The organism is Colwellia demingiae (genome assembly GCF_007954275.1).
Taxonomy (GTDB): domain Bacteria; phylum Pseudomonadota; class Gammaproteobacteria; order Enterobacterales; family Alteromonadaceae; genus Colwellia; species Colwellia demingiae.
Map to the genome: position 1 here is coordinate 1 of NZ_VOLT01000014.1, position 57,671 is coordinate 57,671.

Consider the following 57,671-nt stretch of genomic DNA (forward strand, 5'->3'; position numbering starts at 1 on the left):
GCCAACAAGGTGAAAGGTTGATTTCCCAATATCAATTCCAAGAATGTTAATAGTAGACATGATGATTCTCCTCATTTAATAATCTCCCTAAGTGTAGCTTAGGGGAGGCGGACCATCTTATTAGCGCCATACAGTATATATGCTAATGTCCTCTGCCCTTGAATTAAGAGTGAGGGTGCTCTCGCGACAAAAAGTTAGCAATTGAAATTCACGCATCAACGTCTTCTTTTATCAAGAAGAAGACGTTGATGCTAATGACCGCTTTTCAGCTTGAGTTCAAATGGTGAATGCAACGCTATCCTTAATACAAAGGAGCGTAGCTATGAAAAGAAGACCTCGTATTATTTATCAATATCGACATATGCCAGCAAAACATGTTGAGTAACTACACGATTTAAACGAGTAATTACACAACATCAGTTACAGACTTGTTTGATAAAAATAGCTGCTTATTCATTGATAAGTAGCTAAATTTTGAAGAATTCATTTTGAAAGATCAATACGAAAATCTGATCACATTACACACATTCCTCCTGCTCCTCTCTACGATCAGAATCGAGGCTTATAGACTTTACATTGTTGTTTTCTTCCGTGAAAATAACAAAATTCAATGGTTCAGTCATTGCGCCGTTTGAAATTGCTAATTCAATATGCTTATTCATGATTATACCTTATTGTTAATTTTCTTTACGTGAATGATTATTTACTAAGTAAGACTATATGCTTAGTTTTTTAGGTGCTTCAGCTTTAGTATCTACGCTAAAACAAGAGTCACTTATCACAAAAGTCTGTGATAAGTGAGCCATTTTATCGGGGGAAATTCAGATCGCTGTACCGCCTACAGTTGTGTTGCTAATTCCAATCCTTGTTTAATAGCACGCTTCGCATCAAGCTCTGCCGCTACATCTGCCCCACCAATTAAATGATACGGCTTATTCAAGCCTTCCACTAATTCTCTGGCAGGATCTTGACCAGCACAAATAATGATATTATCAACATCGAGAATCTGTCTTTCTCCAGCAATGCTTAAATGCAAACCTGCGTCATCAATTTTGTGGTACTGACAAGACGGAATCATTTTCACTTGCTTGTTTTTAAGACCGGTACGATGGATCCAACCAGTCGTTTTACCTAAGCCTGCGCCCACTTTAGTATCTTTACGTTGGAGTAAAAATACTTCACGCGCTGGTGCTGATACTTGTGCTTTAACACCTTCAATACCAGCACGTGCTTCAAGTGTCATATCAATGCCCCACTCTTTCATATAAGCTTCAATATTCTGACTGGTTCCTTCACCTGAATGAACTAGGTATTCAGAAACATCAAAACCGATACCACCAGCACCAATAACTGCTACTTTTTTTCCTACGTGTTTTTTATGTCTTAACACATCGATATAGTTTAGAACTTTTGCGTGCTCAATACCTTCAATCGGTGGTGTACGTGGTTTAATCCCTGTCGCGATAACTACTTCATCAAAATCACACTCGTTTAGCTCAGCTGCCGTTACTTTGGTGTTTAACTTCACTGTTACGCCTGTTAACTCAAGCTTGCGAGTAAAATAACGAATAGTTTCAGAAAACTCTTCTTTACCCGGTACTTGTTTGGCGATATTAAATTGACCTCCTACTTCACTTGCGCCATCAAAAAGTGTTACCTCATGCCCTGCATCAGCAAGTGCTGTAGAGGCAGACAAGCCTGCTGGCCCTGCGCCGATTACCGCAATTTTTTTAACGGATTTTGTCGGAATAATATTAATTTCTGTTTCAAAACAAGCACGAGGATTGACTAAACAACTAGACATTTCTCCAGAAAACACATGATCTAGACAGGCTTGATTACAACCAATACAGGTATTGATTTCATCACTTCGACCTTGTGCTGCTTTATTAACAAAATCAGCATCCGCTAAGAAAGGACGTGCCATTGAAATCATATCAGCATCACCATTTTGCAATACGGCTTCTGCAACTTCAGGGGTATTAATTCGATTTGACGTGATTACTGGAATGTTAAAGTGTTCTCTATATTTAGCTGTCACCCAAGTAAAGGCTGCACGTGGCACCTTAGTTTGAATAGTAGGTATACGCGCTTCATGCCAACCAATACCGGTATTAATAATTGTTGCGCCAGCTTTTTCAATCGCTTGCCCAAACTGTACTGCCTCTTCAAAAGTACTACCACCTTCAACGAGATCCATCATAGATAAACGGAATATAATAATAAATTTTTCGCCAACCGCTTCACGGATACGACGTACCACATCAACACCAAACTTAATGCGGTTTTCAAATGCACCACCCCACTCATCATCACGTTGATTGGTTCTTAGGGCGGTAAATTGATTAATGAAATAACCTTCTGAGCCCATTACTTCAACACCATCGTAATTAGCTTCTTGCGCTTTTACAGCCAGATCAATAAAGCCTATCAGCTCTTCTTCTATCATTTCAGCGGTAGCAGCTTCAGGCTTAAATGGATTAATTGGGGCTTGAATAGCCGATGGTGCAATAGGCTTTTTATTAAAAGCATAACGACCGGTATGTAATATTTGCATACATATCTTACTGTCATACTTATGTACTTCATCTGTTATAACTCTATGTTTAGCAATGTCTTCTGCTGTTTCAATCATCTTGGTGTCGTGGTGAGTAGCACCGCGCTTAGTTGGACCATAACCACCCGTTACAATAAGACCACAACCACCTTTAGCGCGTTCACCATAGAAGGCAACCATACGTTTAGTACCTTCTGGGTGCTCTTCTAAACCCGTGTGCATGGATCCCATTAACACGCGATTTTTTAGGGTAGTAAAACCAAGATCAAGGGGTTCAAATAATTTTGAAAATTTTTGCTCAGACATTGCTTACTCTCTCTATATAGCTAGTGTGAAATTTCAGGACTTTCACTGATGATGTTAAACAAATTAGGCCAGTAAACTTACACTTCTCAAAGCAAAGTTGACACTGTCAAGTTAACGTACATAAAAGATACACCTTAAATATGACAGTGTCAAGATTGCTTGTTTGAACGATCATTGCTAAATTAGCCCCATGAAAGATATTAATGAAAAATCAACGTATCACCACGGTGATCTTCGCGAAACTTTGCTGGTTGTTGCGACTAAAATGTTGCAAGAAAGTGGTATTAAAGAAGTTTCTTTACGTAAACTTGCATCGCGTGTTGGGGTTTCTAGAACAGCACCCTATCATCACTTTAAAGATAAGAATGCTCTGCTTTGTGGCATGGCAGAAAAGGGGTTTGAACAATTACATCAAATCAATAAAAATGGCTATGAAGATGAAGAATTATCAATAAGAGAACATTTTTATCGTTTTATTCATGATTACATTCAGTTTGCTCACAACAACCCTGATCTTTATGAATTAATGTTTGGCCGTACTATATGGAAAGACAAGAGCAGCACCCAAGAACTTCGAGATTCAGCCTACCCTTGCTTTCAATTTCAAGTGGCAATGACGCAAGAATGGCAAAAAAAAGGGCTATTTAATGTCGATGATAATGCCTTGCGGGCATCGCAAGTATTGTGGGGCACGGTACATGGTATAGCGAAATTATTTATTGATGGTATCTATACGGATAACAGTAAAATTGATGAAATTTGTGACTATGCGGTCAGTATGTTTTTATCAAACTCAAAACAGTAAGAACTCGATATCAGTGATAAATAATACGAATAAAGCTGAGTTCCTCTCAATAATATCCTCAGATATTGCTTTCAAGTAACAACTTAAAGGCAATCGCCAATGTCATCAGTACAATGAAAGGTTTAATCAAAGCCGCGCCGCGGTGAATGACTAAATTCGATCCCAGTCGCGCGCCCACAACTTGTGAAGCAGCCATCGTAATAGCTAAAGCCCAAACAATATGTCCACCCCATAAAAATATAACCATGGAAGTGGTATTAACTATCAACACCATAGGCTTGGTAAAGGCCGTCGCTTTTCGCATGTTAAAACCGCGTAATGAGGCAAATGCAACGGCGAAAAATGAGCCCATTCCTGGGCCAAAAAAGCCACCATACAGCCCGATACCACCACCGATAAGAGGGGCAAATGTTTTCTCTGATATTCTCGGAGGTAAATCTTCATCAGTAATCGTCGGGGAAAACATCATATAAAGCGCTATTACAATGAGTAGATACGGCATCATTATTGATAAATAGTCAGTAGATATCTGCTGTACTAAGTAAGTACCTATCATAGAGCCAACAAAGGCATAACACAGAGCTGGCCTTAGAGCGTGCAAATCAATATAGCCCTTGCGAAAAAAATTAATCGTTGAAGATAGTGTGCCAAAGACACTTTGAAATTTATTTGTCGCTAACGCGTTAAGTGGAGGCAAACCAGCCCACAGCAATACGAGTAAAACAATGGCACCACCTGCCCCAGCAATCGAGCTGATAAAACCTGCAACAAAAGCCACAACGGTCAAGCCAATAAAAAGTGTCAGTGATAATTCGATTTTTAGCTCCCGTCTTATGAAAGACACCTTAACCGCTAACGAAATAAGTTTTTACCCTTACATTGGATCAGGACATCATACTAAGATTCAAATAAAGTACGTAACGATAACAAGCTTAGTATGCTGTATTTATTAGATGATTTATAATGTAAATTTATAATAGTGAATATTGTTCACTCATATAATATGAGCCAAAGTGCATTCATGAGAAAACTACCTTCTTCTGTTACACAGTTAACTTAATTGATCTTAATACACTGAAAAGGTTAATATCTTTCCAGCGTTATTTGGGGACACTCTATGCTTATCTTAGGTATACCCTCATTTCAAAAAAATGGATTTACGAAATGTTGAGAAGAAAATTAATTGTATCTTTGACCTCTATTATTTGCTTTGTAATTATTTATCTAAATTCAGATAGCTACTTATCTGAGAATAAGCCCTTTATTACAAAAGAAACAACAAAACCTACAGAAGAAAGCAATAAGTCATTACCTAAAACAACGATATCAACAATGGATAAAGTCGATAGTTCTGTCGCTATGAATAATGCCGACACAGATGCTTTTGAGTGCTTTCCTGACTTTACTTTCAATAAAAAAACATGGATGGATGATGCTAAGCAATACTTCCAATCTCTTGATGCTGACTTTACCTTTGATGAAGAAGCTCACATGCTTGAGGGCGAACAATATCTACAATCTCTTGATGACCATTTTTCTAAGGCAGACCCTTTAAATTATGCGTTGTTTGCAACACCACCAAAGGGAATAAGTAGATTAGACTTGTTACTTAACTATCATAACCAATTTCAAAGTAACCCTCTCGTTTCTCTGAATTTAATAAATTTATGTAAGCACGCTTCGGATAAAAAATGCACTGTTGATATCGTTAATAATTTAGTATCTTCCGATAGTAATAATGGGGCTATTTGGCTAAATGTTGCATCCTTCTACGCTGCTAGAAATGATGATAAGGGAGTCATGAGTGCTATTAATTCGTTGGAGAAAACAACATTATTTAACGAAAGGTACGCAGAAAATATATTGTTATATGCGCAAGCATTGGAAAACTCAACCTCTAATGATTTTACTGCTAATGTAATAGTTGGAATTGGCAATGCTGCGGCTAATTCTCCTGCATACGGATCTGTAATTCAATGGTGTAAACAGGGAATAGAAGCACCAGGTAAAGCAAATGCCTGCTTAACTCTTGGTCAACAACTGGAAACAAGAAGTACAACATTATTGAGTAATTCAATTGGTCTTGCGCTACAGAACATAGTATTTGAATCACAGAGCAACACCGAAGCAATGCAGTTAGTCGAAAAGAAAAAGAAAAGCTTATATTCTAATATCGATAATGAGCTATTTCAACGAGCCTCAATTATGATGATGCTCGACCAACGGTTACTTCGGAGTTGGTTGAACAATCTAGATTCTCAGGGTGAATTTGAATCACAACGGCTATTAGTCGAAGAAGCTGAAGTCCTATACGAAGAGAATAAAAATCAATTATGCACCGCAATATACAAAATGCTTGACGCCTTCTAATGAAATTAACTTAATTTCACTACACATTTAACAAACAATTTTAGCCCCTTATTGGGGGATAGCTTAATAATCATGGAAGAGTATGCGTTTATCTAAGGTTTTATTAATTTCTTCTTTATCTCTATTTCTTTGCTCATGTGCGGTTATGCCAGAGTTTACTGAGAAGTTTGATAAAAAATGCCAAGCAGTACAAAAAAAGGTAGAACTTACCATTGAAGATGCTGGAATGTTTGGTGAATTAGAATGCCCTAGTAAAGATGACTGTAAAGCTCAATTCTTGGGACAAATGCTAGGATCAGTGATTGTTTTTCCTGTCAGTGCAATAATTTCAGGTTCAATTTCTGTTATTGGAAATTCTATCTATTGGATAAATGAACAAGGGCAATGTGGCGGATAAATTAGGCTAACAAGAAAAAATCAACTTTAAACCTCTCATCGAGGTGTTAACTGCACAGGAGGCTTTGTGAAATACTTTGCATACGGTTCAAACATGTCATTTCTAAGGCTTAAAGAGCGAGTACCAAGTGCCAAAAAACTTGAAATAGTGACGCTTAAACAGCACCAATTACGTTTTAATATGAGTGGTGATGATGATTCTGGAAAGTGTGATTCTTTTCAAACAAATAACAGTGAAGACATAGTCATTAGAGCTCTCTTTGAGATAGACGAAAGTGAAAAAAGCGCTTTAGACCGAGCTGAAAGCTTAGGAGATGGATACGATGAAAAATTAGTCTTTGTTCAAAATAACTCAGGTGAAGTATTTGAAGCATTAACCTACTATGCAATCAAAATAGACGCTTCGTTACAACCTTATTCTTGGTATCTAAATCACGTTATTATTGGCGCAAAAGAAACAAAAGTGCCTACTGATTATCTTGCCGTCATTGAATCTGTTGAATGCATTGAAGACCCAGATAAAAACAGAGACGAAAAACAGCGTGCAATGTACGCTTAAGCAAATCCTCAATGACACCCCACCTTAAGATGACAAGCGCTTTTAAGATTAGATATTCCATGCAATAGATTTTACCAATCATTATCATCAATTTAATCAACTTCAGCGATTACTATTTTTGGTCTAAGATTAAGTTTCTAAACACGTGATATTAGGAAGATATGATGAAAAAGAAACTTACCACTAATGCTGGCTGCCCTGTGGCTAACAACCAAAATATAATGACAGCAGGTCCACGCGGCCCTCAATTACTACAAGACGTTTGGTTTTTGGAAAAACTGGCTCATTTTGATCGTGAAGTCATACCCGAAAGACGTATGCATGCTAAAGGCTCCGGTGCATACGGAACTTTTACCGTTACTCATGATATTACACAATACACAAGAGCAAAAATTTTCTCTGAAGTAGGGAAAAAAACCGAAATGTTTGCTCGATTTACCACTGTTGCGGGTGAACGAGGCGCTGCCGATGCTGAGCGTGATATCAGAGGATTTGCGTTAAAATTTTATACTGAAGAAGGTAACTGGGATTTAGTGGGTAATAACACTCCTGTTTTCTTTTTACGTGATCCGCTAAAATTTCCTGATTTGAACCACGCAGTTAAACGTGATCCTCGTACTAACATGCGTAGTGCTCAAAACAATTGGGATTTCTGGACATCACTGCCAGAAGCCCTACACCAGATAACTATCGTGATGAGTGATAGAGGTCTGCCTGCTACCTACCGTCATATGCATGGCTTTGGTAGTCATACTTTTAGCATGATCAGCGCAGACAATGAGCGCGTATGGGTTAAATTTCATTTTGAATCGAATCAGGGAATAAAGAACTTAACAGATCAAGAAGCCGAAGTTGTTATTGGTCAAAACCGAGAAAGCCATCATGCTGATTTGTATGACGCGCTTGAATCAGGAGACTTTCCATCATGGACCTTAAAAATTCAAGTCATGACTGAAGAGCAAGCAGAAAAGTCACCTTACAATCCTTTTGATTTAACTAAAGTATGGCCACATAAAGATTATCCTTTGATTGAAGTGGGCGTAATGGAGCTAAATAGAAATCCAGAAAACTTTTTTGCTGAAGTAGAGCAATCGGCGTTTAATCCAGCGAGTATAGTGCCAGGGATAAGTTTCTCTCCTGATAAAATGTTACAGGGCCGCCTATTCTCTTATGGTGACGCTCAGCGCTATCGTTTAGGTGTTAATCATCAACAAATACCGGTTAATGCGCCACGTTGTCCTGTACACAGCTACCACCGAGACGGAGCAATGCGAGTTGATGGTAATCATGGCAGTACTATAGGTTATGAGCCAAATACCCAAGGTGAATGGCAAGAGCAGCCAGATTTTTCTGAGCCACCAATGGAATTATCTGGCGCTGCTGCCCACTGGAATCATCGAGAAGATGAAGATTACTTTTCTCAACCGGGTGACTTATTCAGATTAATGGATCACAACCAACAGCAGGCTTTATTTGATAATACAGCTAGATCCGTTGGTGGTGCGAGTATTGATATCCAAAAAAGACATATTTCGCACTGTTTAAAAGCGGATAAAGCCTACGGTGCAGGTGTTGCTAAAGCACTTGGAGTTTCACTAGATAGTATCTAATACCAAATCCATTAAGTTATTTCCCACTCAGCGAGAATTAAAAGGCTTAGAGACAAGGCATTGATTGAAGAGAATGGTTACTCAGGAGAATATGCTCCTGCATTCTCTAATAAGCTGCATCCATGCAGCGTCCTTGTCAAAATCAATAACGCTGTATGTAAGCCTTTTAAACTCGCCCTTAGGAGCTTGTCAGAAAAGCAATAACTGCACAAATTTGTTAGATATAGAATGACTATATCAGCATAAATTTTATTTGTTATAACTTCTCTGACATAGCTCTGAGGTGGAAATAAATTTAATGGAATTGGTATGAATAAATTAACGGTGATTCAGTGATAAGTCTTTATCCCAATCATTAACTGAGTCATCGTTAACTGTATTTAAAACCTATTTAGCCCTTTTTATCATTGACACCAGCCTCTTCCTCCCCCATTGTTCACGATTTACCAGACCTTCGTAAATTTTAGTGAGAATAAATGCCTACTACCTCTGCCAATAAGCAAGAATTACAAGGTTACTTCCTGATGTTAGGTTCGATCCTAATTTTCTCATTGTTGCCCTACTACATACAATTTTTGGCGCCTGTTGATGGTAATACCCTCTTTGCTTTTCGCGTACTGTCTCAGTTAGGATTTGGCTTGTTATTTTTAGCTTTAACGCGGAAATTACTCGCACTTAAGGCTATATTTTCCCAGCCCAAAGAGTTAATGATATTATGCTTAACTTCCCCTTTAATCGCATTACAGTGGTGGATATTTTTTTGGGGACCGGTAAATGGTGAAACGATCAATATCGCTATGGGTTACTTTTTATTACCTATTACCATTAGTTTAACTGGCCGATTTTATTTTAAAGAAAGCTTGAGTCCTTTATTGTGGCTCGCTGTAAGCGCGGCATTAATTGGAGTGAGCGTTGAGCTATATAGAAGCCATTCATTTTCTTGGGTTACGCTGCTTATTTGTTTGGCTTATCCACCCTATTTTATCTTGCGCCGCAAAAGCAAAATACCGACCACAAGTAATTTTGTTGCAGAGAACATTTTTGTCACTCCGGTAGCTTTGTTGCTGCTGTATTTTGCGAACCAACAGCAACTACCCTTTTTACCTTCATTAGATTGGGGAATACTCTTGTTATTAGGCTCAGGTTTATTGGGCACTGTTGCCATGCTATTTTTTGTTTCCGCATCGACACGCTTAAAATTTACAATATTTGGTATGTTAAATTATGGCGAGCCCATATTGATGATGCTGGTCGCGATATTTTTACTTAACGAAACCATTAGCCCAGAACAACTATGGAGCTATGGTTTCTTTGGTATAGCAGTGCTGTTAGTCATTGGCGATAGTTTACTGCGTATACTAATCAGTAGAAGAAGAACATTTGACTAATTATCATTATTATTAAAAAGCAAAAAACCGCTACTTTTGCAGTTAACGGTTTTTTATTAAGGTTATCGAAAAGGTCTATTTAAAGACAAACTGCCTTAATACGGATTTTATCTGTCCAACTAAGAAAACCATGATTTGTTAAATATTCAACGTTAACCATTGAAGTACCGTTCGGGCATTCTAGTAAAAGGTTTTTGTAAGCTTGGTCAACATAGTTAGTGTCGTAAACAAAACCTAGTATATTCTTTTGAGATTTTTCAATCTCAATAATCTTGCCAATCTCAAGTTCATTAGCACTATTACTTCCAACATCTACTTGTGACATATGAACACTACTAGTGCACGCACTAAGCATCGCCACCGTAAATAGCAAAAATAGCTTTTTCATTGCTACACCTCATTACAGTATGCGGATACAATAACTTCTCTTTTGTACATAAGCACATAGCCTGTAGTTTGGTGCTTAGTAAAGACCCCTTCTATTTTACCTGTTGAACATTGCCCTTTAAGCTTATCAATTGCTTCATCAACAAACGCATTGCTAAAGTTTATTCCGATGAAATTCCAACTAGATGAAGTAGTCGTTATAACGTTATTTCTTTGTGCTGGAACTTGTGTCATAGACACGGTATTTAAACCAACGCAACCCGTCAGTGACAGTGCAAGTATTGAAAATAATATGGTGTTCTTTAACATGATGTTTCTTCCTAAGTTTAGTGAGTCTGAGTCGTATTAATACAGTAACCGTTGATGCGTACAACTTCGCCACTTACAGGGCCAACATTGGTTGCTTCGCGAACAGATGTTAATCCGGTTAACTTTTTACTTGGACATGCTTTAATGACCTCAGAGAGGACTTCATCGGCATAAGCGTCGTTATATACAGGGTTACCTGTTTTAGGACCAAAATTACTGATGGCCAAAATAAAAGCGACTAATTCTAAGTCTTCACTGGTTGAGCTTGACTTTGCGACCTCTGACCCTATTTGTGCAGCTTGAGCTGCGTCAAAACCAAATTCATTTACCTTGATTGTAAATGGCGTTAACGTACCTTGAGACTGGTCTATATCACCAATATGAACATGGTGAAGTTGACTACACCCTCCAACAAGTAAAAAGCTGAGTCCAAGAATACTTTTCAATTTTATCGGCATATGTGCCTACCTATTTATTACGTGGATTGATAAAGCGTGACGCTATTATACTTTCAAATGAAATGAGTAGATCTGCTTTATTGTTTAGTAAGTGTCGGAGAAACGTAAGAAACTGTAAGCTTTAAAATAATGATTTGTGGATAGGATTTTCTAAAGTGAAGATGAAGGTGATTTAGCGGATATAAAATGATTATGGTACAGTGTTATCCAAAATATAACTTAAATATCATGAGCATAATAAAATGGAATTATATCACTGCCGCGACTCTCGCTCGGTAAGACCGTTATGGGCACTCGAAGAATTACAGCTTGATTATGAGCTGATTAATATGGAGTTTCCGCCAAGATATAACCATCCAGGTTATTTAGACATTAATCCCTTAGGCACAGTGCCGACTTTTATTGATGGGAAGTTGATCATGACAGAGTCTGCTGCTATCTGTCAGTATTTAGTCGATAAGTATGGCGCGAGTGAAATCGGCTTAACCGTTGAACATCCAGAGTACGGTGAATACCTTAATTGGATACATCGTAGTGATACCACATTCACTTTTCCGCAAGCTTTAATTTTAAGATACGATCGTTATGAAAAACCTGAACGATTACAGCCACAAGTCGTTGAAGATTATAAAAAATGGTTGTCATCACGGTTGAGTAGCGTTGAAGTTGCGCTTCAAAGCAGTGATTACCTTTGTGCTGGTAAATTTACGATAGCTGATATTTGCGTTGGTTATGCGCTTTTTCTCGCTCACAAAACAGATAACGATAAAAATTTCGGGCCACATACTCGCGACTATTTAAAAAGACTAATGGCTCGTGATGGGTTTAAAGTAGCAATGAATCAACAAGAAGGTCTTGCGCCAATTTTCTAATGATTACAGCAGCACTGTTTATTGTGACGTTCGGTGTGCTTTTCATTTAGAACATAATCAGCGCAAATTGCTTTATCAGTAATTTGCGCTATTTTTGGGCCAATTGATTTAGTTGGTTTAGTTAATAACCTAATGAGTTATTTTGCTGCTTCTGTAGCTGCAGCGCTGGCAGCAGTAGCTTTTCTCATTGCTGCTTTAATTTCTTTAATATCACAACCATCAAGCAGTAATAATACATCTGCTATAGAGCTACGCAGTTCAGTACTTTCTTTAAGTGCTTTTTTATTTTGTATATGCGATATCGATTCTCGATTCATCACAGTATCCAGTAATTTCTTCAATCCGTCTTCGTCATCAATATCTAATGGCGGTAGCGGATTAGTTGCGACTTCATTATATGCATTATAAATAAGAGTGAGTGCTTCTTGAGATTCTTTTAATCTTTGCATTTTTTATTCTTATTAAATTGAATAGTCATTTTAGATTACATCAATAAAACACTTTGTCTATAAGATATTGAACAATATTGAAATAACCTTCTTTCAATAGAATTAGGCAATTAGATTTAACTAAATAGGATAACCATACGTTTTAAAATAAAAAAGCCTCTACATTGCTGTAGAAGCTTTCTTTTTCGTCTGTGAGATGGTCGTTTAAATCAACTCAAATCCATTGGCTTTATTAGGGTAAGACAGTATCCCTAACACAGCTGAAATAGCGTTCATTTTCATTAACTGATACTTCCCCCTCAAGCCCCTTCCGTAGATCAAAAACTTTAAAACTCCCTTCTACATCACTAGATTCAGATGTCCAAAAATACTCACCAACTGACCATTTCTGTTCAGTATATAATTGGTAATCCTCATCATCACTATTATCATATCTTGTCCATAAAGACATCAACTCACTAGAGGTGGGTAATCTATAATCATCATGCCTATTGTAAACTAAGTTAGCACATTCTGTTGTTGCACTTATCTGAGTTAATATAATAAAATCAACACCCTCTGGCCCGCTTACACCATCCTCAGGAAGTCGTTGATAAGTGCTAGAAGACATACCTAAGAGGGCTGCATCCGTCACAGAAAATGGACTAACAAAACTTAAACCTCCAGCACTTAGCACTTTAACCGCAGCTACGTTAGTGTATGTTATATCGCTGTTATAAAAACCATCAACAAGAACATTAACCTCAAGCTGTTTAGTAATCGCTCTAGTATTTTCAAAGTCGTTTTTAATAATTCCTGAATTTCCTATAGAAACGCCATCATCATAATTAGAATTATCGTCATCACTTAAACTCCAGCTGATACCCTTTTTACCATTTAAAATATGCATTTCACCATCAGTATATAAACCAGTGGCAATAAAGAGGCGCGACTCACCGGGCGCAAGAAGCAAATCTTTTGGTGTTATAACAATAGTTGCAGTTAGTTCAGCCTCTGTAATTACAAAAAATTCAGTATCAAAGATACTGTCATCTTCCGTAGTCACCCGAATCTCTGCAGTACCATTATCTACAGGCGTTAATAAGCCATTATTATCTATTTTAGCAACGTCTTCATTTAAGCTTTCCCAGTTTACACTTTCTTCTTTCGCAATATCTCTCTCAGTACCATCTGAGAATAAACCTGTTGCAATTAAATTTTTATTTAAACCCATAGGATATGTGACTTCTTGTGGTTTGATAACTACCGACACAAGAAGTGCATCTGTAACAGTTACTGCAATGGCATTACTTGTTTTTAAGTCTAAAGTCGCTGTTACATCTTCTATGCTAGGTTCAATCCCCTCAAATGTCCCGTTAGGAACACTCGGATTCAATTTGACAGAATTAGTTGAATGCCAAGTGACATCATTGGTGACAATCACCTTCGAGTCATCTGTATAGGTTGCTTCAGCAGTAAAGGAAAGTTTATAACCATCCACAACACTTGTCTGACCTTCGACTGGCGAAATAGCTATACTCACTAAACTCTCATCAGTAACAGTTAATTCTGTAGAGCTTGATAAGCCTTGAAAAGTTACCGATATAGTAGTTTCACCTTTCTTTTGTGTATCTGCTAGACCAGTTATGCTATCAATTTCAGCAATATCAGTAAATTCACTGTCCCAATGCATTTCGCTGTTATTTGCTAAGTTATCTTCAGTTCCATTACTATAAATACCAACAGCTGTGTACTGCACATTCAAACCATTAGGTACAGTATTGTCGACTGAATATATCTTAATTCCAACTAGCGAAGCTTCTGTAATGGTAATTGAAATAGATCCTGTCACAGGTTGATCATCAGAACCATTACTCCCCGAATAACTTGCATAAATTATTGTAGTACCTGGTGATACGCCAGTAACCAGGCCTGTATAATCAACGGTCGCAATCTTATCATCCTGGCTTGTCCATATAGAGTTACCACTCGATGCGGTGAGCTCTTCACCGGTAGAATATATTGCTATTCCCTCTACGAGTTGGCTTTCACCATCGGCAAAAGTAGTTTGAGTTGCAGTAAGCTGAACCTCGGTAACATAATAGGGATCACTATCACTTCCACAGGCGGTGATGACAGATAAAAGAGTAATTAAGAGCAGGCACCTTAATTGATTAATAAAGTTAAACATAAAAAATTGCTTCCTTGTAAGTTGTGTTATTAGATAACGAATAGACGAGATTGAAGTTTTATCTCGTAGAAAAGCTGAAATATAGTTCGATTATTTTAGCAACAATAAATTGACTAGAATATGCACTTTCCGAAAATCTGGTATGCTTTTAAAAAAATTTTAGATGAATTTGTAAATTGATTTTTGATGATTCGATGAAAAAAAAGTTAAGCACTTTAAATAGTAAAATCCTCCAGAACTAGTTTTCTTTATGGAGCAGGAGGAGTTAAAGGAATATGAATACTGGTGTTACTCTATACAATCACCATTAAAATTTAATGGGTTACAGCGTGTTGAAGGCTGAGTTATAAAATGTCATGCTCAGCTTCAGCCATCTATTAGTAAATTATGTTCGAACTTTATAAAATACAACTAAGTGAACTTAAATTATGATCAACCAGATAAAGCCCTATCTTATACAAGCACTGCTTAGTGAATTTATAATCGATAAAAAACGTAAATACGCTGATAAAAAACGCATTAAAAATAACTTAACTCATCAGGTCACTGTTTATCTTGCCATAGATGATCCCTACAGCTATTTATTATTACAAACACTCGCTGAATTAAAGGACAGATATTCATTAGAGTATGATTTTAGAACTGTGCTTAACAAGCCAACAGAAATGTACCCTGCTCCAGAAATGTGGACAGACAATGCATTTCAAGATGGTGTGTTTTTAGCTGAGTTATACCAACTCGCTTTTCCAGCGCAGCCTCCTAAAATTAGTCAACAACAAAAATTGATTGCAACAGCTCAGCTATTACACTATGAACTCCAACCGAGATATTTAGCCAAAGCACTCGAAATATTTTCGAGCTATTGGCAAGAAGACAATGACACATTAGCATCATTGATTGACCCCGTTATCCAGAGTCACAGTGAATGTTATCAGCAACATTTACTCAGTAACGAAGCAATGTTAAAGCAACATGGACATTATCAATCGGCCATGCTGCATTATGGCGGTGAGTGGTATTGGGGAATCGATCGATTACAATATTTAGAAAAACGTTTAAATGATTTACACCCGTCTGCTGATAAAAAAATACTTTTTAACCAAACACATAATATCCTGCAATCAGATAATACATTACCCGTTGCCAATGATGAAAAATCGCCTTTAGTTATATATTGGTCAATACGCAGTCCTTATTCATATCTTGGTTTGTTACGAGCAAAACGTTTAGCGGCTCATTTTCAAGTTCCACTTGTGATTAAGCCAATATTACCTATGGTGATGCGACGTATGTTGGTACCAAAAACCAAACGTATGTACATTTTACAAGATGTAAATCGTGAAGCAGCAGCCCTTGATATACCCTTTGGAAAAGTAGCAGATCCGTTAGGAAAAGGCGTAGAACGCTGCTATGCACTGTTTGAATACGCTAACGCTAAACAGTTAGGTGTTGAATTTTTATTAACCTACGCACAAGCCGTTTGGTCAAAAGGGATATGTTCTGAAACTGATGCAGGATTAAAGCATATTGTTGAAATGTCAGGTCTTAACTGGTTTGAAGCGAAACAATATCTCGACGACAATAGCTGGAAGACTTGGGCGCAAAACAACTTATTCGCCTTATATCAGCACAATAAATGGGGAGTCCCTAGTTTCAGTTACGAAAATACTACGGTATTTGGGCAAGACAGATTATTACAAATACAACACGCGATTGCATCTTCACATCAGAAAAGTTAACGCTAATAATAAGGCTATTAGCGTTAACAGCATCACTGCCAGCTTTTAATACTGTGATATCAGCTCATGTGCTGTTGTTGTCGCTTTAACGACTTGTTTTTAGTTATTGATTCCGTCTGCTCAACCGCATAAAGATTGAGTCCATTAAAGAGACTTTTTAATTGCGTTGCATCATAGTCTAATTCTATCTTTGCAATAACAAGCTGATGTTTTTCAGGAAATAACGCTTCTACTGATTGCGAAATTAGCTCAAATAACTTTTTCAGGCTAATTTTATGGATTTGCCCCGTTTTGTTAAAAATCCACTCGGTAATCGCCATAAAATCATCAAACGGTTTATCAGACAATATATGAGGTAAAGCGTACTTAAAACGCCCTGAATTACCTATCATGTCCCAATATCGCGCAAAGCGATTAATACGTTGCATCGTGGTAAAGCTCACCCTGTCAGTACTTAATATATTAAAAGGTGGCAATGGGTTAAAACGCAGGTCAAATGCTTCTGTATGCCTTATTATTGGACTACCTTTTAACCGTTTCAATATACCCATTTGAATTTCATGTGGGCGACAATGATAGAGTTGATTGAAGCTATCTTTAAACGTATCGAAGGTTTCGCCTGGTAAACCAAAAATGAGATCAGCATGAATATGTGCAGAAGTATTATCCCTTAACCACAGTAAATTTTCTTTTGACTTAGCGTTATTTTGCTTACGACTAATATTAGCTTGAACCTCAATATTAAAGGTTTGTATGCCTATTTCAAATTGTAAACTGCCCTCAGGAAACTGCGCTAACAATTCTTTTAATTTTCTCGGCAGGTGATCGGGTACCACTTCAAAATGCAGGTAGAGATCGTCAGTCATTCGGTCTAAGAAAAATTGCATTATTTGCATGGTGGTTTTAATGTTTAAATTAAAGGTTCTATCGATAAATTTAAAATTTCTGGCACCACGTTGATAGAGGATTTCCATTTGCTCAAGAAATGACGTTAACTCAAATGGTGTGGATGATTTGTCTAAAGACGATAAACAAAATTCACATTTAAATGGACAACCACGTGACGCTTCAACATACAGCAGGCGGTGTTTTAAATCTTCATCGGTATAATACTCATAAGGCAATGCGATGTCTTCTAACGGAACGGGCTTTGAGTTTAGAATTTTTTTGTCGGGTGGCGTTTCATTAATAATATCTTTACAGAGTTGATAAAAACTGACATCTGCCGGGCCCGTTAATACATAATCTGCACAGCCAACTATAGCTTGCTGCTCAGTTTCATAACTGACTTCAGGTCCGCCTAAAACAATTTTAATTTCTGGTGCGATCACTTTTAATAAGTTAACAACATCGGTGGTTTCAACGATGTTCCAGATATAAACACCAAAACCAATAATATCGGGTTTTGATGCTAAAATTTGTTCAACAATATCAATGGCGCGAGTTTGAATAATAAACTCTTTTATTTCACAAAATTCCTGTAACTCTTTTAAATTAGCGTAAAGATAACGTAAACCAAAACTGGTGTGAAAGTATTTTGCGTTAAGTGTGGCAAGCACAATCTTAGGCGAGACTTTATCAATTTTATGACTGCTCTGATCAGTAACAGACTCTGCTTTTACTGAATCTAGCGTATTGTCTTGCGTTAGAGGAATCTGCGTAACGGTCAGTTCGGGATAGTTTTGTTGCTCTGCCATACTGGGTTTTAAATGCCTTTATTAAATATCTTTGATGATAGTGCCGTAATTATACTGCGATTAATGACGTTATTCAGCAATATTGTTTGTGAAAGCCAAAAGAGCTGATTATATTAAATTTTCTATCTATAAGGGGCTAACAGACTGTTGGCTACATAATAAAGTGAAACGGTGGACACTCAAATTTTATGTTTAATTGTGTTGTTAATTTTAGCCATTAAATTGGTAAAATTTTAATGATAATTCTGATGCCATTTTATCTTGCCCTTTAATTCTTAAGACCTCGATTATACATTCGATGGTGCATAGACCACCTTTAGGTTGATTGGCCCTAAGTTTGTATAAAGAATCACTTTCTGTTTTCAAAGTGAATTGTGGTGCATTTTTTAAATAAGCGCTCTGATTAAAAATCTTTTTTGCTTCCTGCCACGTGCTATCAATAATAATGATATTTTCATATTCTTCAATTATTGCCGATGATTCAGCCGACGATACTTCCGATGATGATTCTCCCTGCGAATATAATAATACCGCCTCATTATTTTCTATTAATCTAGTAAGGTCTTTATCAGGATTCACTCTTTCCCAAAGTATACGTTCAACAATATCATTAGAATCTTCAACAGCAAGAGAGCCGGTATTAGTTCCTCTATGCAATTCACGTTCATGGGTAAGTAAAAATATTTTCATTTTTATGTATTGTTTCGCTTTAAATTATTGTTGTCAGGCTTGCTCGCCAAATCTGAAGATGGTTAGGGTAAGCGGCTAAGGATAAAAAGCCAACTGTATTTATACATAACAAATAATTAATCTTATTTTCAGTCTGTTGTTAGCGCGAAAGTGAGAAAAGTATTGCACTATTCACGAGTCGTACTACGACAAAGTCTAAAAGGTTATATAAATCGTATAACAGAAAAGTCAGCTGATCTTTCGCTTAGCCGCGTTTTTTAACGTAACAGAAATAATGGGACGAGTATGGGTAATGGCTTTATTCGATATAATTACCATTAACTAATTATTATAGAAACTAAAGCTAAAAGACTAACTTAGATTGAAGGTCAACAGGTTCATTTTTTCCACAAAGAATACCTTTGGCTTTGAAGCGCTAACGCCTGCTTCTCGCTAAAATATGACATTGATGCATGAGTTTTAATTACTACTTTTTTCTTGCAATAGCGACTCTCAATTTACGGCACGAAGCAGGTTAACTTACGACTACATTCATAGAGATTACTATGATATGTTTAGCTTTTACGGTTGGTCAGTAAAATACCTAAAGCAACAATGCTTGCCCCTAACAACGTAGTTTCTTCAATCGTTTCACCAAATAAAAGATAAGCACTAACTGCCGCAGAAACTGGGACTAAATAAAATACGCTTGCGACTCTGCTTACTTCTCCCTGCCGGATCATTATATAAAGTAAACTCAGCGCCCCTAGTGATACTCCAACGATCATATAAACTAGCGATATGATAAACTCACTTTCCAAGTAACCTTAAAGCTTTCAAAAAACGGTAACAGCGCTAAGCATATGAAGCCAGAAACCAGAGACTGAATCGCACCTCCATAAAATAGCTCCATTTTTGCGCAATAACGCTTCTGATAAATATTTCCAAAGGTAACACCGAGCAAGGCAAGTACGGACATACTTATAGCAACCCAACTGAAAGAAGTAGCTTCAATTAAATTACTTACCACGACGGCTACTCCTAAAAATCCAAAGAACAGCCCAAACCATTGGGCTAAGTTAAGTCGTTAATCAACGGCGGTAAAATTCGCTTTAATCCAATCTTCATTTATAAATAGATTTATTCGGTAATTCATAGCTCTTGCAGCCAAATTGAAATAGATTGACCTATTTCAACGGGCTTATCTTCTTGAATGAAATGGGTAGCCTTCCCGATATATTTAGTTTGTAGATTAGTAATATTCTTTTGATACCAAGGGATTAAATCAGCTGTTATTAGTGTACCTGGATCACAATAGAGCAATAACATGGGTAGTGTTGTGCTTTGAATAAAATGCTGAATATTGGCCATTAATTCAACATTCCTTATCGGCTCTCCTTCAATTGGCAACTCTGTTGGCCAAGTTAGTAATGCTATTCTATCTTTTTCCTTAATAAATGGTTTTCGATAATGCTCCCAAGTTTTCTCATCTAATTGTCGATTAATGAAGTGTGGTAAAGTGCTTTCAATAAAGAAATTTTGCTTAATAATCATTTCTTTTCCTTGCTCAGGGTCTTTAAAAGATCTAAACAAGTCTCCAATATCTACCCCCATACCATCAAACGTTTTTTCAGGAAATTTTGGAGGTAAAACACCTTCCATAAAGCAAATAGCCTTAATTATTTTTGTCTGCTTTCGTGCAAGTTCAAAGCCTAATGCGGCACCCCAATCGTGTAGGACGAGCGTTATATTTTCAAGTTTTAACGCACTAATGAACTTCTCTAATATCAGCATGTTTTGCTGAAAGTTAACTGGCTCACTTGGTTTGTCTGACTTGCCCATACCAATAAGATCAAATGCTATTGCTCTTTGATTATTCGAAACAAAGGGGATTATGTTTCGCCATAAATAACTAGAGGTAGGGCATCCATGAATAAATAACACAATTTCACCGTGACCTTCTTCAACGTAGTGTATTTTTCTTCCATCTATTTCAAGGTATTTTGATTCAAAGTTAAAAGTAGATGAAATTTCAGCGATATCGCTCTCTGTCTTTTTTTGTCTAGTTGTCTTTCTCATATTTTACTCATTGTTATTAATCTTTATTTTGTACGGACTGTACAATATAAAGATTACCACCTTTTGTACAAGAAGTACAAAACAGTGTTAAACTAAGATAAGAATATAACTTTACCAACATAACTGATAATTAATTTATTAAGCTTATTACTATGATTTGAAAGGTAAAATAATGACAATAATGAAAGTAGGTCGACCAAATAAGTTTGATCGTTCACAGGCAATTGAAACTGCAAAAGAGGCATTTTGGAAACAAGGCTACAATGTACTGACTGCTAGTCAACTAGCTTCTATAATGGGTATTACTCGCTCCAGTTTTGCCAATAGTTTCTCTGACAAGCAAGGTTTATTTAAGGAGGTTTTAGCATTATATAAGCAAACTGAACCTTATATTATATTAGTAAATATTGATGAGGTAGCATTAATAAAGCCAAAGCTAGCAGAGTTTTTCAAAGAAGTATGTAGAACTCGAATACATGATCAAGGTAAACAAGGCTGCCTAATTGTTAATACTATTTCAGAGGTTATTGGTAGCGATGACATGATTGCTAATGATATGGAAACCGTAATGCTCTCTTCAATTGAGTTGTTTGAAAATTTACTCAACAGAGGAATTTCAAATAATGAATTACCATCAGATTATAAGGTTAATATAACAGCAAAAGCGTTGGTTACTTTTAATATGGGATTGAGCAACTTATCTAAAGTTTTAAGGGACGAACAGCAGTTATGGGAAGTTTGTGAAGACTTTCTAATAACTCATCAGTTAACGTAACAGTGTTATCGGAAAGTTGATCTTTGACACCAACTACTCCTATTCCACCTTATATTGAATGGTTTTTTGCAACTATTAACTTACTTCTTATGAACTCAGTTCCGCTTGTTATTTCAGTTAAAAAAACATAATCAATATCAAAAAAGTTAATACCTATAATGAAAAATAGCTCTATGGTATTTTCTGTGCGTTTGTAAAGAAAAATATCGCGTTCAAACCCAAGCGACGACATGAGCAATACCCTTAACATTTAGGTTGATAAACGTAAATCCAAGCAAATCCTATATCGACAACCGGATTGCGATTCCGATTGTCGAAGGTTAAAATCCCTTTAGCCACCCTTCTTTTCTTTCTAAATCAAAAACTCTGGGTAAGTTCACTAAGTGAGTATTTGTTCTCCTAATTTATAAATACGCATAAAATCTGTTAATCCATGTGAGCCGCCATTAACGGCCTTTCTCGCTTCACGTAAATCTCCCGATGCCAAAGCACCTTTTATGCGTTCTTCTTTATTTTTAAGAAAACGAGACAGAATATCAGCTGCAACTTCAGGATTGTTGGCAAGCTCAGGATCTCGTTCCAATTGTTCCTGTAAACCTATTTGCTTGCCAATAACTCGATAATTTTCTCTGCCAGTAAGTTGAATATACCCCCTTCCTTTGTATCTAGCTCCATCTGGATTACCGGTATTGCCTAGGTTTGATCTGTCGTCATATTTATCAAAAGGGTGGCCATTGGGGCTGGTATTATATCGTGATATATATTCATCCAGAGGAGCAAAACGCCCGGTTTCAACATAGACAGTCGCGATTGCCATCAAAAACATTTCTTTATAATCTAAATTCAATTTTTTAAGAGACTTATAAACCAGCGGCCAGTGCTCTTCAATATTGCTCGAAGATGAATCATGGCAGATACGGATCACTGTCTTCACAGGGCAAAGTGGCGTTTCAGCTTCCTCTTGCTCTTGGGATAAGATTTCTTCATTTAGTACCAACACAGGACTCAAATCAAGACTGAGTTCGGCATGGGAACGTCTTCCAACCACGCCATCGGGATGTAAATCATTAGCACGTTGAAAAGCTTGAACGGCTTTGCTAGTTGCAGGACCAAAATGGCCATCTGCAACCCCAACGCTGAATCCAAGCTGATTGAGTTTTAACTGTAATCTTACAACCAACTTCCCTTTACTGCCTATACGTAATGTTGTCATGCATTTTCCCCATTGGTACTTGTTAGTGTTATATAGGCAAAAGAGTACGAGCCATAGAACCGACATACTTCCCTGTCGTCGCGCTGATTTTTTGAATTTTTTTACGTTGGGCCGAAATAACACTATTTAGCTCATTAGAGCGTTCATTTATCAAAGTAACATCCAAGTTTAAATCCGATTGTGAATCTATTGCTTGCTTCAATGCATCGGTACTTTTTGTTAGCGCTGCTAGCTTTTCTTGCATCTGATCTAAATATTGTTCGGACTGCTCGGTTATTTCAGATACTTCTTTATCAAAATTAGCGAATAGCTCATCTGTTTTCTGCTTATACTCTACTGATTTTTCTTTAAGAGACGCATCATATTGATCGATTAAGTCATCCACTACTTTTTCTGTCTTCGCCGCTACATCATCAACAATATTCTCTATATCGTCTGGTAAGTCTTCTTTAAACATTGCGAGTGTTTCTTCACTGGGTCGATATCTTGCCATGATTTCTTCTCCTTATAGTTTGTCCAACTTTTCATTTACTAATTTATTTAACTTATTAGTAATTAAACTGGTTATATTTGAACTGGCTGTGCCCGTTGTTTCACTAGCGATATCTTTCAGTGAGCTTTTGAAGCCAACCAATTCTTTACTCAACTGGCCTTGCAGATCTTTCCCGAGCGCTAGCGATTGGCTCTTTACGTCATCAATGTTTGTCGCAGAGCTTGGGTTGATAGCCCCTATAAATATATTGCCAGGAAGAGATTTGAATAGTTCCATCACACCAGAGTCTGAACCCAGAGAGTTATAATCAATATAAGTTTCCAGAGAGGAGGCAGCCCGCACATTTGCTAGCATAAAACCAACGACTTGCTTATCGACCTGTGACAAAAACTCTGCGTTGTTGGCTCTGCCTATTTCCTGCAAAGCCGCTTTGATCTGTACGTTCTTTTGGGCACTGATTTGTGCTTGCTGTCGTTCAGTCGGAAGACATTTTTCTTCGCTAGCCTGATTAAGCATAAGCAACTGGCTATCATATTCTTTAGTTAATTTAGCTAGTTGATTTTTTGTGAGTTCGTCGAACTTCGACGAAACCTCTTCTACAGCCGCGTCCCTTTGTATTGAATAAAACATGAATGTAGCTAAATAGGTGTTTTTTTCTCGTGACAGATCATCTTTAATCTCTTGAGTACCTTCACCTGACCTTATTCTATTGCGCTTATCTTTCATGCTTAGCTCAATTTCAGCCAGTTTATTTTCAAGACGCTTTAACGATTCATCAATTTCTTCAATCCCTTTTAGCTTGCCAGAAAACAAATTTTGAATTATCACGCTAACTTGCTCATTGTATGCTAATGATAAATCCACTTGATACTGACTAACAGCCTTAAAACAGTTATTACTTACTGCTACTGGCACAGAGCGTTCTTGCTCTAATAAAACTAGCACCTGCTCAATGCTCTGCTGTTTTTTAAATTCAGTTTCTTGAGCTGAATGCATGTATTGTGAAAAAATTTTTGCTGATTCTTTATTTGTCGTTTGCATCGCTTGAACTAACTGACGAGCTTCTTCTTTTCCCGCACAGCCAGAGAGCAATATCAATATAATCATTAGGTTAATAATTGATGATATATTCATGATTTTTCCTTGCCTTTAGCTTGAGGTTTTTTGCTTTCAGAATTGAGGGCGGCTTTTAATACCTTATCTTCGGCATCTGACTTAGCTGAGGTTTTAGCCACGGCTCTTAACTCCGTGGTGTCTTTGAAAGGCTTACCTTTGTCAGCTGAGTCTTTGATGGCATATCGTTTATTTCTTGGGGTTTTTACTTGTGCTTGTTGCATTTTTTCTGTTGAAAGTGAGATTGGTCTAAGAATTTTATTTGACGTATCACGAATAATTCCAGTGAGACTTTCACTATTAAAGCCAAGAAAGAAAGCCAGCATAAGAAAATAAGGGAAGTTATTTAAATTGCTTTGTTGATCAGCGTAACCAGATGATAAGAGTGCAATAACCACGATAGAAAGCGTTGGGGCCAACAACATACGAGGAAATAACAAGACAAACTCTTTAGCTTCATAATTTGAGAGCCTAATACGCTTATTTATATTGACCAAGGTACAAGAATACAGGCCAAACAACGCCCAAAATATTAACTCAGCAATCCAACCATTCCCTGAGTGATACAGCCACATAAAACTCAGCTGAGGCTGAAGATTTTTAGCACTTTGACTCAAGCGCATTTTACTACCTTCTTGTAGTGCCTGTAGAAACTCTAATTCGCTGATATTTTGCTTTAATTGGCTTACTAACACGGATTTTACTGAATCGGTTTCAGCCGCATAATTAATCTCTGTTTTTAATGTTTCTAATCGACTAATTACCTCAGGCAACAGTGTCACTTCAAAGATTTGTTTTTGAGTCTCACTTAAGTCACTACCTGATAATGGGATAAGAATAGGCACTTGATTTTTGAAGGCCTCTTTTAAACTAGCCCTGATTACACTGAACACATGGCTGCGATGATCGAGCAGCTGCTTTTTTTCTACGGCAACATCTCGTTGAAATTGCACTATAAAACTTTGGTAAATCACAGGATCATAATAGCGTTCTAACGCTGCATGGTTAATATTGTATGTGAGTAAACCAGAAGATGTAAAAGTAATAACAGGTGTATATTTTAGGCAAGGGGTTAGCTTTTCAGCTTTTGCGACTCTTGCACACCGTTGTTCAACTGTCCCTTGTTCATTATGATAGGAAAAATACCCTGCTAAGGTGAAAATAAACAAGATTATAGTGGTTAAGGTCGCTTTCCATGCTTGATCAAAAAGCGATTCTAACAAAGCTACATTGCGATGAGTTTTTGATGGTTTCATTTTTTGCATATGAGTTCCTTTTTCGCAGCTGAAATGTTCAGATAGCAAAATAAAAATCACTCATAGAAAGCAAACCACAGGAATTTCCGTTATTTTTCGTAAAACAGCTTTAGCTTATTTACAATACTACCTCACGTATTCCATAACTTCCGTGTGAGTAGAGTATATATAGAACACTTAGTTCATACTGTCCATCTATGCGCGGACAATTTTTTAGGTGTAACTGTTTGAAGCTTGAGTTTAAATTATTCATTACCAACAGATGTACACGACATTTAGCTTTCAATAATTAAATGTTCCTATTTATTTGATTATTTCCCGTCATTACCGCGTATGTGGAAGAAACAAGGAAAAGGTTATGAAGCGCTCGCATATAAATTTAATGATCCAAGAAGTTTAGAGTTTGATAACAGAGTAACTGTTACATCAGTGTTTAATCTGTGAATTTTCACCACTAAAAAATTACGTTTTAATCTAAGTTTTGATATAAATGACTTTTAAATGAACTAGTTTGATACGAAAGAAGACATTATTTTGAGTAACTAGTTATCGCTACAATATCCCTAGTTTAATCAGCAGGAGAGGATGTCATGATAATTAAAAAAATAGTGATTTTACGCATATAGAGCGAGCCTAGATGCGATGGCTGGCGCAATAAGCAGTGCATATAAATTGGTTTATTCCAAAGCTATTATCCATTACGTTGATTATTTACCCGAAGTACATGGTTCAAACCTTGATACTCTTTATGCAAGTTCAACAATTATTCACGGCAAAACGTACTTTGATGACATAACATTGAAAATACTAGTTTGTGTAAAAAGTAAAATTCACCAGTTTATAACTTAGAATGATTATAAACTGGTTTATTTACTAATGAGCCTAATATTAAAGTGCTTTAAATATTTGCTCCACGCTATCTTTAGCATCACCAAACAGCATTTGAGTATTGTCCTTAAAGAACAATGGATTTTGCACTCCAGCATATCCCGTATTCATTGATCGTTTGAAAACTATAACTTCTTTCGCATTCCAAACTTCAAGAACGGGCATACCCGCGATAGGGCTAGTGGGGTCTTCGGCAGCCGCTGGGTTAACTGTATCATTAGCGCCAATGACCAATACTACGTCAGCCTCACCAAAATCATCATTGATTTCATCCATACTTAACACGATATCATAAGGCACTTTTGCTTCAGCCAGTAATACGTTCATGTGTCCAGGTAACCGACCCGCCACTGGATGAATAGCAAAACGTACTTTTATCCCTTTATTTATCAGCTGTTGGGTTAGCTCATAAACTGGATATTGCGCTTGAGCAACAGCCATACCGTAACCTGGTGCGATAATGACAGATTTAGCATTACGTAATATGTCAGCAACCGCTTCAGCATGCACTTCTATGTGCTCACCGTAGTCTTTATCGTTATCAATAACAACGTCTGTACCAAAACCACCAGCAATTACACTGATAAAAGAGCGATTCATTGCCTTACACATAATGTAAGATAAAATAGCACCTGACGAGCCAACTAAAGCACCCGTAATGATAAGTAAATCATTACTTAACATAAAGCCAGCTGCAGCAGCAGCCCAACCTGAATAAGAATTTAACATTGAGACAACAACGGGCATATCTGCACCGCCAATTGAAGCAACCAAATGCCAACCAAATACTAAGGCAGTAATAGTCATTAAGAATAAGGCTATATTTGAACCGTCATGATTCACAAAAGAAAGTAGCAGTAAAAAACTGAAAATCCCTGCGGCTAAATTCATTTTATGACGATGAGGTAACATTAAAGCACTAGAGCTTATCGTTCCTCGTAGTTTAGCAAAAGCGACAATAGAGCCTGTAAAAGTCACGGCACCAATAAATATTCCTATGAAAATTTCACTTAAGTGTATTTTCATGGCGGTATGCTGAACTGCCGTCATTACTAGACTATGGTTTGCATCGAAATAGCTATTAAAACCAACTAACATAGCAGCTAAACCAACGAAACTATGCAATATTGCAACAAGCTCAGGCATTTGTGTCATTTCGACTTTATTCGCTAATCTCAGTCCAATACCTGAACCAACGACCATTGCAATAATAATAATAAATACATTAGAAACGCGTGGATCAATAATAGTGGCAAGTAAAGCGATAGCCATACCCGCCATACCAAATAAGTTACCCCGTTGAGCCGATTCTTGTTTACTTAAACCCGCTAAACTAAAAATAAACAGTAAAGCAGCAATCACGTATGCTGCACTAATGAAACCATTAGACGCTATTTGTGTAGATTCCATACTACTCCCCTACTTACTAAACATTTTTAACATACGACTAGTGACTTTAAAGCCACCGACAATGTTGATGGTTGCCACTAACGTCGCTAAAGTGGCGAGAATCTGTACGACTATATTGTCCGAGCCAATTTGTAATAAAGCCCCAACAATAATAATGCCCGAGATCGCATTGGTGACACTCATCAAAGGTGTATGCAAAGAATGGCTGACGTTCCAAACCACGTAATAGCCAATAACACAAGCCAGTACAAAGACAGTAAAGTGAGTTAGAAAGTCTGCAGGGGCAACACTGGCCACCCAGCCAAATAATGCAATTCCTACCGCCATAAAGGCATATTTTTTAATTGGCGAAGTAGGCTCTTCTTCAATGGCTTCTACCGGTTCAACTGTTGCTTTTTGAGCAGGCGCTGCACTGACTTGAATAGGTGGTGGTGGAAAAGTAATTTCATCTTCTTTAACAACCGTCATATTACGAATGACGACATCATCAAAATCAATATCAAGCGTTCCATCTTTGTTTTTACATAATAACTTAGCTAAATTCACTAAATTATTAGCATAAAGCTGTGAGGCCTGATTAGGTAAACGAGACACTAAATCAGTATAACCAATCACTTTAACACCATGCGTATCAACCACTTTACCGACGACGGTACATTCACAGTTACCACCACCTGCAGCAGCTAAATCCACAATCACACTACCTGCCCTCATTGATTCAACCATTTTTTCAGTGATCAATTTTGGCGCTGGTCTACCCGGAATCATCGCGGTAGTAATAATAATATCAACGTCTTTGGCTTGCTCTGCAAACAGCGCCATTTCGGCATCAATAAAAGCTTTACTCATTTCTTTAGCATAACCATCACCTGAGCCGGTATCTTCTGGCTCTTCATAGTCAAGCTCAAGAAATTCGGCTCCCATACTTTCTATTTGCTCTTTTACTTCAGGACGCGTATCAAAAGCGCGTACAATGGCACCTAAACTACCTGCGGTACCAAGTGCGGCTAGACCTGCAACACCAGCACCTATTATCATCACTTTAGCTGGCGGCATTTTACCCGCAGCAGTTATTTGCCCAGTAAAAAAACGACCGAAATGGTGAGATGCTTCAATAACTGCACGGTAACCCGCAATATTTGCCATTGAGCTCAATGCATCCATCGGTTGAGAACGGGTCATCCGAGGTACCATTTCCATGGCTAACGTAGTAATTGATTTGGTTCGAAGGGCCTCTAATAGTTCAGGGCTTTGCGCTGGCGCAATAAAACTAAGCAGTGTTGAACTATCGTTCATTGATTCAACTTCGTCTAATGTTGGCGCATTTACTTTAAGGATAATATCGCTTTGCCAGCATGATCTCTTCGTGACAACTTCTGCATTAGCATCGCTATACTCTTGATCGGTAAAACTCGCCTTAGTACCAGCGCCTTTCTGTACTTGCACAGTAAAGCCTAATTTAATTAATGCACTTACCGAGCTCGGTGATGCTGCAACCCTGCGTTCATCTAAAAAGGACTCTTTGGGTATACCTATTCTCATCTGAATTTCCTTAGTATATATATGAATAATTTTTTTCTGACATGACTTGTTTAAAATTAATACAATAAGTTGTTCAATTGCAAGATCTATTTAGAAACATAGCTTATTGAATACCGTCATTTTCCTAATAGACTATCTAAACATAATTATTTTGGTTGCATTCTAATGCCACCATCCATACGGATAACTTCACCATTCATATAACCATTATTAACTAAAAACTGTACGGCTCCAGCAAACTCTGAGGGTTGACCTAAACGCTTAGGACATAATACGCTTTGTTCTAGCGTATGCCTGACATCATCACTTAAGCGCGCTAGCATTGGTGTATCAATAAGACCGGGTGCAATCGTGTTCACTCGAATACCGAGCGATGATAAGTCACGGGCTAAAGTTAGCGTCATACCAACGATACCCGCTTTAGATGCGGCGTAAGGCACCTGTCCGATTTGGCCTTCAAATGCAGCAACTGAGGCAGTATTAATAATCACCCCTTTTTCGTTGTCATCATTTGGCTCATTTTTTACCATTTGTTCAACACACAACCGAGCAACATTAAAAGAACCGATTAAGTTAACATCAACGATACGCTTAAATGTTTCTAAGGGCATTAGACCATTACGTCTGCTGTATGTTTTACCCGCATCGCCATTACCCGCGCAGTTTACACAGATATCAATACGGCCAAATTTTTTGATTCCGTTGGCGAGCGCCTGCTTAACATCGTCTTCAAGTGTAACGTTAGTTTTGTGATATAACACCATATCACCATATTCTGCAGATACCTCTGCCCCTAGTTCATCATTCATATCTAATGCGATGACTTTACAACCTTGAGCAACAAAACAGGCTAATGTTGCACGACCTAAACCTGATACACCGCCGGTAATAACGGCCACTGAACCTTCTATTTTCATTATATTTCCTATTTGTTTTTTCTCAGGTAGTCTGAATGAGGCAACATTATTTGCCTTTATTTAACAATTATACTGTTGAATAAAATCAGACCTATCGGACTAATTCCTTTCATACAACCTTCCGCTTTAGATACCAAACATCAAAATCTGATGTTGCAACCTAACAGACAATTAAAAGACTCAAACTATCCCAAAGGATGGAAACACTACCCACCTCAGTTCTATCCTTTCGGATAGTTACCCAAAATTATTTCATTGCTAACGTCATATAAACAAAAACCCAAAAGCAGCCGCCAGTATCTGTAAGCACTAAAGTGGAATTTAGAAACCGGCTTTTAATAATTCAAACAACATATAAATAACGGGTGTTAGCCATGACCTTAAACAACCAAAATATTCACGGACCACAACTAGAGCCAACAGGTTTGGAATCAAACCTCACCGAAGAAGAACTAGCAATTCAGTCGGCAGTACGTCGCTTTGCTAAAGAAGTATTACGTCCGGCAGGAATGACACTCGATAGAGTTACTCCTGAGGAGATGGTGGCACCCGATTCAATACTTTGGGATGTACTCAATAAGTCAAAAGAATTAGGGCTCTCTGTCAGCGCTATGATGGATCTAGAGCCAGTTGAACGCGCCCGAATAATGGCTATTGCCTCAGAAGAACTGGCTTGGGGTGACGCAGGCCTAGCCGGCGCTATTTTGGTTAATCAGATGCCTGTCCTTTACTCTCTATTGGCTGGTAATACTCAAATGGCCGCCTACTGCGATGGTAAATTGGGCTGCTGGGGGATCACCGAACCAGATCACGGTAGTGACATGTTAGACACAGATGGCACCCTATTGTCTTCGGAAGGTCAGTATGGTCGTCCAAACTGTGTTGCACGCATCGAGGGCGACAAAATAATTATCAATGGTCAGAAATCTGCATGGGTTTCAGGCGCACTTACCGCCGAAGTCTGTGCCCTATATTGTCACATCGAAGAAAACGGTGTGACTCGCCCAGGGGTTTCCGTCATTGTACCGCTGGACTTGGAGGGGGTGACTCGCGGTAAACCGCTTGATAAAGCCGGCCTACGTGCCATGAATCAGGGAGAGCTATATTTTGATAACGTCGAAGTCCCGATCGCCAATCTATTGGTTGGACCTGATGAATACAATAAATTTGTATACCACACTCTCGCCGAAGCCAATGTCCATGTCGGCAACATGTTTGTCGGCTTAGCAAGAGCAGCATACGAACATGCACTAGAGTATGCCCATGAGCGCAAACAAGGTGGATTACCGATAATTCGCCACCAAAATGTTAAAACGCGTTTATTCCACATGTTCCGTAAAATCGAGGCTGCCCGTGCTTTGCTACGTCGTACCATCGAGTTTAATGCCAGCGCACCCAATCCTGCCTTGCAAGGCTCCATTGCGACCAAAATTACTTGTACACAAACCGCTTTCGAAGTTGCCAGCGATGCACTACAGATTTTTGGCGGTAACGGCATGACCAAAGAATATCCTATGGAAAAATTATTGCGTGATGCGCGTTCTGGACTGATTGCCGATGGCTGTAACGAAGTGCTCGCAATCAAGGGCGGAAACCTGCTGATTAACCCTGAACTGCTATAAGGCTGTTCGAACACCACACTCCCCTCCTGTGCATTCAGGAGACATTAAATAAAAGGAAGTCCACATGAAACAGAATGCTTATATCGCCGGTGTTGGCATGACCCAGTTCGGTAAACATCTTGACCGAGGATTAAAGTCACTAACAATCGAAGCGATAAATCAGGCGCTTAAAGACGCAGGGCTCGAAGGAAAAGACCTTGAAGCAGCTTATATGGGAAATGCGGCAGCAGGTATTATTGTTGGCCAAATTTGTGTTCCCGGTCAAGTAGCGCTGCGCGAAATAGGTATTGGCCATATTCCAGTAATTAACATTGAAAATGCCTGTGCATCGGCATCAACAGCTTTTAACCAAGCCTGCACTATGATCACCAGCGGTCTGTATGACGTTGTTCTAGCCACGGGTGCCGAGAAGCTATTTCATCAAGATAAACTGAAAACCTTTTCAGTCTTCAGTGGTGCGGTCGATGTTGAGAATTACGATGCCGTCGAACAACAGATCGTAGCGCGAGCTGAAGCTGCTGGTATGAAACTTGATATGGAAGGTGCCGGCGCGAAACGTTCGGTCTTTATGGATATATACGCCTCGATGGCCCTCGAACATATGAGCAAATATGGGACCACGCAGGCCCAATTTGCTGCAGTTTCTGCTAAAAACTCCTACCACGGTAGCCTCAACCCGCGCGCGCAATTTCGCGAACAACTTACAGTAGAACAGGTTCTAGCCTCCCCTGAAATAGTTTATCCGCTCACCCGACCTATGTGCTCACCTGTCGGTGATGGTGCTGCGGCTGTTGTGCTGGTTAGTGAGCGAAAAGCTCGCCAAATGGGGCTGAAAGATCCTGTCAAAGTCGCCAGCTCAGTATTGCGTAGTGGCTGGGATCCGCAATCTGAGGATGAAGCGAGTATTGCCCAAATCTGTGCGATGGAAGCTTATTAAGAAGCTGGTGTAGGCCCACAAGATCTTTCGTGCATCGAGCTACATGACGCATCAGCACCTTCAGAACTTATTTACTACGAACAGCTAGGGCTGTGCGAAATGGGTGAAGGTGGCCGTTTTGTTGAAGAGGGTCATAGCCGATTAGGCGGACGCGTACCCGTTAATACTTCAGGCGGCTTGTTGCGTAAAGGTCATCCAATTGGCGCGACGGGTATTGCCCAAATTGTTGAACTGACGGAACAGCTTCAGGGCCGTGCAGAGGGTCGCCAAGTTGAAGGAGCACGTGTCGCCCTAGCTGAAAATGGTGGTGGTTTTATCAACGGTGATGCAGCGGCGCTGGTCGTTAGTATCCTAACAAAATAGAAGAATTGTTATGAATCATAGAGACGAACTTATACTTGCAAATCTGATTGCTAACCGGGTCGATACCCAGCCAAACCTTGATGTTCTGACGTTTATCTACATAGACTCCGAAGGAAAAATTAAGGAAGAAGTGCGCAGCTATCAGCAGTTATGGGATAACGCCCAGCGAATTGCTGCCGGCCTGAATGCCTTAGGCCTCAAGCCAGGGCAGAGCTTCGCTTTGCTGATGCAGAATCACCCTGAAGTTGTTGAGTCTATGATAGCCGCTTCGATCACGGGAACGATTTTCGTACCCATTGATCCTCGCGTGCAAGGCTACAAACTGAAGTATATGTTGGAATTTTCCGAATGCCATGGAGTGATCTGTGCTGATTATGCACTCGACAACCTCTATTCGGTTAAAAGCCATCTACCTTCGCTTAACTGGGTCATTCAACTAGATACTGGTATTCAACGCTCTCAAAACAAACTTAAACTCAATATCAAAGAGATACTTGATGGCGAAGTGCCTGCCCTACCTATCCTGTCTCAAGATCCTGATGCGCCGATGCAAATGCTGTACACATCTGGTACAACGGGAGATCCTAAAGCAATACTTTCATCACACAGGCGCTTTGGTGATGTTGTAAGTTTAGGAACATTTCTGGGAATGCAAGAAAATGACCGACCTTATACTGGCCTATCCCTAACCCACGCCAATGCGCAACTACTAACTCTAGGGGTTGCATTGAAGATGGGCCTAAGAGCAGTTATCAGTCGTAAGTTTACTAAAAGTCGCCTGTGGGACATTACCCGTCAGTACGGCTGCACTGTGTTCAATCTTCTCGGCGGTATGACAACAGCGCTCTTTAGTGAACCAGCCAAACCTAATGATGCCGACAACCCAGTCCGCTACGTACTGAGTGCAGGTATGCCTACCGCAGTATGGGATGACTTCAAACAACGTTTTGGTGTCGAAATTTTCGAAATTTATGGTGCTGCTGAAGGTGGCTTAACCCTTAACCCGCTGGGATTAGGGCCTGTTGGTAGCATTGGTAAAGCACCGCCAACGTTAGAGGTTCGCATCGTTGATGAAGAAGACAATGAATGTCCTCGCGGCACTGCGGGTGAAATTATTTTTCGTAATGCTGATGGCAGCGCACCTAAAGTCACCTACTTTAAAAACGAAGAGGCATCACACAAGAAAGTTAGCAAGGGTTGGCTTCGCATGGATGATATAGGCCACATGGATGAAGATAATTGGTTGTATTTTCATTATCGTAAAGGTGGCGGTATCCGTCGCAACGGCGATTTTGTTAACACCGCCTTTGTCGAAAAAGTGGTCTCTGAAAACGCTCAGGTTTCCGACGTATACGTATACGGCGTGCCTGCTGCTTCTGGAGCACCAGGTGAAAAGGATATAGTTGCAGCTATCGTTGCTGAGCCAGGGATAAAATTCGACGCTGATGCATTATTTACTGCATGTAAAGATAAGTTAGAAGCTAATTTCGTACCTACCTATCTACAGCTTGTAGATGAAATACCTAAGACAGCATCAGAAAAACCCCAGGAGCGATTCCTGCTTGAACTATTTGATACGCAGTCACAAAGAGTATTCAGTTAAAAATCTATACCCATCAATCGGGTAAGAATATTTCAACTGAACATATGACAATAATTACTAGCATAAATTAGAGGTAAATCTCATGAATAATAACCGTAACGTATTAATATATGGCGCAAGTGGTTACACCGGTAAGTTGGTCGCTGAATCTCTGGCCAAACGCAATATCCCTTTCTACATGGTGGGTCGTAATCAAGCAAAACTCGAAGCGGCACGTAACATTGTCGAACAGCGTCATGGTGCACCCATTGATGCTAAAATCGTCGTTTCCAGCAATGCCACTGCAGAACTGTTACCGCTATTTGAGCAAGTAGATGTGGTGATTAATGTCTCTGGCCCGTTCATGCAGCTCGGCTGGCCAATTGTTGAAGCGTGTTTGCAGGCAAACTGTCACTACCTCGACACAACAGGCGAACAGGACTGGACCATAGCGATTCAGGAAAAATATGGCCAAGTATTTGCCGAAAAGAACCTACTACTTTGCCCTGCAAACTCCTACATGTGGGCCGCTGGTGCGCTGGCAAGTGAAGTAGTACTGGAGACTGAAGGTATCGACAGCCTCGACATCGTATATCAGGTTGATAATGCCCTACCTTCTCAGGCTTCTACCAAATCATTTTTGCGCATGCAGGGTAACCCAGACTCACAATATTACTTGGAACAGGGGGAGTACAAAGCATGGCAGCACGATAAGGCTTTCACTGTCGTAGTTCCTTACCGCTCTCAACCACTGCTAGCATTGTCGTGGGGCGGCGCATGTGAACCAGTTTGGTTCAAAATGGATGATCGCGTGCGTAATTGCCGTGTATTGACGGCCTTTGGTGATGAAATAGTTAATCACGTAATTAACGTAATCAAAGAATACAGCGAGAAATCACAAGGAATGACAGTCGAACAAAAGGAACAGCTGACCAACGAGATTGGTGATGATATGACAACTTCTGAGCCTCCTAAGGACGATCGAGACTTGCACCATACTGTCATCGTGTGCCGTGGTCAGGGGCGTCAAGTAACCAAAACTTTTGAACTATCACTGTGCGCACCGTACACATGGACCGGAGAGATTTGTGCCGAAAGTGCCCAACGTATTTTAAATGGTCAACTAAAAGCTGTCGGCTTCCAGTCTGCAGCTAAAGCCTTTGGTCACCATGAACTGTTACAAACGTTTCATGAGCTTGGCTTCACCAGCCTGCCACATTAAATCGATATAATTGAAAATCATTATGACTTTCAGCCATGCCTATTATCTGGGGACTTAGCTCCCCTTATTAGTTCAGAATAAAATAAGGTAATCGGGCTGGCATTTCATCAACGCTTTTTCTAATAAACTTCTGATGTTTATATTTCACCGTCAGAATCTCGAAATTAAAAGTTGCAGTTAGGAGATGAATTTGCATCTTAAACCCAATCACAGCAAACTATTTTACTCGGCCGCACTGTTTAACTGGGCGGTTGCTCTCACTTTTTTAATATTCTACCAGCCAGTATTCAATCTTATCGGATTAACACCCGTACCGAAAAGTCCCATTTATCTGCATCTATTTGCAAGTTTGGTTGCAATATTTGGTATTGCCTATTATTGGGCGGGCAAAGATCTTAATAAAAATATCAATCTGGTCAAGTTGGGCATTATCGGAAAATTAACCGTGTTTTTCCTGTCACTAACTTACTACCTAATAGGTTTAGTGTCATGGCAACTGCCAGCTTTGGCTAGCGTAGATCTACTCTATTCCATCCTCTTTATAAACGCATTGCGTCACAACAATTCGTTTCAATCAATAAATAATATCTAGGAAATTACTATGTTTTATAATCCACTTAGTCTTGAAAATAAAGTCGCTCTGGTAACGGGTGCAGCAACAGGTATCGGGGCAAGTTGTGTCGAGCATCTCGCGCGTATGGGAGCCAAGGTAATGGCAACCGATATTGACTCTGCAGCTGGTCAGAAGGCCGTTAATAATTTAGTCAATGATGGTCTTAATGTTGCCTTTAGCCAACATGATGTTTGCTTAGAAGAAGACTGGAATAGAAGCGTTAAATCGACACTGGAAAAATTTGGCGGGCTGGACATATTGGTTAATAACGCTGGCATCTATATTGGCGGAACTTTACTAGAAAATAGTCTTGAAGAAGTGCGCAGGGTTCAGCAGGTCAACGTTGATTCAATATTTTTGGGTATGAAAACAGCTGCCAGTGTAATGAAAATAGGAGCAGAAGCTGGAAAAGGGGGATCTATCATTAACCTGTCATCTGTCGCAGGCTTAATCGGTGTCCCCGGACACAGCGCGTACGGAGCAAGCAAAGGTGCAGTACGACTCTATACCAAGCACGCTGCGGTTGAGTTTGGCAAGCTCGGTTACAACATTCGGGTTAACTCGGTTCATCCTGGCCTTATCAAGACAGCAATGGGTGAGCAGGCATTCCAAGATTTTGTCGATGTTGGCCTGGCTGCAACGATAGATGAAGCCAAAGAAGTCATCAAAACTATGACCCCGCTGGGTAAATTGGGAGAAGTAGAAGATATCGCCCAGATGATATTGTTCCTAGCCTCTGATGCAGCTAACTTTATTACTGGCGCTGAGTTTACCGTTGATGGTGGCATGAGCGCACAATAATTTAACAACTCATTATTTCGCCAATATACACTCTATATAGGGTGGTATTGGCACAAAACTTATTATAAATCAGGATATATGCATATGCGTTTAGAAAATAAACTGGCTTTAGTTACCGGTGGTGCTAGTGGAATCGGCGAAGCAATCTGCGTCAGATTTGTCAAAGAAGGTGCTAGAGTTATTATTGCCGATATTGACCATGAACGAGGTGAAGATTTGGCTCAGAAACTTGGTGATAAAGCTAACTTCATCAAACTCGACGTAAAAAATCCACAGCAGTGGCAACTTGCCATAGAGAAAATTATTATCCGATATGACCGACTCGATATTCTGGTTAATAATGCCGGTATAGCAATCCCAGGAAATGTTGAAAACTGTACCTTTGAAGACTGGCAACTTACCCAGTCAATTAACAGTGATGGGGTCTTCCTCGGCTGTCAACAAGCAATCAAAGCGATGAAAGATGTTGGTGGTTCAATCATCAATGTCTCCTCCATTGAGGGAATTATTGGCGAACCCAAACTAGCAGCTTATAATGCCAGCAAAGGCGCCGTTCGTATCTTTACTAAATCAGCAGCACTGCATTGTGCTCAAAATAATTATAATATTCGCATAAACTCCCTCCATCCGGGTTATGTCATTACGCCGATGGTTAGTAAGGCTATTGCGGAACTATCAGATACAGATGCTACAGAGTTTCAACAACGCGTATTGTCTAACATCCCGCTCAAACGAATGGCAGAGCCCCATGAAATAGCAAGCGCAGCGCTGTTTTTGGTATCAGATGACTCTAGCTACATGACAGGTGCTGAACTGGTTATTGATGGTGGCTATACGGCTCATTAAATACGGTCCACTAATCTAATAAAAGAGCAATAGTCACTGAATTGCTCTTTTATCCTTTATAAACGTCTGCAACCATCAATAAAAATCGTCTCCTAATACTTCCTTTAATTCCCCGTAGTATTCAAATTCAGCAGCTGTAATAGGCGTTGTTGACTAAATAGTTGAAATGTTCATCAAACTAACGATAAGAACATTTAAAACAAAACGGATTAATAATTTAACCAACTTAGAGCTTTAATAGCTAGATTTCGACACTTAATAATGCCACCAATTGCTCAATCAAAGAAAGGTTAAATCGTTCATAGCACCGAAAAAGGATGTTGCATTGTGGGAAGAAAGGCATCGAAGAAATGACGTAGTGTTGACATTAAAAACAAAAACATTAGTACAGTCTACCGTAGATAATGGCTATCATGCTAGGTAGCTATCAGAAACCCATAGGTATCGATACAACACATTAACCAATGGAACATTATCTTTTTTCTTTTACAAAGCGCAAGTTGGCTAAGCTTTAGCAACGGTTAAAATACTAAACAAAGTGATAGGGTTAGGTATGCCTGAAAATAATAGTCTAAAATTCAAGCTACCTAGAGTTGAACACAACGATATTGGATTTGCTCAACAACGCCGCAGTTATATCCAAAGAGATAAACATGCTTAAGTATCTATATAAAAAAGGGGAGCAAATGTGCTCCCCAAAAGCGCCTTACTTTAACTAAGGAGCAAAACCAGTACTACTATTTTCGATGTAAAAAGGCCGTCAACGCTGGTAATAATGTCAGTGCCCCCACCATGTTCCAGATAAACATAAAGGTCAGTAATATTCCCATATCAGCCTGAAATTTAATTGGAGAAAAAGCCCAAGTCCCAACACCAATAGCCAGAGTAATGCCGGTAAAGCCTACTGCCTTACCAGTGGTTTTGAGGGTATTGTAATATGCGTCACCAAGTTCTAAACCTTGATCGAGATAACTCTGCATTTTTGAGTAAATATAGATGCCATAATCAACACCAATTCCCACACCCAGCGCTATCACCGGCAAGGTGGCTACTTTTACGCCAATACCGATCTGTGCCATCAAAGCCTGACAAAGCAAAGAAGTAAGGCAAAGTGGCAGCAGTATACAGATAACAATACGTAGTGAGCGGAAGCTCAACAGACACAGCACGAATACCACACCATAGACCCAGGCCAGCATTTTATACTGTGCAGTTCCAATAACCTGATTAGTCGCTGCTTCAATACCAGCACCCCCTGCGGCCAGCAGAAGCTGAATATGTTCAGATCCATGTTCTTGAGCAAAAAGTTCAATCTCGTTGGTAACTGCCGTCAGCGTAGTCGCCTTATGATCGTTTAGGAACACAATTAATGGTGCCAAGCTGCAATCACTGTTAAAACTCCCTGGAGGCGCTTGAATAGAGGCAGCATTGAGTAACTGTTGGTTGCGGTTAAGTGCATTCCACTTAACACTCCCTTCATTCATGCCAGATAAAGCCATTTTAGTGAAGTTGACCAGTGAATTAGTTGACTGAACCCCTGATACACCCTCAAGTCGCCATTGCAAAGTGTCGAGAGTATCAAGTGTCTGGTAGTCTGAACACTTATCGGCAGTAGTCTTGACCATCACCACTAAAATGTCGGTGCTGGTCGAGTAGTTTTCGGTGATAAAACGGTTATCTAGGTTATAGCGCGAGTCTGCACGAAGCTCAGGTGCTCCGGGATCCAAATCGCCAATTTTAAGGTCTTCGCTCAAGAACAGCCCAAGGATAAACAGACCACCTCCAATCATCAAAATCACCGCCGCTTTTTTGCGTTCGGTGAAGGTTGCCATAAAATGCCAGAATGGATGACTGTGCCCCTCTTCCTCATTAACCAGTTTTGTGATGGCACGCTTGCTAACACCAAAATAGGAAATCAATATAGGCAACAGAATCAAATTGGTCAGGATAATCACACCAACCCCAATACTGGCAGTCAGAGCAAGTTCCTGAATAACACCTATTTCAATTACCCTCAGGGTAGCAAAACCGATGCCATCACTGATCAATGCGGTCAGTCCAGGAATGTACAGCGATCGAAATGCTTTACGAGAAGCGGTCAAAGAGTCAGCTCCTCTGGCCACTTCATGCACTATGCCATTGAAGATTTGTACACTGTGGCTGACGCCAATCGCAAAAACTAAAAAGGGTACCAGCATTGAATAAGGATCTAATCCCAAACCCATGCTGTTAAGTATCCCCAGTTGCCATACAACAGCAGTAATAGAGCAACCTAATGCTATCAAGGCACTGCGCAGACAACGGGTATATAACACTAACATAATCAGTGAAAATACCACCGCAAGACCAAAGAACAGTGCAACCTGGGTTACGCCTTCAATCAAATCACCCACAACTTTGGCAAAGCCTGTGATATGAATAACCACACTATCTGACTGATATTTTTCTCGGATCAGGCTTTCCAGACGATCCGAAAACACCTGATAACTCAGCGCTTCCCCTGTATCAGGATCAAACTCTAATAATGGCGCGTAGATAATGGCAGAGCGAAAGTTATTGGCAACCAGAGTTCCGACCTGACCAGATTTCAGTACATTGATCCGAAGCTTTTCAATAGTAGCCACAGAGCCATCATAGGTATCTGGAATAACAGGACCACCTGCGAAACCTTCCTCGGTAACCTCTGTCCAACGTACACCAGCAGACCAGATCGAGGACATTGCAGTTCGATCAACGCCCGGAATATAAAACACTTCTTCATGGACCTGTTTCAGAATATCTAAAAATTCACGTTCGAATATATCCCCATTAGGGTTTTCGACAACCACCCTGACAGCATTGCCCAGTCCTTTAAGATCATCTTTATGTTCAAGGTAGTTGACGATGTATGGGTGGTAAGTCGGTATCATCTTCTCGAAGCTGGCATCAGGTTTAATCTGGGCAGCTTGAAATCCGAACCAGATAGTCGCTAGTAAAAAAAGGCCGATAATAATTGCGCGTTGACCAAACAGTGTTTTTTCAATCACCACTTCACCAAGTTTTTGCGCCAAACTATTTTTTTGCTTAGCAGAGATGTCTGTTCTTATATAATTCATGGAGCCTCCCACTGTATCTGAGGCAGATTCAAGTGAGTCATACCATTAACACCAACTAACAATAATTTATTCGTTGAATTTATTAAGCCACTACTTAAAGCACTTCTGTCTGGTGTTAAACTACGGCCAATTAACTGACCGTCAAGGTTAAAACGAAACAGCTCGCCACCACCGCTGAGCAAAATAAATTCAGACTTTTTCATTGCAACCGAACCTAAGATGGACGTATCACTACCAACATTAAGGCGTGACCACTTTTGTCCTTGATTAGTTGAAATAAATGCGTTTCCACGCAGACCATAAACGATTAACCCCTCAGTCCCTGTTGCTGTGTAACTGACTGACATTCCAAAAAAAGGTCCGTCATACGGTGAAGGCAATATTATCCAGCTAAGGCCCTTGTCATCAGAGCGATAGAGAGAGCCGGCTTCTCCGGCTATATAAAGCGTATCTCGGCTTTTGATCAAGGTGTTCAAATGAAAATTGTCAGGATTGGAGGAGTTGGCTACCAGAGGTCTCCAGTTTTCTCCGCCATCTTCAGTGCGGAAAATCATGCCATAAGCACCTACCGCCATAACTATTTTTTCATCGACAAACAACACTTCAAGAAATGGTCGACTGGCCCCCTCATCCGTAAAAAGTTGCGCATCTTCTAACAGATAGTTTAGTTGTGCTACCGAGTAACCTATGGCCTTTGCTATACGCTGTTCATCAGATAATGCCAATAAGCGCTTAAGCTCATTCACAATTAACTGATTAGCCTGATAACCATCAAGCTGTTTAAGCCAGTTAACGCCGCCATCGCGGGTAGCTAGAATGACACCATCATGTCCAACGGCCCAACCTTGACTCGCCGTTGAGAAAGTAATAGCGGTCAGGGTCACCCGTACCGGAACATTGGCTTGTTGCCATGTATTGCCCTGATTGTCAGAATAAAGAATGTGACCTCGTTCCCCAAGGGTAATAAGACGGTTATCTACTTGCACAATATCAAGCAATAACCCCTTTATCGCTCGCTCAGTTTGCGGCGCGTTGTCTTCAAGAGCATCGACGACGGCAAACGCAGGATAGCAGGCCAGAAGCATCGCAGTGCAAGTAAAAAAAGAGCAAAATGCCTCTTTTACAGGTAGGTGAATATGTTTAAAGGTATATTTGATTACACGCATACTGATAACTCAAAATGTTAGGTTTAGCCATGGTAAATTTAAGGGGATAAATCATCCCTTACGTTGAAGAGACTTCAGGGACAGCAAAGCTACCCCTGAAGATCGTAAACTTATCGTCGACTTAGCTTACGGACATTACTTGGAGTATAAAAACCGTGCTTCTCACCCTGATATAGCTTAATTGGCTTAATATCAATTTCGTTGAATGCGTAAGCACCATTTTGCAGATCGGTAAGCCAGTTGCCACGGATCAACGTTCCCGGTAAATCATAAGCATTGAGTAAACTGGCAAAACCTACGCGCCACAGATTACCTCGGCCATCATAAATATCGGTACCAACAATCGCCCAGCTATCTTCGTCTATGTAAAAACGACGCTTCGCATAAACATGACGTTTTCCTGTTTTTACTGTTGCTTCTACAACCCATACACGGTGAAGTTCCCAGCGTTGATAGTCAGGATTAGGGTGGTGTGGTGTCGCTATTTCACGCACCTTATCAACTCCTTCACTAAATGCTTGAATCAGGTGATTATTGTTATACGGAATATAAAGCTCTTGTTTACCTACTAGGTTCCAGTCGTAACGTTCCGGTGAACCATTAAACATAAATGCATTGTCATAGGTTGCCTGCCCGTTGAACTGGGCATTTGGTGTATCAAATGCGATGGTTGGCGCTCGACGCACTCGGCGTTGTCCCGGAATATACTGCCAAGCCTGACGCGGTGAATTGGCTTGATCAATCGGGTCGATGACCAGAATAACTTCACCTTTGCGACGAGTCGGTTGATCATAAATTAGAAATAACTCCAGCAGATTTCCGCTGAAAGTATCAATATTGCTGCTCTTTGAATAGTAAGGATAAGTTTCATACAAGTCCCCACCGCCATAACCCAGTGCACCATTAGACTGAACAACTAGGGAGATATATTCTTTAAATGCACCCTCGCCTAACCAACGTAGATTATGATTCCAAATCACTTCATTACCATTGGACGGAATAGGAAACGGAATACCACCAAACGCACTTTCAACACTGTTACCTGTCGCATCCAGCTTAGTTCGTAATGCATTTTGGTAGGTATTATCATAAACATACTGCGGCGCGGCATGAGTACGATGTGTAGGATAAATATCCATACGAAAAGTTTGCGGGTACTTCTCAAACAGAGCAACCTGCCCTTCAGTCAGCTGTTCTTTGTGCTCTAAGTAATTACTTGCCGTGACCTGAATGACTGGTTTTTCGTTCGCAAAAGGATCTATTCGACCTCCTTTAGCGGTTAGTCCAGCTTTTACCACTTCACCGGTCCAGGCCGGAATAGTGCCTGCGGCGTTACCCTTGCGTTCTGCGCCAACTGGCGTCAGGTCTGTTTTAAGGCGGTCAGCCTGTTCTGGTGTAACCGCAGCCAGGCTCATACTACTGCTTAATAGCGTTGCAGTTGCCAAACCCGCAGCAAACAGCCATTTTTTAGTCAATGGGGTAGTGTTAATTTTTATCATTGTTTTGTACCTTTCAGTCTAGAGAGTTAGCAGCTAAAATCATCAACAGTTACTGCTCTGTGTTAGAAACTATATTTGACACTGATAGAGATATAATCACGATCAGCTTGTGGATCTTCTAGCGCGCTGCCCGTAAATGCAGTGTATTTAATGTCGGCTGTAAGGTTATTGAGGTAGGTAAAATCAGCACCAATGCTGACTACATCCTTACCTTTATCAAAGCTGGCAAGAACTGCACCGTCACCGCCCAAATTACCAGCAAGATCATGGTTCCAGATAATAGGAATCGTCATATCTATTCCTGAGAATATCTGCTGGTAAACCAAATTAATCTTGGCAGCAAATCCCCAAGCCTCAGTATCGCCCGCCAGTAAATCGCTTTCATCAACGCCATGTACTTGGTTGTAACCTACTTCGCCGACAAAAACGGTATCATCAGCCAGTGCGCTAGGCCCAAAAATATGAATCGCTGACAATTGAACTTGACTAACTTCCGCTTCAATCGCTGAATTATCTGGTTTTAAAAGGTTCATCCCTTCGCGATAGCTATACTCACCACTAACATTGGTATCACCGATAACGGTACCGAAGCTAACACCGTAAAGTTTAATATCTTCGGTATAGGCCAAAGCGTAAGTACCAGCAGTAGCTGCTTTGCTCAAGTCAAAAATAGGTAGTTTGTCGTGATAATTGAGGACGTAGAAACCAAAATCGGTATAATTAAGGGATTCTGCGAGATAACGTACGGCGATACCGTACTGACCATCATCGTCGGCACGAGTATCAGTGCCTCGCGTCAATGCAAAGGTAGGAAATGCTAGAAACTCACCACCTTCATCGAAGAAATCATCGGCACTAAAATAACTGCCGGCAGCGACTAGGCGGGTTTTATCCCATTCCAACTGGTAATAAGCCTCAACAGATAAGGTATCGGACAATTCAAGTTGCGCAAATACTTGTTCAGTAGGTAAGAAAATATCTTTTAATTCAACTCCCGGTACGCCAAGTTGTGTTGCATCTAGCGGACTCTGAGCCGTTGATATTCCCCCAACGACGAAAACACTTTCACCCCAGCTAGCCACCTGACTACCTAAGCGTAAATTGAGATTGTTACCTGCTATATCAAAATTACCGTAAACAAAGTAATCCAACATCTCAGCTTCGTCACCGTGTCGTTTGCGTGTAGCTCGGGTAAATTCGTTAAAAGGAACAGACAAATTATTCGAGGTTGCTGGTGAGTCATTATCATTACTATGATGATAAACATCATCATAGTAGGCACGGGCACGAAGGAACACACCAAAATCGTTACGGTAATTCAGATCCATTTCAGTTGTGATACTTATCCGGTTTGAAATCAAACCCTTGTTAAAATTTCGATCACCGTCATCTTTGTTAAAATTAGCAGGATTAATCGTGGGATCAACCAAGCGTTCATCTCTATCCTCTACTCGCCAACTTGCGCCATAGGTGAGTGTTGTATCCCAGTCTATTTTCAAATCTGTACTGGGAGAAAAACTCGCTGCATAAGCACCTTGCGTAAAACATAAAGACACGGCTGCCGCTACAAGAGTTCGTTTAATTAACGGGTTAGGCTGTCTTTTCCTGGTGGATATATTCATCACATTGCCTCTACTTTATCTGTGCTTGTTGCCAAGCATTCTAGTTGTTATTAAGCATTAAAAAATCCATCCCATCAGCAGATTTTGCTGGTGTTTAGATTGAGTAATTAACTGCAACATCAGCCTAGCAAAGGAACAATAAGTACCAACTATCCCAAAGGATAGAATGCCCCTATACCCAAGTTCTATCCTTTAGGGTAGTTGCCATATTTTTTTATTTATTAGCCACATTTACCGGAAAGTAAAAGTCAGTTTGGAATATGATTTTTTTCTTGAAATTTATAAAAACCTAAGAAATTAATATGTTTACAATCGACTTAACCTTGGGAATAATGCAGGTCAAATTATCTTGTCTGTATGTGGTAGTAGCCCTCGCCATTATTAGCTATTGCTTTATCAGAAAAGTTAAATTAACCAAACAAGATGTTTATAAAATTTACTAATAAACAGACTGCCAATGATGAAAGCTGGTCAACTGTTATTTATTATGTTTTTATAATAGATATGAGTTTTAAAGGAGCCGCGTAGCCAAAGTATGACACTTGACGATGATCTAAATTCTCTCGTATTAGAGACCAAACTTTCTTCCCCTCAGCCCTGCGGGAGAGATTTACTTGAGCGACAACGATTGCTCGATTTACTTGCTAATAACCGCGATAAAAAGTTAATTTTTCTAACAGCTTGTGCCGGGTATGGTAAATCCACTCTGATGTCACAATGGAATCATGCTCTAATGCAACAGGGCGAGAACACAGCATGGCTAACCCTAGATGAAGATGATAATGATCCCGGCAGGCTTTTTACCTATCTTAGGTACGCACTGGAGGGAATAAAGCCCTCTTCTACTCAGCTCAATGATCTGGTAACCGTGACTAAAAGCCACGCGGTCTTGCTCGCTAATATATTCGGTTCAGCCACTGCTCCATCAGTGCTTTTTATCGATGAGTTAGAGGCACTTCATAATCAGGAGTCGCTTCGCTTGCTGGCTTTGTTACAGCAGCATATACCGCAAGGTCGGCAACTAGTTATCGCCTCCAGAGAAAAGCCGGACTGGAACCTGTCAAAATTAAAACTTAGCGAAGAGTTACTAGAGGTCGGTGTACAGGAACTAAGATTTAGTACTAAGGATGCTACCCTCCTTGGTGAACTCAGATTAACCGGTCCAATTAATGAGAACACCACCGATAAATTAATTGAAAAGACTGAGGGCTGGATTGCTGGTATTCGCTTAGCAATGCTCTGTTTTCCCAGTATCGATGACACTCAAGAATGGGTAGAAAACATTACAGGCGAGCTAGATGAGATCACTGACTTCTTGTCAGAAGAAGTATTTCGCCATCTGGGTACAGAACAACAGCTATTCCTGCTAAAAGTTGCCGTATTAAACCGCATAAGCGCACCATTATGTGAAGCGTTAACTGGGGAGTCTGGAGCCCAGACTCAGTTGGAAAGTTTTTGTGAAAAAGGGTTTTTCATCCACCCCCTTGATAAGCAGCGCCACTGGTTCAAACTGCACGGTCTAGTCAGACAATTCTTGCTTAAAAGGCTTGCGCAGCTAATTCCTCAAAAAATCACAGAGCTACATGAAATGGCTGCACGTTGGCATAACAGCCACGGTTATAAACTGGAAGCCATTCATCACGCAATTGCGGCAAAAAATCCATTGTTTGCCATGCAAATCCTTGAGGGTTTCAGTAAACATCTAGTCACGCAAGGCCAACTCAGAACAGTGACCAACCTTGCCTCACGCATTTCAAAGTTACAATCAATAGATAATCCAGCTCTCCTTGCTAGTATGTGTTGGGCCAATTTGTTTCTACACCAACGGGATCAGGCAGAACAACTGTTTATACGTTTGAAACACGTAAACGATGACAAAGGGCTGTCCGTCGAATTGCAATCTCAACTGCCTACCTTTGAATCTTTGTTATTAATAATGAAAGACAGCACTTTCTCTGCAGGAGAAATTGCCGAAAAAAACCTGACTTGTATCAATGAGAAAGATCATTTCGAACGAGGCGTGCTTTGCAATATCATCGCCTTAGCCAAGTTAGGATTTAATGACTTTGAATTAGCACAGCAATATCAACTTAAAGCCCGTACTTCATTTCTCAAATCAGGCAGTTGTTTTGGCCTTGCCTATTCCGATATGCTGGGAGCTCTGAGAGAAAAACTGCAAGGTAATCTGTTAGTGGCCAGAGAACGTTTTAAAAATATTGGGCAAGAACAAGATTACAGACGATTTGACGACCACGCTCTGTCTCTACAAGTGGCAAAGGCAGTTTGTAACGGCTTTGAGGCTGGACTTCTTTATGAACTTAATCTTCTTGAGGAAGCACAACAACTGCTTGATGAACATTTCGCTGATGCGGTTAATAACACTATACCACCAGATATGGTGATTACTGGCTGCCTCACACGCGCCCGCATTGCCTTTACTAGAGGCGAGTTCGAAACCGCCTATGCTTATCTAGAGGAAGCTGAAGTTGAAGGTATCAGCTGGGTGCTTCCGCGCTTGGTCAGAGAAATGCGTTGGGAGAGAGTACGTTTTGCACTGCTACGTGGTGAACTGGCATCAGCAAAACAATTCGCTGCCCAAACCATTATCAACCATATTCCCGCCACGCCACCTGGCTTTTTTAACCCCGCTGATGAATGTGGTTCTCTCGATATTGCGCCTTTGCGCTTTGAAATCTATACTGGCGATCCCGCTTCAGCCATCATCCGTATCGAACAACTGATTGCCGAATCTAGCGAACGCCCTTGTCGCAAGCTAGTTCTTAAAGTACTGAAAGTGTTAGCTTATACACTGCTACAGCAAACAAGTAACGCTCGACAAGGAATGATTGATGCAATCGACCTTGGTTGTAAAATAGGCGCACAGCGCAGCATTATTGATGAAGGTTCGCACATTATTGAACTGCTTAAACAGCTCTGCGTTGACTGGAGTAATCACCCGAACATTGCCAATAGCAAGCGAATAACTTACTGCAAAATATTGCTTGAAGCCGCAGGTGAAACTCTTATTCTGGAGTCAGAACAACATCCGCCCCGTGAACAAATATCAGATCGGGAACTGGAAGTACTTCACCTCGTTCGTGATGGATTAAAAAACGACCAAATAGCAAAAATACTTTTTGTCTCGGTCAATACTGTCAAATGGCACCTGCGCCGTTTATATGAAAAGCTTGGTGTTAGATCCAGAACAGAAGCAGTGGCTGAGAGCAGAAAACTAGGGTTAATCGATTAAAAATTTCCTCTTGTGCATCTGCCTCAATTTTCTATCCTTTTAGGTAGTGGCTTACGTACTTGCTCTTGATAAGTTATTAAATCCACGCTGACATGGCAAACTGAATATCTATTTAGTAGTCGTCAATATAAGAAGTAATTTATAGATACTCCCCAGTGTCGGTATAACTATCAGGAGAAATTTAATGAAATTGTACGATTGTACCCAGGCCCCAAACGCCCGCCGAGTTAGGATATTTATTGCCGAAAAAGGGCTCGACATACCTAAGGTCGAAGTGGATATAGCAGGTGGCGAGAATCTCCAAGCTGATTTTCTCAACAAAAACCCTCGTGGCTTATTGCCTCTTCTCGAACTCGATGATGGTAGCTATCTGGATGAAAGTGTTGCTATTTGTCGTTATCTTGAAGAACTTCACCCAGAACCAGCTCTAATGGGCATAGATGCTAAAAGCAAGGCACGAATAGATTCTACTCAGCGTCATATAGAATTTGACGCTATATCACCCCTTGCAGATGTCTTTCGTAATTCGGTTCTACAGTTCAAAGAACGCGCCATAGCAGGTACAACGGGAGTGGCAGCCATCGAGCCATTGGTTGACCGTGGGATCAATAGCTATCAGCGCTTCCTTGATCGCCTAAATGAAAACTTAAAAGTCAATAAATATGTAGCTGGACCTGAGTTCTCGATTGCTGATATTACCGCCCTCTGTGCCATAGACTTCGCCAGATGGGTAAAGCTGGAGATCCCTGAATATCACACACACACTCGCCAGTGGTATGAGCTTGTTAGCAGTCGTCCCAGTGTTTGTGCCTGATAAGTGGAATAATTAACATGTATCAAAGTCATTGTAAAAAATAAACGAATTGCCTTTGGATAGGAAGTAACCCACTATTTTGCAATAAAAAACCGCCTAATGGCGGTTTTTTATTTGAAAGATTAGCTTGTTACCTATTAGGGTCAACGAGAGTGCGACCACGTACTTTACCCGCTAAAATGTCATGCGCTGTTTTCGGTACTTCTGACAGACCGATAACATTGGTGATTTCACCAAATGTTGACTCAGGTAGATCAGTCAGCAAGCGGTTCCAAGCTTCAGTACGAACCTCTATCGGACACATAACTGAGTCGATCCCCTGTAGTCGTACATTACGCAGTATAAATGGCATAACCGTAGTAGGTATGTCCAACCCGCCTACCAGACCACAAGTAGTCACCACTCCCCTATATTCTGTTTCGGCAAGTACACGGGCCAGCATAGTACTGCCTACCGTATCAATTGCACCAGCCCAGCGCGGGCTTTCCATCGGATTTGATGGTTTTTCCATCTCTTCTCGTGACAGTAATTCATCAGCTCCCAACGCCCGTAGGTAATCATGGGTTGATTCACGACCAGTGACAGCCGCTACTTTATATCCCAGATGATTCAGAATCGATACCGCAATACTACCTACCCCACCAGCGGCACCAGTAACCAGAATAGTACCTTTATCCGGCGTGATCCCTCCCTCTTCGAGCGCCATCACGCTTAACATTGAAGTGAGACCTGCGGTGCCTATGGCCATCGCTTTTTGAGCATCCATTCCCTGCGGCATTTTAACCAGCCACTCGGGCTTCAATCGGGCATACTGGCTGAAACCGCCCCAATGTCGTTCACCAACACCCCAGCCGGTCAGAATAACAGGATCCCCCGGTTGAAACTGGTCGTTACGGGATTCTTTGACTACACCAGCCAAATCAATACCCGGAACCATTGGAAAGCTATCTACCAGCCCTAATGTACCCGTTACAGTCAGACCATCTTTATAATTCAGCGAAGAATAAGTGATCTCTACCAGCACATCTTCATCAGGTAGATCACTGAACTCAAGCTGTTGAACTGCGGCAATAGTCTTGCCCTCTTTCTGTTCCAGTACCAATGCATTAAACATAATTAATATTTCCTGTTAGCAACGTTATTGACAATAACTCTCTGAGTTTATTTTTCTGACAATCTATTTTAAGAGAATGAGTGATGACAGAGCTGAAGTGACAATTTCTTTAATCTAATCAATCTGTTTTAGGCCACACATCTACTTGAACTATCATATTAGCAGTAACATTTTTTGTACTCACTATCCAAAAGGATAGTTATGAGTGTTTTGATACACTATAAAATAGCACTTTGAAAGCTGGTCATTATGACCTAGCCTTTAAACCAGAGACGTAGGGTCTAGCTAACACCAAAAATTAACCTTATTAATAGCTAAACAGAGGATCAGCAGATGCCAATAAATCAAAAGTCTTGGATTATTAATCATTACGCCAAAGATGAGCTTAAAGGCACAGAACTGGAGTTAGTAGATCGCCCAGTTCCAGATCTGGCAAAAAATCAGGTTCTGATCAAAACACTGATGCTAAGCCTAGACCCGTCAAATCGCCTCTGGCTAAGCGAAGAAGAAGATTACTTGCCACAACTGCAAATCGGTGACGTAATGCGAGGACTGGTTATCGGTCGGGTAGAACAGTCACGTCATTCACGGTTTAAAGTGGGCGACCATTTACATTCACTACAAAGCTGGCAACAATATGCAGTGGTTGATGGAAAGAGTCTGACACCTGAGAATGGCACAATTCATTTCACGCCGCACCCCGATATACCACTGGACGCTTATGTCTCAGCACTGGGCTTAACTGGCTGGACTGCATATATTGGCCTTAAGCATATAGGTCAGGTCCAAGCGAAAGATAATATACTAGTTTCAGGCGCAGCAGGTGCTACCGGCTTAATGGCCTGCCAGATCGGCAAAGCAATAAATGCAAAAGTGGTAGGTATTGCTGGCGGCAGCGAAAAGTGTCACTCGCTAGAAACCATATTCAACTTAGACGGCACTATTGATTACAAAAACTGCGATAACTTATCACAGGCGATGGCCTGCGCTTTTCCAGAAGGTATCGATATATTCTTTGATAATGTCGGCGGTGCAATGCTTGATGCCGCACTGGAAAATATGGCCATTGGTGGACGCATTGTAGTTTCCGGCAGCATATCGCAATATCAGCAACTAGGTGATAAAACACGATTGTACGGGGTTCAGAATACTCATATGTTGGTTACAAAACGACTCAAAATGCAAGGTTATCTAATTCTTGATTATCTAAATGAGATAGAACAGATACTACCCGAAATGGAGCGATGGTTGCTCGAAGGGAAAATTCAGTATCGCAACACAGAAGTAATAGGTATTGAAAACGCTCAGCAAGCAATGTCACAACTGTTTTCAGGAGGAAATATAGGAAAGCTGGTTATTAAAGTCAGCTGAAGATTCAATATTCCGCCAAAATATAACTTTTGATAAAAAATACTATAGATCAGCAACTACGATGGAGCGGCCGAATTACACTATTTTATATTTACGGATGTTGAACTCCCTTTGAAAGTTGCCAAAACGATCCATAAAATTTCGTCTGCTTATAGCCTATCAGTTGACCTAAATAGCAACCAATAGCTAATAAAACCCCTCTTACTTTGTGCACAAAGTGATCCTATTAACAATGTGATTACTTTTTACCTTTAAGAAATCTATTTTCATTTTCTTTACTTGGCAACATGCAGGTGTCGTACTGTCCAAATAAATAATATCTATTACGAGCAATGCGATCATAAAGCCAATTTATTATGCCCTTGGGTAGTACTTTGAAGACGTATAATAAACGCCATGGAAAGCCAAGTTTATTAACGACATTTAAAAAAGCGTCACTCTTATCAAAATATTGGTTACCTTCTACAAAGAGCATCGTATCAAAGTGATCTGTTGGCATTTTAAAATGATTTAATATGCTCTGCCCTTCTGGTGATTGAACGCTGCATAGTTTAAAGCGCTGTTGAGTATCAACCTTAACGATAAACTGAGTCCAAACATTACAAAGTTTGCAGACACCGTCAAATAGGATCACACAATCATTTATATCAATATTAGGAGGGTATTTTTCAATGGTCATGCGCTCTCCTTCTTAATATGAATACGTATTGGAAAAAACCCATGCTATAAAAAACTAAAGGTTTTAGCGCGAAAGGGACAACTATTATTTCATCTGTCATTGACTTCCATTTTCTTTCGCTTCTTGTAACCATTTAATAATAACAACATGCCAAATGCAGCTAACAAATGTTTTAACGTATGACCACTTAACGCTGTTAATACTTCAAAAATAAACGTGTCAAAATGTTCAAATACTTTGGCGAATATATAGGTCCATAATAACCACCAATATCTATTTCCGTAGCTAAATGCTGGTTTCATAAATAGCAGGATTAAAGGTATAGCAATTAAGGGAAGAAACTGGACTAATATGTAAAATCGTAAATCACCAGCACCAATGCTCTCGGTGTAATACCAATAAAGCACAGATGCTCCACCTACTATGAGTAAGGGATATAGCAGACGTTTACCTAGCTTAATAGAGAGGTATTCAGCAATAATAATCGCGATTAAGGCCATAAAGGCCAACGTCATGGGTAATCTATCCCATACTAATGTCTGGTTACTTGGCCAAAGGTGATAATAACCAGAGCCAAACCCAATAAGTAACAAACCGAGAAATAATAAACAATATCCTACTTTTAGTTCATCCAGCTTTGTTATTTTATTTGAGATAAAAAGGCTGTACAGCCCCATACAACCAACAATGATAAAGGGTAGATTTGAAACAACATTGAAAAAGTTAGGAATAGATACAAAAGTACGATTATCTGAAAAATCATGATATTTGAGTGACTGAGCGACTGGCTCTTGCACAAGTACGCCTATAGTGATGCATAGCAATATAATGAAAATACCGATAATCCCTTTACGGTTATAACCCATTGTCACGCAATTTTTTTCTTTGTCTTTCATATATATAACTATCCTTGTATACCTAAGTTCTACTATAAAGACAATGTGTAGGCTTTAACAGGCTGTTTTAACAAAACATTGATACACACGATAACATCAAACATAAGTAACTAAATATTGGATGTGTAGTCATAAATATCATTAGACGAAATACTGATTTATTAATCTTTTTATAAAATTTAGTAATGGGTAAAAATCAGTGTACTTAGATTTTAATCGTCGTTTTTAATGTATAGCCTTTCACTTTGATTATCGATGTATCTGTATTTCCCGAGTGTGTCTCTGACCAAGTAGTCAATTCAGGCTTGTCTATGGCATAGCTTGAGATATGAGGACCATTAGTAAATAAATCTCTTGCCGCTTTAAGGTCATGTAACGTGATAGATTGCCACTCACTAGATGACATTGTTTCAAGAGCAGCAAAAGATAAGAATGATAAATTTCCTACAAAAGTTATGAAGATAACCTTTAAAATGAGTCGCATATTATTTCCATATTTTTTAGTCATTGTTCTCTACGATACTAGGTCGATTCACGATAATTAACGTTGGCTAAATCTCTTTAAGCTATTATCTGCCATGCTAAAGGAAGCATCACTAAAGATGCTGATATATAACCTAATTTATTTATTGAACTACTGTAGTTATTGCTCATTTTCAATCCAAAAAATGGTCTGAGAATTTCCGTTCTGCGAATGAATTCATACCCGATAAAACAACCTAGAGTCGTTAAACTTATTAAAAGCATAGGCTCGTAAACAGGGCCAAGATCTAATTTTGAAAGATTAAAACCAATAACGACAATTAACGTTTGATGAAGAATATAAAAAGGGTAAACGGCGTCATTAAAATAAGTAAGTTTATGAGATTTTTTATTTAAAAAGTTGTGAGCAAAAGAAAACACCGTTAAAACACCTATCAGTCTTAACATGCTGTAATTAAACATGATTACGCTATAAATCCACCCTTCTTGCAAAGATTCATTTTTTAGCATGTCTAACCAAACTAAATTATAGAGCGCAATCAACAAGCAATAAAAAATTAATGCTATAACCAATAAAGGTCTAAGGTTTTCTTTAATTCGTTGCCAAAATATTTTATTCCAACCGATTAAATAACCGTAAACCATTAAGGTAAAACCAAGAGGATATCTTACTGAATCAAGTTCCCAGTTCATTTGAATGAAAAATATCGGTAAAACAGCGATAAAAATAGCTAATAAACCATATTGTTTAAATAACCAATCGGTAACTGAATTAACGAGCTTGGTATTTAATAAGGGTAAAAGACAAAGTAGAAACAAAGAGTATTTCCAAAGTGCTGCAATAAACCACAAATGATTTGCATTAAAATGCTGCCAAATACCGTATTGATATTTATCAAAAACAGTACTGTCGCTAGAGAAAAACGCCTGCAAGAACTGCCAAAAATTCATATTGAGATCACCATTGAAAGTCATCTCAATATACAATTGAGGAGGAATGATAATTAAAACACCAAATAATAGTGGTAGTAATAAACGAAGAGTTCGCATAGAGATAAAACGCCACACCGAAACTTTTACCATAACAAAACGAATAGCGATGCCTGAAATAACCCACAGTACCCCCATTCTCCATGGCTCAACCAACAGCATTATGTTTTCAAGAAATTGTGAAAGGTGTTCACTTTTCACATGCCAAGGCCAACTTTCAACGTAGAACATACCTGTATGGAATAAAATCAATAATCCGAAAACACCTACACGTAGCCAATCAAGATCAAATCGACGGTCAGGCATATCGTTGTTTGAGGGCACAAAGTATTTAGATAAATGTGAAAAATTTAATATGCTATTTATATTCATAATAAATACCTCTAAAAATATTATTTGCTACATTTGAAAAAAGTGAAAAGATTCAGATGCACTTATCAAGTTAATCAATATCGTTATTGAATCTTAATATTATTAGAAGAGGTATTTTAAATAAATGCACTAGGGACGAGATGGTATTATTGGGTGACCAAACTCACTGTACTCGTTACCATCAAGTGCATATTCGAGAGTTTTTGAGGCTTTTCAGTTTTAGCCCCTGCGATTAAATAATGGTTATTCCCTTTTCATAACGTTGGTTTGTAAATGACAAACTGAGCAGCACTGCCAATAACATTCAACTCAAAATTTTCGTATTGGTCTGACAATATGCGGGTTAGTGTTTGAATGTTATCTCCAGTGTTACAAAAAACGCCCTTTTTGTTGTATAACTTCATCAATTTCTTTGCAAACCAGCTAGAGTCATTGCTATCCGATATTATTGTAGAGCCAAAGATTACGCCGCCAGGATTTAATAACTTATATAAATTTTCGAACACCACCATTTTTTCTGTCATAGTACCCGGCAGACAGTGCAATAAGTAATTCATACTAATTGAATCGAAACCCAGTTCATCAATAGTGATGGGTGCTAATATATTTCGCCTATAGCACTTAGGGTTATACCTTTGTAATCGCTTTGATGAGTGGTTCAAACAGTCTTGGTTTAAGTCCATCAAAGCTAAGCGTGGCCGCGTTGATGGAAATTTACAATTATCTAACAAAAAGCCAGAACCGACACCTACATCCATGTGGTTGTTAGTAATATTGTCATTATAAAGCGTTAATAATCGTTCAGTTGATAAGCCCCACACGGGCCCAGTTAATATTTTAAATAGTGCCACATCATAAATTGCTAGGGTAAATTTGTTATAGACTTGCTGTCCTCTAATAACCTCTTCGTTAATTTCCATATTCATTTTAAACCTTTCAAAAATTATAATGGGACTATCAGATTTCATTTTTTACTGATGTCTGTTATCGGTATTTTATGAAGTAACAAATACCCTGCAGATTGCTCACCCGTTTGTCATTAGTCCGCAAGAAAAGCACTATGTCTAGATGAGTTTAAGCACTAGCACCTTATTTGATGATCTAAGTTCAACTACCTCACTAAGCGTAAAGTCACTTTTATTAACAAGTGTTTTCCATTGAGTAAGCGTTCTCTGTTTCGTATCTTTATCAAGCAATAGTTGCTTGTCCTTTATCGCCTCGTGCGGGTTTATTATCGATTCAGACCGAATAAAATCGATAATAGCTAGAGTCGCTGTAAATAGGCCAATGGCTTGCTTGGCATTTTTAAGAATAGAAAGACAGTCACTGTCATTTAATTCACTAAAGACATTAACAAAACAATACAGGTTTTCATGCGAGCTTGCCGTGGGTAACGAGCTCAATATTTCACCCTCTTCAAAAGAAACACGAAATGTTATGGCATTATTTTTAATACTGTTAGCGTTTTCATTTCGCCAGAAAATTTTTGACGACTGTATCGCTTCCGAATTATCGTAGATACAAATATTCATCTGTTCAGAAATACTTAAAATATCTGCAATATGCAGTCCGCTGGCATTTCCTAAATCAAAAACCAAATCAAACACAGACCAGTTAAACCATTCAAAAGGATTTACTTTGTTACTAAAGCCCAAATTAATATCAGCAACTTGGGTAAGCTTAATACGCACAGAACTAGGCATTAACGGCAAAGAAATTAAATAAGCTCTACAGTGCTTCAGAATTGTAGAGCACTTAATCATCCACCTTTTATTTTGCAAAGTACGCATGCGTGGTCTAAAAACGATAACCAATACCAATAGCTAAAGAACTCGTCGTTAAATTACTCATTGCTATATGTTGGTATCCGACATTTAAGTTCACATTGTTGGACCATTGATATTTCC

General features: G+C 39.5%; 49 protein-coding genes and 1 pseudogene (1 of these 50 running past the window's edge). 19 read left to right on the forward strand and 31 right to left on the reverse strand.

Annotated elements, in window-relative coordinates; genetic code table 11:
- Positions 1-518: 518 nt before the first annotated feature.
- Positions 519-662, reverse strand: a complete 144-nt coding sequence (locus tag ESZ36_RS22605) for a hypothetical protein (protein ID WP_170235901.1) — start codon at positions 660-662, stop codon at positions 519-521.
- A gap of 176 nt (positions 663-838) precedes the next feature.
- Positions 839-2,863 (reverse strand): NADPH-dependent 2,4-dienoyl-CoA reductase, encoded by a 2,025-nt coding sequence (locus tag ESZ36_RS20100; RefSeq protein WP_146791185.1) that lies wholly within the window; start codon positions 2,861-2,863, stop codon positions 839-841.
- Between the two features lie 190 nt (positions 2,864-3,053).
- Here ESZ36_RS20100 and ESZ36_RS20105 point away from each other — a divergent pair, with 190 nt between their 5' ends.
- Positions 3,054-3,668, forward strand: coding sequence for a TetR/AcrR family transcriptional regulator (locus tag ESZ36_RS20105; RefSeq protein WP_146791187.1), 615 nt, complete (start codon positions 3,054-3,056; stop codon positions 3,666-3,668).
- Between the two features lie 58 nt (positions 3,669-3,726).
- Here ESZ36_RS20105 and ESZ36_RS20110 read toward each other — a convergent pair whose 3' ends face one another.
- Complete coding sequence (locus ESZ36_RS20110) at positions 3,727-4,512, reverse strand: TSUP family transporter (protein ID WP_246129184.1); 786 nt, start codon at positions 4,510-4,512, stop codon at positions 3,727-3,729.
- A gap of 320 nt (positions 4,513-4,832) precedes the next feature.
- On the opposite strand from ESZ36_RS20110, the gene ESZ36_RS20115 reads away from it, so the two are divergent.
- From ESZ36_RS20115 to rarD, 5 genes are all read left to right on the forward strand, one after another.
- On the forward strand, positions 4,833-6,038 hold the full coding sequence (locus ESZ36_RS20115; RefSeq protein ID WP_146791189.1) for a hypothetical protein: 1,206 nt from the start codon (positions 4,833-4,835) through the stop codon (positions 6,036-6,038).
- An 82-nt stretch (positions 6,039-6,120) separates the two neighbouring features.
- Positions 6,121-6,435: a hypothetical protein gene (locus ESZ36_RS20120; protein WP_146791191.1), complete on the forward strand. Its 315-nt coding sequence runs from the start codon at positions 6,121-6,123 to the stop codon at positions 6,433-6,435.
- Positions 6,436-6,501: 66 nt separating this feature from the next.
- The gene (locus tag ESZ36_RS20125; RefSeq protein ID WP_146791193.1) at positions 6,502-6,993 is read left to right on the forward strand and encodes a gamma-glutamylcyclotransferase family protein; all 492 of its coding nucleotides are present in this window, start codon (positions 6,502-6,504) and stop codon (positions 6,991-6,993) included.
- A gap of 164 nt (positions 6,994-7,157) precedes the next feature.
- Positions 7,158-8,603 (forward strand): catalase, encoded by a 1,446-nt coding sequence (locus ESZ36_RS20130; protein ID WP_146791360.1) that lies wholly within the window; start codon positions 7,158-7,160, stop codon positions 8,601-8,603.
- Between the two features lie 476 nt (positions 8,604-9,079).
- Positions 9,080-9,991, forward strand: coding sequence for an EamA family transporter RarD (gene rarD / locus ESZ36_RS20135; RefSeq protein WP_146791195.1), 912 nt, complete (start codon positions 9,080-9,082; stop codon positions 9,989-9,991).
- A gap of 79 nt (positions 9,992-10,070) precedes the next feature.
- Here rarD and ESZ36_RS20140 read toward each other — a convergent pair whose 3' ends face one another.
- From ESZ36_RS20140 to ESZ36_RS20150, 3 genes are read right to left on the reverse strand one after another with little or no spacing between them, the layout of a single operon-like run.
- On the reverse strand, positions 10,071-10,379 hold the full coding sequence (locus ESZ36_RS20140; RefSeq protein WP_146791197.1) for a hypothetical protein: 309 nt from the start codon (positions 10,377-10,379) through the stop codon (positions 10,071-10,073).
- 2 nt (positions 10,380-10,381) lie between these two features.
- Complete coding sequence (locus tag ESZ36_RS20145) at positions 10,382-10,687, reverse strand: hypothetical protein (RefSeq protein ID WP_146791199.1); 306 nt, start codon at positions 10,685-10,687, stop codon at positions 10,382-10,384.
- Positions 10,688-10,704: 17 nt separating this feature from the next.
- The gene (locus ESZ36_RS20150; RefSeq protein WP_146791201.1) at positions 10,705-11,145 is read right to left on the reverse strand and encodes a hypothetical protein; all 441 of its coding nucleotides are present in this window, start codon (positions 11,143-11,145) and stop codon (positions 10,705-10,707) included.
- 242 nt (positions 11,146-11,387) lie between these two features.
- Here ESZ36_RS20150 and ESZ36_RS20155 point away from each other — a divergent pair, with 242 nt between their 5' ends.
- Positions 11,388-12,017: a glutathione S-transferase family protein gene (locus tag ESZ36_RS20155; RefSeq protein WP_146791203.1), complete on the forward strand. Its 630-nt coding sequence runs from the start codon at positions 11,388-11,390 to the stop codon at positions 12,015-12,017.
- Positions 12,018-12,154: 137 nt separating this feature from the next.
- Here the strand turns inward: ESZ36_RS20155 and ESZ36_RS20160 are convergent, their stop codons facing one another.
- Together ESZ36_RS20160 and ESZ36_RS20165 are read right to left on the reverse strand one after the other, a co-directional pair.
- Entirely contained in the window at positions 12,155-12,466 is a 312-nt protein-coding gene (locus tag ESZ36_RS20160) for a hypothetical protein (protein WP_146791205.1), read from the reverse strand.
- Positions 12,467-12,698: 232 nt separating this feature from the next.
- Complete coding sequence (locus ESZ36_RS20165) at positions 12,699-14,636, reverse strand: Ig-like domain-containing protein (RefSeq protein WP_146791207.1); 1,938 nt, start codon at positions 14,634-14,636, stop codon at positions 12,699-12,701.
- Positions 14,637-15,064: 428 nt separating this feature from the next.
- Here ESZ36_RS20165 and ESZ36_RS20170 point away from each other — a divergent pair, with 428 nt between their 5' ends.
- Entirely contained in the window at positions 15,065-16,375 is a 1,311-nt protein-coding gene (locus tag ESZ36_RS20170) for a DsbA family protein (RefSeq protein WP_146791209.1), read from the forward strand.
- 59 nt (positions 16,376-16,434) lie between these two features.
- On the opposite strand, the gene ESZ36_RS20175 is transcribed toward ESZ36_RS20170, so the two are convergent.
- The 4 genes from ESZ36_RS20175 to ESZ36_RS20190 all read right to left on the reverse strand — a co-directional run bounded on the left by ESZ36_RS20175 (position 16,435) and on the right by ESZ36_RS20190 (position 20,820).
- The gene (locus ESZ36_RS20175; protein ID WP_146791211.1) at positions 16,435-18,072 is read right to left on the reverse strand and encodes a B12-binding domain-containing radical SAM protein; all 1,638 of its coding nucleotides are present in this window, start codon (positions 18,070-18,072) and stop codon (positions 16,435-16,437) included.
- A gap of 210 nt (positions 18,073-18,282) precedes the next feature.
- The gene (locus tag ESZ36_RS20180; RefSeq protein ID WP_146791213.1) at positions 18,283-18,762 is read right to left on the reverse strand and encodes a tRNA-uridine aminocarboxypropyltransferase; all 480 of its coding nucleotides are present in this window, start codon (positions 18,760-18,762) and stop codon (positions 18,283-18,285) included.
- Positions 18,763-19,316: 554 nt separating this feature from the next.
- A complete protein-coding gene (locus ESZ36_RS20185) occupies positions 19,317-19,562 on the reverse strand; it encodes a DMT family transporter (protein ID WP_281285056.1) in 246 nt (81 codons plus the stop codon).
- A 331-nt stretch (positions 19,563-19,893) separates the two neighbouring features.
- Positions 19,894-20,820, reverse strand: coding sequence for a haloalkane dehalogenase (locus ESZ36_RS20190; protein WP_146791217.1), 927 nt, complete (start codon positions 20,818-20,820; stop codon positions 19,894-19,896).
- A gap of 172 nt (positions 20,821-20,992) precedes the next feature.
- Here ESZ36_RS20190 and ESZ36_RS20195 point away from each other — a divergent pair, with 172 nt between their 5' ends.
- Positions 20,993-21,595: a TetR/AcrR family transcriptional regulator gene (locus ESZ36_RS20195; RefSeq protein ID WP_146791219.1), complete on the forward strand. Its 603-nt coding sequence runs from the start codon at positions 20,993-20,995 to the stop codon at positions 21,593-21,595.
- Between the two features lie 379 nt (positions 21,596-21,974).
- Here the strand turns inward: ESZ36_RS20195 and ESZ36_RS20200 are convergent, their stop codons facing one another.
- The 7 genes from ESZ36_RS20200 to ESZ36_RS20230 all read right to left on the reverse strand — a co-directional run bounded on the left by ESZ36_RS20200 (position 21,975) and on the right by ESZ36_RS20230 (position 30,427).
- Positions 21,975-22,874 carry a peptidoglycan-binding protein gene (locus ESZ36_RS20200; protein WP_146791221.1) on the reverse strand — a complete coding sequence of 300 codons (900 nt, stop codon included), beginning with the start codon at positions 22,872-22,874 and terminating at the stop codon, positions 21,975-21,977.
- On the reverse strand, positions 22,837-23,301 hold the full coding sequence (locus ESZ36_RS20205; RefSeq protein WP_146791222.1) for a hypothetical protein: 465 nt from the start codon (positions 23,299-23,301) through the stop codon (positions 22,837-22,839). Before ESZ36_RS20205 ends, ESZ36_RS20200 begins: the two co-directional genes overlap by 38 nt.
- A gap of 12 nt (positions 23,302-23,313) precedes the next feature.
- On the reverse strand, positions 23,314-24,435 hold the full coding sequence (locus tag ESZ36_RS20210; protein ID WP_146791224.1) for a hypothetical protein: 1,122 nt from the start codon (positions 24,433-24,435) through the stop codon (positions 23,314-23,316).
- Entirely contained in the window at positions 24,432-25,679 is a 1,248-nt protein-coding gene (locus tag ESZ36_RS20215; RefSeq protein WP_146791226.1) for a hypothetical protein, read from the reverse strand. Before ESZ36_RS20215 ends, ESZ36_RS20210 begins: the two co-directional genes overlap by 4 nt.
- Positions 25,680-26,558: 879 nt before the next feature.
- Entirely contained in the window at positions 26,559-27,968 is a 1,410-nt protein-coding gene (gene pntB / locus ESZ36_RS20220) for a Re/Si-specific NAD(P)(+) transhydrogenase subunit beta (protein ID WP_146791228.1), read from the reverse strand.
- A 9-nt stretch (positions 27,969-27,977) separates the two neighbouring features.
- Entirely contained in the window at positions 27,978-29,510 is a 1,533-nt protein-coding gene (locus tag ESZ36_RS20225; RefSeq protein WP_146791230.1) for a Re/Si-specific NAD(P)(+) transhydrogenase subunit alpha, read from the reverse strand.
- Between the two features lie 146 nt (positions 29,511-29,656).
- Positions 29,657-30,427, reverse strand: coding sequence for an SDR family NAD(P)-dependent oxidoreductase (locus ESZ36_RS20230; protein WP_146791232.1), 771 nt, complete (start codon positions 30,425-30,427; stop codon positions 29,657-29,659).
- A gap of 374 nt (positions 30,428-30,801) precedes the next feature.
- Between ESZ36_RS20230 and ESZ36_RS20235 the strand changes: the two genes are divergently transcribed.
- From ESZ36_RS20235 to ESZ36_RS20260, 7 genes and pseudogenes are all read left to right on the forward strand, one after another.
- Positions 30,802-32,049, forward strand: coding sequence for an acyl-CoA dehydrogenase family protein (locus tag ESZ36_RS20235; protein WP_146791234.1), 1,248 nt, complete (start codon positions 30,802-30,804; stop codon positions 32,047-32,049).
- A 64-nt stretch (positions 32,050-32,113) separates the two neighbouring features.
- Entirely contained in the window at positions 32,114-32,986 is an 873-nt protein-coding gene (locus tag ESZ36_RS20240) for a thiolase family protein (protein WP_211357819.1), read from the forward strand.
- A 12-nt stretch (positions 32,987-32,998) separates the two neighbouring features.
- Positions 32,999-33,349: pseudogene (locus ESZ36_RS22660) on the forward strand (thiolase C-terminal domain-containing protein); the annotation flags it as partial.
- A 10-nt stretch (positions 33,350-33,359) separates the two neighbouring features.
- Positions 33,360-34,952 carry an AMP-binding protein gene (locus ESZ36_RS20245; protein WP_146791236.1) on the forward strand — a complete coding sequence of 531 codons (1,593 nt, stop codon included), beginning with the start codon at positions 33,360-33,362 and terminating at the stop codon, positions 34,950-34,952.
- An 82-nt stretch (positions 34,953-35,034) separates the two neighbouring features.
- The gene (locus tag ESZ36_RS20250) at positions 35,035-36,153 is read left to right on the forward strand and encodes a saccharopine dehydrogenase family protein (protein WP_146791238.1); all 1,119 of its coding nucleotides are present in this window, start codon (positions 35,035-35,037) and stop codon (positions 36,151-36,153) included.
- 601 nt (positions 36,154-36,754) lie between these two features.
- Positions 36,755-37,567, forward strand: a complete 813-nt coding sequence (locus tag ESZ36_RS20255) for an SDR family NAD(P)-dependent oxidoreductase (protein ID WP_146791240.1) — start codon at positions 36,755-36,757, stop codon at positions 37,565-37,567.
- A gap of 84 nt (positions 37,568-37,651) precedes the next feature.
- Positions 37,652-38,413 carry a glucose 1-dehydrogenase gene (locus ESZ36_RS20260; protein ID WP_146791242.1) on the forward strand — a complete coding sequence of 254 codons (762 nt, stop codon included), beginning with the start codon at positions 37,652-37,654 and terminating at the stop codon, positions 38,411-38,413.
- Positions 38,414-39,150: 737 nt separating this feature from the next.
- Here ESZ36_RS20260 and ESZ36_RS20265 read toward each other — a convergent pair.
- The 4 genes from ESZ36_RS20265 to ESZ36_RS20280 form a co-directional block, all read right to left on the reverse strand.
- On the reverse strand, positions 39,151-41,508 hold the full coding sequence (locus ESZ36_RS20265) for an efflux RND transporter permease subunit (RefSeq protein WP_146791244.1): 2,358 nt from the start codon (positions 41,506-41,508) through the stop codon (positions 39,151-39,153).
- Positions 41,505-42,674, reverse strand: coding sequence for a WD40/YVTN/BNR-like repeat-containing protein (locus tag ESZ36_RS20270; protein ID WP_146791246.1), 1,170 nt, complete (start codon positions 42,672-42,674; stop codon positions 41,505-41,507). Before ESZ36_RS20270 ends, ESZ36_RS20265 begins: the two co-directional genes overlap by 4 nt.
- A 110-nt stretch (positions 42,675-42,784) precedes the next feature.
- The gene (locus tag ESZ36_RS20275; protein WP_146791248.1) at positions 42,785-44,173 is read right to left on the reverse strand and encodes a DUF1329 domain-containing protein; all 1,389 of its coding nucleotides are present in this window, start codon (positions 44,171-44,173) and stop codon (positions 42,785-42,787) included.
- Positions 44,174-44,235: 62 nt separating this feature from the next.
- Positions 44,236-45,795: a DUF1302 domain-containing protein gene (locus tag ESZ36_RS20280; RefSeq protein WP_146791250.1), complete on the reverse strand. Its 1,560-nt coding sequence runs from the start codon at positions 45,793-45,795 to the stop codon at positions 44,236-44,238.
- 535 nt (positions 45,796-46,330) lie between these two features.
- Here ESZ36_RS20280 and ESZ36_RS20285 point away from each other — a divergent pair.
- Positions 46,331-49,045 (forward strand): winged helix-turn-helix domain-containing protein, encoded by a 2,715-nt coding sequence (locus ESZ36_RS20285; RefSeq protein WP_146791252.1) that lies wholly within the window; start codon positions 46,331-46,333, stop codon positions 49,043-49,045.
- A gap of 184 nt (positions 49,046-49,229) precedes the next feature.
- Positions 49,230-49,859, forward strand: coding sequence for a glutathione S-transferase family protein (locus ESZ36_RS20290; RefSeq protein WP_146791254.1), 630 nt, complete (start codon positions 49,230-49,232; stop codon positions 49,857-49,859).
- Between the two features lie 130 nt (positions 49,860-49,989).
- On the opposite strand, the gene acuI is transcribed toward ESZ36_RS20290, so the two are convergent.
- Entirely contained in the window at positions 49,990-50,973 is a 984-nt protein-coding gene (gene acuI / locus ESZ36_RS20295; protein WP_146791255.1) for an acrylyl-CoA reductase (NADPH), read from the reverse strand.
- 333 nt (positions 50,974-51,306) lie between these two features.
- On the opposite strand from acuI, the gene ESZ36_RS20300 reads away from it, so the two are divergent.
- Entirely contained in the window at positions 51,307-52,344 is a 1,038-nt protein-coding gene (locus tag ESZ36_RS20300) for an NADP-dependent oxidoreductase (RefSeq protein WP_146791257.1), read from the forward strand.
- Positions 52,345-52,582: 238 nt separating this feature from the next.
- Here the strand turns inward: ESZ36_RS20300 and ESZ36_RS20305 are convergent, their stop codons facing one another.
- From ESZ36_RS20305 to ESZ36_RS20335, 7 genes are all read right to left on the reverse strand, one after another.
- The gene (locus ESZ36_RS20305; RefSeq protein ID WP_146791259.1) at positions 52,583-53,023 is read right to left on the reverse strand and encodes a thiol-disulfide oxidoreductase DCC family protein; all 441 of its coding nucleotides are present in this window, start codon (positions 53,021-53,023) and stop codon (positions 52,583-52,585) included.
- Positions 53,024-53,112: 89 nt separating this feature from the next.
- Entirely contained in the window at positions 53,113-53,919 is an 807-nt protein-coding gene (locus ESZ36_RS20310) for a ceramidase domain-containing protein (RefSeq protein WP_146791261.1), read from the reverse strand.
- A 205-nt stretch (positions 53,920-54,124) separates the two neighbouring features.
- Positions 54,125-54,427, reverse strand: a complete 303-nt coding sequence (locus ESZ36_RS20315; RefSeq protein ID WP_146791263.1) for a hypothetical protein — start codon at positions 54,425-54,427, stop codon at positions 54,125-54,127.
- A 53-nt stretch (positions 54,428-54,480) separates the two neighbouring features.
- Entirely contained in the window at positions 54,481-55,764 is a 1,284-nt protein-coding gene (locus ESZ36_RS20320) for an acyltransferase family protein (RefSeq protein ID WP_146791265.1), read from the reverse strand.
- 254 nt (positions 55,765-56,018) lie between these two features.
- Complete coding sequence (locus tag ESZ36_RS20325) at positions 56,019-56,690, reverse strand: class I SAM-dependent methyltransferase (protein WP_170235902.1); 672 nt, start codon at positions 56,688-56,690, stop codon at positions 56,019-56,021.
- Between the two features lie 138 nt (positions 56,691-56,828).
- Positions 56,829-57,467: a methyltransferase gene (locus tag ESZ36_RS20330; protein ID WP_170235903.1), complete on the reverse strand. Its 639-nt coding sequence runs from the start codon at positions 57,465-57,467 to the stop codon at positions 56,829-56,831.
- Positions 57,468-57,561: 94 nt separating this feature from the next.
- Positions 57,562-57,671, reverse strand: the end of a protein-coding gene (locus ESZ36_RS20335) for a porin family protein (protein WP_170235904.1). Its footprint extends 496 nt past the window's final position; the window shows 110 of its 606 coding nt (coding positions 497-606); its start codon lies off the right edge, out of view; its stop codon occupies positions 57,562-57,564.

What these genes read in the sequence shown, in the direction of transcription:
- ESZ36_RS22605 (WP_170235901.1), bottom strand. Translation starts at nt 662, where the DNA reads ATGAATAAGCATATTGAATTAGCAATTTCAAACGGCGCAATGACTGAA.
- ESZ36_RS20100 (WP_146791185.1), bottom strand. Translation starts at nt 2,863, where the DNA reads ATGTCTGAGCAAAAATTTTCAAAATTATTTGAACCCCTTGATCTTGGT.
- ESZ36_RS20105 (WP_146791187.1), top strand. Translation starts at nt 3,054, where the DNA reads ATGAAAGATATTAATGAAAAATCAACGTATCACCACGGTGATCTTCGC.
- ESZ36_RS20115 (WP_146791189.1), top strand. Translation starts at nt 4,833, where the DNA reads ATGTTGAGAAGAAAATTAATTGTATCTTTGACCTCTATTATTTGCTTT.
- ESZ36_RS20120 (WP_146791191.1), top strand. Translation starts at nt 6,121, where the DNA reads ATGCGTTTATCTAAGGTTTTATTAATTTCTTCTTTATCTCTATTTCTT.
- ESZ36_RS20130 (WP_146791360.1), top strand. Translation starts at nt 7,158, where the DNA reads ATGAAAAAGAAACTTACCACTAATGCTGGCTGCCCTGTGGCTAACAAC.
- rarD (WP_146791195.1), top strand. Translation starts at nt 9,080, where the DNA reads ATGCCTACTACCTCTGCCAATAAGCAAGAATTACAAGGTTACTTCCTG.
- ESZ36_RS20140 (WP_146791197.1), bottom strand. Translation starts at nt 10,379, where the DNA reads ATGAAAAAGCTATTTTTGCTATTTACGGTGGCGATGCTTAGTGCGTGC.
- ESZ36_RS20145 (WP_146791199.1), bottom strand. Translation starts at nt 10,687, where the DNA reads ATGTTAAAGAACACCATATTATTTTCAATACTTGCACTGTCACTGACG.
- ESZ36_RS20150 (WP_146791201.1), bottom strand. Translation starts at nt 11,145, where the DNA reads ATGCCGATAAAATTGAAAAGTATTCTTGGACTCAGCTTTTTACTTGTT.
- ESZ36_RS20155 (WP_146791203.1), top strand. Translation starts at nt 11,388, where the DNA reads ATGGAATTATATCACTGCCGCGACTCTCGCTCGGTAAGACCGTTATGG.
- ESZ36_RS20160 (WP_146791205.1), bottom strand. Translation starts at nt 12,466, where the DNA reads ATGCAAAGATTAAAAGAATCTCAAGAAGCACTCACTCTTATTTATAAT.
- ESZ36_RS20165 (WP_146791207.1), bottom strand. Translation starts at nt 14,636, where the DNA reads ATGTTTAACTTTATTAATCAATTAAGGTGCCTGCTCTTAATTACTCTT.
- ESZ36_RS20170 (WP_146791209.1), top strand. Translation starts at nt 15,065, where the DNA reads ATGATCAACCAGATAAAGCCCTATCTTATACAAGCACTGCTTAGTGAA.
- ESZ36_RS20175 (WP_146791211.1), bottom strand. Translation starts at nt 18,072, where the DNA reads ATGGCAGAGCAACAAAACTATCCCGAACTGACCGTTACGCAGATTCCT.
- ESZ36_RS20180 (WP_146791213.1), bottom strand. Translation starts at nt 18,762, where the DNA reads ATGAAAATATTTTTACTTACCCATGAACGTGAATTGCATAGAGGAACT.
- ESZ36_RS20190 (WP_146791217.1), bottom strand. Translation starts at nt 20,820, where the DNA reads ATGAGAAAGACAACTAGACAAAAAAAGACAGAGAGCGATATCGCTGAA.
- ESZ36_RS20195 (WP_146791219.1), top strand. Translation starts at nt 20,993, where the DNA reads ATGACAATAATGAAAGTAGGTCGACCAAATAAGTTTGATCGTTCACAG.
- ESZ36_RS20200 (WP_146791221.1), bottom strand. Translation starts at nt 22,874, where the DNA reads ATGTCGGTTCTATGGCTCGTACTCTTTTGCCTATATAACACTAACAAG.
- ESZ36_RS20205 (WP_146791222.1), bottom strand. Translation starts at nt 23,301, where the DNA reads ATGGCAAGATATCGACCCAGTGAAGAAACACTCGCAATGTTTAAAGAA.
- ESZ36_RS20210 (WP_146791224.1), bottom strand. Translation starts at nt 24,435, where the DNA reads ATGAATATATCATCAATTATTAACCTAATGATTATATTGATATTGCTC.
- ESZ36_RS20215 (WP_146791226.1), bottom strand. Translation starts at nt 25,679, where the DNA reads ATGCAAAAAATGAAACCATCAAAAACTCATCGCAATGTAGCTTTGTTA.
- pntB (WP_146791228.1), bottom strand. Translation starts at nt 27,968, where the DNA reads ATGGAATCTACACAAATAGCGTCTAATGGTTTCATTAGTGCAGCATAC.
- ESZ36_RS20225 (WP_146791230.1), bottom strand. Translation starts at nt 29,510, where the DNA reads ATGAGAATAGGTATACCCAAAGAGTCCTTTTTAGATGAACGCAGGGTT.
- ESZ36_RS20230 (WP_146791232.1), bottom strand. Translation starts at nt 30,427, where the DNA reads ATGAAAATAGAAGGTTCAGTGGCCGTTATTACCGGCGGTGTATCAGGT.
- ESZ36_RS20235 (WP_146791234.1), top strand. Translation starts at nt 30,802, where the DNA reads ATGACCTTAAACAACCAAAATATTCACGGACCACAACTAGAGCCAACA.
- ESZ36_RS20240 (WP_211357819.1), top strand. Translation starts at nt 32,114, where the DNA reads ATGAAACAGAATGCTTATATCGCCGGTGTTGGCATGACCCAGTTCGGT.
- ESZ36_RS20245 (WP_146791236.1), top strand. Translation starts at nt 33,360, where the DNA reads ATGAATCATAGAGACGAACTTATACTTGCAAATCTGATTGCTAACCGG.
- ESZ36_RS20250 (WP_146791238.1), top strand. Translation starts at nt 35,035, where the DNA reads ATGAATAATAACCGTAACGTATTAATATATGGCGCAAGTGGTTACACC.
- ESZ36_RS20255 (WP_146791240.1), top strand. Translation starts at nt 36,755, where the DNA reads ATGTTTTATAATCCACTTAGTCTTGAAAATAAAGTCGCTCTGGTAACG.
- ESZ36_RS20260 (WP_146791242.1), top strand. Translation starts at nt 37,652, where the DNA reads ATGCGTTTAGAAAATAAACTGGCTTTAGTTACCGGTGGTGCTAGTGGA.
- ESZ36_RS20265 (WP_146791244.1), bottom strand. Translation starts at nt 41,508, where the DNA reads ATGAATTATATAAGAACAGACATCTCTGCTAAGCAAAAAAATAGTTTG.
- ESZ36_RS20270 (WP_146791246.1), bottom strand. Translation starts at nt 42,674, where the DNA reads ATGCGTGTAATCAAATATACCTTTAAACATATTCACCTACCTGTAAAA.
- ESZ36_RS20275 (WP_146791248.1), bottom strand. Translation starts at nt 44,173, where the DNA reads ATGATAAAAATTAACACTACCCCATTGACTAAAAAATGGCTGTTTGCT.
- ESZ36_RS20280 (WP_146791250.1), bottom strand. Translation starts at nt 45,795, where the DNA reads ATGAATATATCCACCAGGAAAAGACAGCCTAACCCGTTAATTAAACGA.
- ESZ36_RS20285 (WP_146791252.1), top strand. Translation starts at nt 46,331, where the DNA reads ATGACACTTGACGATGATCTAAATTCTCTCGTATTAGAGACCAAACTT.
- ESZ36_RS20290 (WP_146791254.1), top strand. Translation starts at nt 49,230, where the DNA reads ATGAAATTGTACGATTGTACCCAGGCCCCAAACGCCCGCCGAGTTAGG.
- acuI (WP_146791255.1), bottom strand. Translation starts at nt 50,973, where the DNA reads ATGTTTAATGCATTGGTACTGGAACAGAAAGAGGGCAAGACTATTGCC.
- ESZ36_RS20300 (WP_146791257.1), top strand. Translation starts at nt 51,307, where the DNA reads ATGCCAATAAATCAAAAGTCTTGGATTATTAATCATTACGCCAAAGAT.
- ESZ36_RS20305 (WP_146791259.1), bottom strand. Translation starts at nt 53,023, where the DNA reads ATGACCATTGAAAAATACCCTCCTAATATTGATATAAATGATTGTGTG.
- ESZ36_RS20310 (WP_146791261.1), bottom strand. Translation starts at nt 53,919, where the DNA reads ATGAAAGACAAAGAAAAAAATTGCGTGACAATGGGTTATAACCGTAAA.
- ESZ36_RS20315 (WP_146791263.1), bottom strand. Translation starts at nt 54,427, where the DNA reads ATGACTAAAAAATATGGAAATAATATGCGACTCATTTTAAAGGTTATC.
- ESZ36_RS20320 (WP_146791265.1), bottom strand. Translation starts at nt 55,764, where the DNA reads ATGAATATAAATAGCATATTAAATTTTTCACATTTATCTAAATACTTT.
- ESZ36_RS20325 (WP_170235902.1), bottom strand. Translation starts at nt 56,690, where the DNA reads ATGAATATGGAAATTAACGAAGAGGTTATTAGAGGACAGCAAGTCTAT.
- ESZ36_RS20330 (WP_170235903.1), bottom strand. Translation starts at nt 57,467, where the DNA reads ATGCCTAGTTCTGTGCGTATTAAGCTTACCCAAGTTGCTGATATTAAT.